The following is a 57,369-nucleotide window of genomic DNA, read 5'->3' as shown; positions in this document are numbered from 1 at the left end:
GGCGCTGTTCGGCCGCTACAGCTATCTGTACGACCTGTCGACGATGGGCCAGGTCAACGGCGTGGACTACGACCAGCGTACCCAGGTGTTGTCGCTGGAAGGCGTGTACCGCATCGACCAGCGCTGGGAAGTGGCGGCCAAGCTGGCCCGACGCGAAGGCGAGGTCCGCTATGGCCGGGGCACCGGTCCGTGGTTCGATTCAGCCACGAACTTCGGTGCAGCACAGCTGCGCTATGACTTGTACTACCAATGGCACGGCCTGCTGGAGTACCGCCTGCTGGACGTGCGGGATGGCGGTCGCCGGCAGGGTTGGCTGGCCGGCGTGGACCGCGACGTCGGCCGCAACTTCCGGGTTGGCGTGGGCTACAACTTCACCGACTTCAGTGACGACCTGACGAAGTTCGACTACACCCACCGCGGCTGGTACGTGAACCTGGTGGGTCGCTATTGAGGACCGGGCAACGCCAGGCCATGCCTGGCGGGGCCGCAACGGTCGCTACCCAGTAGTGCCAGGCCATGCCTGGCAGGGCGGCAACGGCTCAGGCCTGCCTGAGCAGCTCCACCAGCTGCCGCAACCGGTAAGGCTTGGGCAGGAATTCCACCTGCTCGGGCAGCGGCGGCAACTGCGAGCGTGCGTAGCCGGAAGAAAGGATCATCCGCGCCTGCGGCTGGTCGCGCGCGACATGCTCGCTCAGCTCGATGCCCGACATGCCGTTGGGCATGCTGATGTCACTGAACACCACGTCGAAACGCGTATCGCCCTGCAGCAGCGCGACCGCTTCCTGCGCATCGGCCGTGGTAGCCACGTCGATGCCGAAGTCGCGCAGGGCCAGGCCGATCATTTCGCGCAGATCGGTCTGGTCCTCCACCATCAGTACGCGGATCGGATCATCGGTCATGGGTTGGGTTCCTCTGTGGCGGGTAGCAGCAGGCTGACCGTGGTGCCAACACCGGGCGTGGTGGACACGTCTACGAAGCCGCCGCTCTGGGTGGTGAATCCGAACACCTGGCTCAGGCCCAGGCCGCTGCCCTTGCCGATGTCCTTGGTGGTGAAGAAGGGCTCGGTCGCGCGTTCGGCGATGTCCGGGGCCATGCCGTGGCCCTCATCGCAGACGCTCAACGTCACATAGGTCCGTTGCCGGGATGTGTCGGCGTCGGGGTCCATGCGGTGTTCCAGCGCGGTGGCGATCAATACCCGACCGCCACCAACGGTGGCGTCCGCAGCGTTGCCGACCAGGTTGGCGAGCGCGGTCTGCAGCTGCACGGTATCACTGAGTATGGCAGGCAGGTCCGCAGCCAGCGCGGTTTCCAGAGTGACGCCGGCAGGGCAGGTGGCCTGCAGGGCGGGCAACCAGTCGCGGATCCGCGCATTGATGTCCAGCGTTTCGCGGATCAGGGTCTGCCCGGTGCTGAAGGCCAGCAGCTGCCGGGTCAGCAGTGCGCCGCGATCACTGGCCGCCTGCGCGGTGGTGAGCAGGGCGTTGGCACGCTCGTCATCGCCCATGCGTGCGGACAGCAGGTCCAGCGCATTGACGATGGTGGTCAGCAGATTGTTGAATTCATGGGCAAGGCCACGGCTGAGCTGGCCGACCGTCTCGAACTGCTGGGTCTGGCGCAGCGCCCGCTGCGCGTCGCGCAGTAGCCGTTGCGCCTGCCACTGTTCAGTGATGTCGCGGGTGATCTTGACGAAGCCCACGAGCTCGCTGTTCTCGACCACCGACTCGATGACCACGCTGGCGCGGAACGGAGACCCGTCACGGCGCACCCGCCAGCCTTCGGCGGCATGGTGTCCGCTTTCCGCCGCCAGTCGCAGCAGGTGCTGCGGCTCGCCGGCATCGCGATCGGCTGGCAGGTAGAAGCGTCCAAAGTGGGTGCCGATGACTTCTTCCGACCGGTAGCCCTTGATGCGTTCGGCGCCGGGATTCCAGCTGCAGACGATGCCATCGGGATCGAGCAGGTACAGCGCATGGTCGCGCACGCTGTCGATCAGCAATCGCAGCTGTCGGGAAGGGTCCGTCAGCACGGACGGCGTCGAAGCGGCAGCGACCACGATGAAATGCGTATTACCTCTGTCAGGCACGAGAACGTAGGCAGTGGAGTGTGAAGAGGGCGTGCATGCGACGCCTGTGCCATTGGTCGTATGCGGCTGAATGCGACAAGGAGTAACATCAGTCCCCTTTTCCAAACTGGAACCGACCTGCATGCGTCCTGGTGCGACTACGCGTGACCGCTGGATCTGGATGACGTCGGCGGTACTGGTGGCGGCTACGGCCGCGCTGGAACTGGTGGTACCCCTGGGCTATGCCGTGTGGCTGGCCTATTTCATGGCCATCGGCGTCACTGTGTTCCAGCGCAGCGCCCGGGTGCCGTTCGTGGTGGCTGTCAGCGCCTGCGTGCTGCTGGCGGTGGGCTACAACGTGGCGCCGGCCAGCAACAACTCATCCTTCTCGTTCGTCAACCGGTCGATCGGTGGCGCGGCTTTCCTGATGATCGCACTCATTGCCTCGCGCGCCATCCAGGCGCGACGTGAGGCGATGCGTGCGCTGTGGCTGCAGGAGGCGGAGAACGCGGTCGCGCTCAGCCTGCGCGGTGAGCTCGGGCCGGAACAGATCGCCGAAGCGGCGGTGTCGACGCTGGCGACCCAGCTGGGTGCCGATGTCGGTGCGCTCTACCGGCTGGAAGGCGGACGCCTGCAGCTGACCGGCGGGCTGGCGTTGCCGAACGGTATCCCGGCCACGTTGGGCCTGCAGGAAGGGGTGGCAGGGCGGGTGGCCCGCGACCAGCGGGCGCGGCATCTGCAGGGGGATGAAGCGGCTCCGCTGGAGCTGCAGACCAGCCTGGGGCGCGTGCCTGTGCGTGAACGGATCCTTGCCCCGGTCAGCAGCGACGGCGCGATCGTGGGCGTGCTCGAGCTGGGCCGGGCGGCGGTTGGCGAACAGCGGGCGCTGGATGACGAGCTGCTGGAGCGCTGCGCCGAAACGATCGGCATGGCCCTGCGTACCTCGATGCTGCGCGGGCAGCTGATGGTGCTGCTGGAGGAGTCGCAGCGCCAGGGCGAAGAACTGCAGGCACAGCAGGAAGAGCTGCGGGTGGCCAACGAGGAGCTGGAAGAGCAGAGCCGCAGCCTGATGCAGTCGCAGACGCATCTGGAACAGCAGCAGGCCGAGCTGGAACAGAGCAACGTGCAGCTGGAAGAGCGCACCCACGAGCTGGAGGCGCAGAAGCAGGCGCTGCTGGTGGCGCAGGGGCAACTGGTGCGCAACAGCAATGAACTGGCCGCCACCTCGCGCTACAAGTCCGAGTTCCTGGCCAACATGTCGCACGAGCTGCGCACCCCGCTGAACAGTTCGCTGATCCTGGCCAAGCTGCTGGCCGACAACAAGGACGGCTCGCTCAGCGACGAGCAGGTCAAGTACGCCCGCGCCATCCTGTCGTCGAACAACGACCTGCTGGCGCTGATCAACGACATCCTGGACCTGTCGCGCATCGAAGCAGGGCACGTCGAACTGGCCGACGAAGTGGTGGTGGTCGACAGCGTGCTGCAGCGACTGCGCGAAACCTTCGAGCCGATGGCGCGGCAGAAGGGCCTGACGCTGCAGATCGAGTCCGATGGCCTGGCCCCCAGCCAGCTGGTGGCCGACAACCAGCGCCTGCAGCAGATCCTGAAGAACCTGCTGGCCAATGCGGTCAAGTTCACCGAGCACGGCAAGGTGAGCCTGCACGTTCGCAGCGGCGGCAATGGCCGGATCCGATTCGAAGTGGCCGACAGCGGCATCGGCATTGCACGCGACCAGCTGCAGCTGATCTTCGAAGCGTTCCGCCAGGCCGATGGCAGCACCCGTCGCCGTTACGGCGGCACCGGCCTGGGCCTGTCGATTTCGCGTGACCTTGCGGTGCGCATGGGCGGTGACATCCAGGTGGACAGCGAGCCGGGCCGGGGCAGCTGTTTCATTCTCGAATTGCCCCTGCAGGGCGCGCCGGCAGCCGAGGCCAGCGCAGGCGCCGCAGCGCCGGTGCCGGTGCAGCCGGTACCCGCCACCCCCGTGGCACCAGCCCCCCTTGCCCAGCGGTCCAGTGCCGCGCCGGTGGCAGCGGTGGCCGACGACCGTGGCCGCCGCCACCATGCGGGACGCTTGATCCTGGCCGTGGAGGACGATGCGGTCTTCGCCGAAGCCCTGGTGACGCTGGCGCACGAACTTGATTTCGACTGCGTGGTGGCCACCACGGCCGAAGAGGCGCTGGCGCTGGCGGCGGACCTGCGTCCCAACGGCATCCTGCTGGACATCGGCCTGCCCGACGTTTCGGGCCTGACCGTGCTCGAACGGCTCAAGCGCAACCCCGACACCCGGCACATTCCGGTGCATGTGGTCTCGGGCATGGACCGCGGCCAGGTGGCACGCGAACTGGGCGCGATCGGCTTTGCGATCAAGCCGACCACGCGCGAGCGCCTGGTGGCTGCCATCGAACAGCTTGAACAGACCAGCCAGCGCGACGTGCGGCGCCTGCTGATCGTGGAGGACGACAACGATCTGCGCCGCAACCTGGAACTGCTGCTGGGCCGCGATCAGCTGCAGATCGCTGCTGTCGGTACGCTTGCCGCAGCGGTGGAGCAGCTGAGCACGGTCACCTTCGACTGCATGGTGATGGACCTGTCGCTGCCCGACGGCAGTGGCTACGACCTGCTCGAGCACATGGCAGGCAACGATGATGTCGGCTTCCCGCCGGTCATCGTCTACACCGGCCGTGCCCTCAGCCGCGAAGAAGAGCAGCGCCTGCGCCGCTACTCCAAGAGCATCATCATCAAGGGTGCACGCTCGCCCGAGCGCCTGCTCGACGAGGTGACGCTGTTCCTGCACAGCGTGGAGGCCAACCTGCCCAGCGACCAGCAGCGCCTGCTGCGCGAAGCGCGCCGCCGCGACACCGTGCTCGATGGACGCACCGTGCTGCTGGCCGAGGACGACGTGCGCAACATCTTCGCGCTGTCCAGCGTGCTGGAGCCGCTGGGGGTGACGCTGGAGATCGCCCGCAACGGCCAGGAGGCCGTCGACCGCCTGGCCCAGCGCGAGGTGGACCTGGTGCTGATGGACATCATGATGCCGGAGAAGGATGGCCTGCAGGCGATGCGCGAGATCCGCGCGCAGCGCCATCTGCAGGACCTGCCGATCATCGCGCTGACCGCCAAGGCCATGCCCGATGACCGTGAACGCTGCCTGCAGGCCGGTGCCAACGACTACATCGCCAAGCCCATCGACGTGGACAAGCTGGTATCGCTGTGCCGGGTCTGGTGCTCGCGGCAATGAACGAGCAGGCGCTGTTCGACCTGGAGCTGAAGGTGCTGCTGGAGGCGCTGTACCAGCGCTACCACTACGACTTCCGCAGCTATGCGGTGTCCTCGCTGCGCCGTCGCGTCAGCCAGGCCATGCAGCGCTACGAGTGCGAGCGCCTGTCGGACCTGCAGCATCGGCTGCTGCACGAGCCGGAGCTGTTCGCCCAGGCGATGCAGTTCTTCACCGTGCAGGTCTCGGAGATGTTCCGTGACCCGGAGTATTTCCGGCAGATGCGCGAACAGGTGGTACCGGTGCTGCGCACCTATCCCTCGGTGAAGCTGTGGGTGGCCGGCTGCAGTACCGGCGAGGAAGTGTGGTCGCTGGCGATCCTGCTGCACGAGGAAGGCCTGCTTGAGCGCAGCATCGTCTACGCCACCGACATCAACCCCGCTGCACTGGCCACGGCTGAGGCCGGCGCTTACGGCATCGACCGCCTGGCCCAGTTCAGCCGGAACTACCTCGCCGCCGGCGGCACCGCTTCATTGTCGGACTATTACAGCACCGCTTACGACGGCGCGGTCTTCGACCGCCAGCTGCGCCGCAACGTGGTGTTTGCCGACCACAGCCTGGCCACCGACACGGTGTTTTCGGAAGTGCACCTGGTCTCGTGCCGCAACGTGCTGATCTATTTCAACCGCGACCTGCAGGATCGGGCGGTGGGCCTGTTCCGCGAAGCCCTGGTGCATCGCGGCTTCCTCGGCCTGGGCAGCAAGGAGTCGCTGCAGTTCGGTCGCCATCACGATGCCTTCGAAGCCTGTTCGCGGGAGCACCGCCTGTACCGGAAGGTGGCCTGATGGCGGCGATGTTCCGCCCTGACGTGGTGGTGATCGGCGCATCGGCCGGTGGCGTGGCCGCCCTGCAGATCGTGCTGGGTGCGTTGCCGGCCACCCTGCCGGTGCCGGTGCTGGTGGTGCTGCACCTGCCGCGCGACCGTTCCAGCCGCATCGCCGAGGTGCTGGCGCCGTACTGCACGTTGGCCCTGCGCGAAGCGGAGGACAAGCAGCCCCTGCAGGCCGGAACAGTGACGTTCGCGCCGCCGGACTACCACCTGCTGGTGGAGGACACGCAGGCCATCGCATTGTCGATGGACGAACCGGTGCTGTTCTCGCGGCCGGCCATCGATCCGCTGTTCGAATCGGCTGCGGCCGCGTTCGGCACGGGTGTGCTGGCGATCCTGCTGACCGGTGCCAGCAGCGATGGCAGCGATGGCGTGGCCGCCGTGCGCGCCGCTGGCGGCCAGGCCTGGTTGCAATGCCCCGAGGAGGCCGAGGCATCGATGATGCCGGCCTCTGCCCTGCAGCATGCCGGCGCCGACGCCGTGCTGCCCCTTGAACTGATGTGCCGCCGCCTGAAGGAGTTGTTTGCATGAACCTGCTGCCGCCGGACCCTGCCCAGTCGCAGGCGCCGGTCAACCTGCTGATCGTCGACGACGTGCCGCAGAACCTGGTGGCCATGCAGGCGCTGCTGCGCCGCGAGGGCGTCAACCTGTTGCTGGCGGACTCTGGCGCGCAGGCGCTGGAGCTGCTGCTGGAGCATGAGGTGGCGCTGGCGCTGCTGGACGTGCACATGCCGGAGATCGACGGTTTCATGCTGGCCGAGCTGATGCGTGGCTCGCAGCGCAGCCGGGATGTGCCGATCATCTTCCTGACCGCCTCGCCGGATGATCCGTTGCGGGTGTTCAAGGGCTACGAGACCGGCGCGGTGGATTTCCTGCACAAGCCGGTTGCACCGCAGGTGATCCTCAGCAAGGTCAATGTGTTCATCGAGCTCTACCAGCAGCGGCAGCTGCTGAAGGCGCGCAACGAAGCGCTGGAGCGCGCGTTGAAGCTCAACGAGACCATGGCCGCGGTGCTGACCCACGACCTGCGCACGCCGCTGTCGGCCATCCTGCTGTGTGCCGACAAGCTGTCGCTGGAACTGCCGGACGACAATGCCGGTGCGCAGCAGACACTGAGCTACCTGGAGGCCAGCACGCTGCGGATGGCACGCATGGTCGAGCAGCTGCTGGACTTCTCGCGGATCCGCAGCGGTGGCCTGCGCCTGCAGAGCAGCGTCTGTGACTTGGCCGAGGTGACGCGTGCGGTGCTGGTCGAGGCCGGTGCCGGCCATCGAAGCGATCGGATCGCGCTGGACGTCCGTGGCGATTCGACGCTGCAGGGCGACATGGATCGCCTTGGTCAGATCGTCGCCAACCTGGTCGGCAACGCACTCACCCATGGCGCCGACGCGACGGTGCAGGTGCAGGTCGATGGTGGCGATGCACGTGTGGTCGCGCTGCGCGTGCGCAACACCGGCCATGTCGATGAGGCGTTGCTGCCGCGCCTGTTCGAACCCTTCAAGGCCAGCTTCCACCAGAGCAACGGGCTCGGGCTGGGGCTGTACATCGTGGACCAGTTCGTGCGTGCGCATGGTGGCCAGTTGAGCGCGCGCAACGAGGCAGGGCACGTGGTGTTCGAGGCGCTGCTGCCTCGTCGATCCGATTTGCGCAGTCCGGCGGTTTCCTGAATTCTTCAGCTGGCGCGTGAGCGAACTGAGACGGGCTCGTCCGCAACTGCTACCGTGGCACCACTCTTGCAAAGGAAGCTTCATGCCACTGCGTGCCATCGCCTATGTCAGCCAGGCCAAGCCGGATCTGTCTGCCGCACGTCTGCAGACGCTGGTCGAGGATGCCGCGCGCTTCAACAAGATGGCAGGGGTGACGGGTGTGCTGCTGCATGACGGCGAACGCTTCCTGCAGTACATCGAAGGCCCGCCTGATGGCATCGATTCGGTCTATGAGCGCATCCTGCAGGCCGGCAGCCATGTCGACATCGTCGAGCTGGCGCGTGGCCGGCTGGGCCAGCGCCAGTTTCCGTACTGGGCAATGCGCGGGCTGCCGGTCGACGCCGCGCTGCTGCGTCAGCTTTCCGCAGGCGACTGGTCGGGATTCGCCCGCTCGGTAAACGGTGACAGCGTCGTGCTTACGGCAGTGGATCTGTTGGCCGAGGTCGTGCGGCCGGTACTCAGCGCAGGCTGACCGCTAACGCTGCGGGGCGCAGTACGCCGCGTGCAATGCCTGCAGCACCCCCAGCGCCGGACCCTCCAGCAGCCGATAGTGCAGTGCCTGTGCCTGCCGCCGCGTTGCCACCACATCCAGATTGCGCAGCACGGCCAGATGCTGTGACAGCGCCGATGCGCTCAGGCCAGTCAGGGCCAGCAGTTCCGGCACCGGTGCTTCGCCTTCCACCAGGCGACACAACACGCGCAGTCGCGCCGGGTGTGCCAGCGATTTCAGCAGGGCAGCCGCTTGTGCGGCATGCGTAGCCATCGCGGCACTGTCGGTGGTGATGCTGGGCACGGCTTGACCCGGTAGTTCAGGAAAGTCTAATTTAGAGAAATCTAAATTGAAGGGCAAGCCGATGCGCGCGATGCAGAGGGGCAGGGCATGAACCTGCCATGGGCGGCAATTGCAGGCGGCGGCCTGATCGGTGCGTCGGCGGTGCTGCTGCTGGCCACGCTCGGTCGGGTGGCGGGCATCAGCGGTATCGCTGCCGGCGCCGCGGCCGCGCCGCGTGGTGATCGTGGTTGGCGCTGGGCTTTCCTGCTCGGACTGATGTTGGCTGCTGCGGCGGTGCTGAGCTGGCAGGCGGGTGCGGGACAACCACCACGCGCCTTGCTGCGCGACGTGCTGCCGGCCTGGCAATTGATCGCTGCCGGTGTCCTGGTGGGCCTGGGTACGCGGCTGGGCAACGGCTGCACCAGCGGCCACGGTGTCTGTGGCCTCGCCCGAGGATCGCGGCGATCGCTGGTGGCGGTGCTGGTGTTCATGGCCTGCGCGATGCTCACCACGTTCCTGCTACGTCACGGCGGAGGCCTGGCATGAGCCGCAGGTTGTGGGCGGCAGGTGTGGCCGGCGGCCTGTTCGGTGCCGGCCTCGCGCTGGCCGGCATGACCGACCCGCGTCGCGTGCTGGGGTTCCTTGATGTGGCTGGCGACTTCGATCCCACGCTGGCCTGGGTGCTGGCGTCGGCGCTGCTGGTCAGCGCACTGGGTCAATTCTGGCTGCGGCGGCGGCAGCGGCCATGGTGCGCCGAACGTTTCGAGCTGCCGACGGCGCAGGCTGTCGACACGCGGTTGCTGCTGGGTGCGGCGCTGTTCGGTATCGGCTGGGGCTGGGTCGGCTATTGCCCGGGGCCCGCGCTGGCCGCGTTTGCGGTAGGCGCGCGCGAAGCCCTGTGGTTCGTGCCAGCGATGGCTGCCGGTTTCTGGCTGCATGATCGCTGGCTGCGCTGAGGCTTCACGTTCGTCTCACCGTTGCGGGGTTCAGATCACCTTTCCCGGGGAACGGAGGACGACATGGCACGGATGAAATGGAAAGGCGGCGCGTTGCTGGCGGCGGCACTGGCGACGGCGGCAATGCCGGCGATGGCCTGCACGCGCGCGGTGTACCTGGGCGACAACGGCGATGTCATCACCGCCCGCTCGATGGACTGGAAAGTGGACGTGGCGACCAATCTCTACGTGTTGCCGCGTGGCATTGCGCGCACTGGAAAGGCGGGGCCTGGGTCGATCGCCTGGACTGCACGCTACGGCAGCGTGGTGGCCACCGGCTATGACATTTCCACCACCGACGGCATGAACGAGAAGGGCCTGGTCGCCAACCTGCTGTGGCTGGTCGAGTCGCAGTACCCGGCCCAGCGCAGCGGCAAGCCCGGCCTGTCCATCTCGTTGTGGGCGCAGTACGTGCTGGATAATTTCGCGACGGTGGAAGAGGCGGTGACCGCGCTGCAGCGCGAACCGTACTCGATCGTCACCGACAAGGTGCCGGGCGAGGACCGCCAGGCGACGCTGCACCTGTCGCTGTCCGACGCCACGGGCGACAGCGCGATCGTCGAATACATCGGCGGGCGCCAGGTGATCCACCATGATCGGCGCTACCAGGTGATGACCAATTCGCCGGTCTTCGACCAGCAGCTGGCATTGAACAGCTACTGGCAGCAGATCGGTGGCACGGTGATGCTGCCGGGCACCAACCGTTCGGCCGACCGCTTCGCGCGGGCCTCCTTCTACATCAACGCGATTCCGAAAGCGGAAGATCCGGTGGAGGCGCTGGCCAGTGTGTTCAGCGTGATCCGCAACGTGTCGGTACCGTTCGGCATCACCACGCCGGGCGAGCCCAACATCTCGTCCACCCGCTGGCGTACGGTCGCCGACCACAAGCGGCGCCTGTATTTCTTCGAGTCGGCACTGACGCCCAACACCTTCTGGGTCGACCTGACCAAGGTCGATTTCGGCGGAAAGGTGCTCAAGCTCGATCTCGGCCGTGACCAGCGCAATACCTTCGCCGGCGATGCACTGGGCCATTTCGTGCCCAGCGCACCGTTCACCTTCCTCGGCGTCGACGGCTAGTTCGACGCCTGGCTGGAGGCCGGGTAGACCGCCTGGATCGTGCAGGCGCCGCGGCGGGTGAAGCGGGGCAGCGGCGCCACCGCGTCGCTGCGCTCGTCGAAGCTGGCGAAATCGGCCGTAACCACGCGGTCGCCGGGGTTGCCGCAGATCAGGCCGTTCTGCATGCCGGATTGGAAGCTCAATTCCGGTGAGCGGTCGAGCTGGAGGCAGTGGCTGCCCAGTTCAACACGGTAAAAGCGATGGCCGCCGCTCCGCAGCGGGTTGGTTTCCACCAGCATGCCCTGCGTGTCGGACGACCAGCCGCGCACATTGCGGGTGGCGAAGCAGTACGAGGCCGAGCCGCCGAAGCCGCGGCGGACATCCTTGCGTTGGCGGATCGTCAGGGCGGGCAGGGTGGCCGTGCGCAGGCTGTCGCTGTCGCGGGCCACGCTGGCATAGTCGCGGGCCTGGACCGGGGTGACTGCACTGACGGCACAGCTGTGGCCATCGACCACAACGCGCTCGCTGGGACGACCGCAGGCCCAGCCGGCGGGTGCTTCCAGCTTCAACGTGGTGGCTGCGCGGACGCCGGGGCAATCCTCGGCGAAGTCGATGCGATAGGCTTGGCCGGAGGCGGCGCGCAGCGCGATCGAGCGCGGTGATGCCTGCTCCACTTCCTGGACGCCGACAGCGTCCATGCAGTGCGGGGCCGGTGGCATGCGTTCCTGTGCCGAAGCCGTGGCGGTGAGCACCAGCGCGAGGCTGGCGGCCAGTACCATGGGTGCGTGCCTGTAAGTCATGTCCTGCACTCCCTGCGTTGGATGACGGGCCGACTATAGCAGCGGTTTGCACGGCAAGTGTTACACGCGCAGACTGCTCGGATGGGCGCCATCTTCCATCTACGGCACTACGGTCAGGCCACCGGCCTGGATCGCCACGGCTATGCGCAGTGGGTGCTGCCGCTGCAGGGTGAGCTGCAGTTCGAGATGGAGGGCAGGGGCGGTCGTCTTGACCTGCTGCAGGGGGCATTCGTGGCGGCCGGCGAAGCGCACGACCAGATGGCCGAAGGTCCCAACGGTTTCGTGATTGTCGACTGCGGGCCGGGCGTGCTCGATGACGCGACCCAGGAGCACCTGTGCCGGCAGCGCTGGCTGCATCTCCCGCTGTCGCTGCGGCAGCGGCTTGCCCAGGTGCGGACAGGCCGGCCTGTGCCAGCGCTGCTGCCGGAGCTGCTGCGGGTCTTCGCGCCTGCCGGTAGTGGTGCGCGCCTGCAGGGCCTGTGCGCTGCGGTCGAGGCGATGCCGGGGCAGGCGTGGTCGGTAGCGCGCATGGCTGCCTTTGTCGGCATCAGTGAAAGCCGCCTGCATGCGGTGTTCCGGAGTGAGTTCGGGCTCAGCCCGCAGGCGTGGCTCAGTGCCAGCCGCCTGCGCTGGGCCAAGCACCAGTTGCGGGTCAGCCCGGCATCGATCAGCGATATCGCACTGGCCGCAGGGTATTCCGAGCAGAGTGCACTGACCCGTGCGCTGCGCCGCGAATGCGGGCAGACGCCGGCGGCATGGCGGCGAGCCACACCCAACGCTGCGGAAGCGAACCGGCAGTAGCCTCGGTCAAGACCGGTCGGCAAGGGGCCGCTTACACTGCGCGGCCCGTTCTTGCTGTGAACCTGCAATGCGCAACAACCCGATTGCCCTGGGCATCGCCAATGGCATCGCCGCCGGTGCGCTGTGGGGCGTGGTCTTCCTCGCGCCCGCCGTGTTGAGCACGTTCAATGCCCTGCAGCTTTCCGCCGGCCGCTACCTGGTCTATGGCCTGATCGCCGTGGTCCTGCTGCTGCCGCGCTGGAAGCGGCTGGCGCCGATGCTCGGTCGCGCCGAGTGGATCGGCCTGTTGTGGCTGAGCCTGGCCGGCAACCTGGTGTACTTCCTGCTGTTGGCCACGGCGGTGCAGTGGGCCGGTGGCGCCGCTGCTTCGTTGATTGTCGGCCTGATTCCGGTCGTGGTCACCCTGGTGGGCGTGCGCGAGCAGGGTGCGGTGCCGTTGAAGCAGTTGCTGCCGGCGCTGGCGCTGTGCGTGCTCGGCGTAGCGATGGTCGGCTGGGAGGCGCTGATGTCCGAGCATCTGGGCACGCCTTGGCGGCAACGCCTGATCGGCCTGCTGTGCGCGTTCGGTGCGTTGTTCTCGTGGGCGCTGTATTCCATCGGCAACAGCCGCTGGCTGTCGCGGCGGCCCGACCTTTCCAGCCACGACTGGTCACTGCTGACCGGCGTCACCACCGGCGGGTTGTCGCTGCTGCTGGTGCCGATGGCGTTCAGTGGACACAACCAGGCGCATACGGCTGCGCAATGGGGTGGGTTCTGGGCCATCAGCGCCGGCGTGGCGGTGGTCGCCTCGATCCTCGGCAATGCGTTCTGGAACCGGGCCAGTCGCCTGCTGCCGCTGACCCTGACCGGGCAGATGATCGTGTTCGAGACCCTGTTCGCGCTGCTGTACGCCTTCGCCTGGCAGCGGCGCTGGCCCAGCCTGCTGGAACTGCTGGCGATCGTGCTGCTGGTGGGCGGGGTGCTGTTGTGCGCGCATGCGCATCGCACGCCGCGCGCAATCACCGAACATGTCGGCTGAATCGACGCACTGAGGCCGACGATCACCCGTTTGTCTCAGTTGCAACCAAATGCCGGCACGTTGGCCGATGATCGCCGCAAAGAAATATTGCGCCGCAACACTTGACAGCAACCATCGCGGCGGTGTTTTCTGTAGGCCATGGTCCTTGATGCCGCCAACGCCCGCCTGATCGCCCCCGCTACCGCGGGCCGTTCGACTGCGCCGGTCGCCATCACCACCACCATTACCACCACCACCGTCACCACTGCCCTGGTGCGGCCCGTCGTCTTCGTGTAACTCCCGAAAACAACGGCCCCGCACCATCCAGGTGACGGGGAAACTCGACCACCTGCATGCGACGGGGCCTCCAACCGAGGTCTGCATGTCTTCCATCGCCCCCGCCCATTCGCCTGCCGCGTCCGCACTGGCCGCGCCGTCCACTGTCGTGCACAAGTTCGGCGGCACCTCGGTGGCCGACGCCGAGCGCTATCGCCATGTCGCCGGCCTGCTGCTGGCCCGCCCCGAGTCGTTGCAGGTCAGCGTGGTCTCGGCCATGAAGGGGGTTACCGATGCGCTGATCGAACTGGCGCACCTGGCAGCCCAGGGCGATGCCGGCTGGCAGGAGGCGTGGCATGCGCTGCGCGCGCGGCATCGGGGTGCCGCGGTAGCGCTGCTGGGTGAGCAGGTGGGCGATACCGTGGACTGGATCGATGCACGCTTCGACCAGTTGGCCGAGGTGCTGGCCGCGCTGGCGGTGATCGGCGAACTGCCACGCGAGGTGCTCGACCGCGTGCAGGGCCTGGGCGAGGTGTTCTCCGCACAGTTGCTCGGTACCCACCTGCGCGCGCTGGGCGAGGACTGCGCGGTGCTGGATGCACGCGATGTGCTGGTGGTCGGCCACGGCGAACTGGGCGTGGATGTCGACTGGGATGCCAGTGCCGGCCGCCTTGCCGCGTGGCGGCTGCAGCACCCGCAGTCGCGCGTGGTCGCCACCGGTTTCGTCGCCCGCGACCGCCAGGACCGCGTCACCACGCTGGGCCGCAACGGCAGTGACTACTCCGGCGCGATCTTCGCCGCACTGTTCGCCGCCGATGAACTGCATATCTGGACCGACGTCGACGGCGTGCTGTCGGCCGACCCGCGGCTGGTGCCGGAGGCCGTGCAGCTGCACGCGCTGAGCTACGACGAGGCCTGCGAGCTGGCCTATTTCGGGGCGAAAGTGGTGCATCCGCAGACGATGTCACCGGCGATCCGGCTGGGCCTGCCGATCTTCATCCGCAATACCTTCCAGCCCAGCCATCCGGGTACGCGGATCAGCGCCGAGCGCTCGCCACGTGGCCCGGTGAAAGGGCTGACGCTGAGCACGGATCTGGCCCTGCTGAACCTGGAAGGCACCGGCCTGATCGGCGTGCCGGGTACCGCCGAACGGGTGTTCGCCGCGCTGCGCCAGGCACAGGTCTCGGTAGTGATGATTTCGCAGGGGTCTTCCGAACATTCCATCTGCTGCGTTGTCCGTGCGGGTGAAGCGGCGCGTGGTCGCGATGCCGTGGTGCAGGCGTTCTCGCACGAACTGGCTGCCGGCCAGGTGCAGCGGGTGCAGGTCAGCGAGGGCGTCAGCGTGCTGGCCGCCGTGGGCGATGGCATGGCGGGCCAGCCGGGTGTGGCCGCACGGCTGTTCGAATCGCTGGGCCGGGCGCAGGTGAACATCCTGGCGATCGCGCAGGGGTCTTCCGAACGCAACATCTCGGTGGCGGTGGCAAGCGCCGATGCGACCCGCGCGTTGCGTGCCGCGCATGCCGGGTTCTGGCTGTCGCCGCAGACGTTCGCGGTGGGGGTGATCGGTCCGGGCAATGTTGGCGCTGCGCTGCTGGACCAGCTGCTGGCGGCGCGCCCGCAGTTGTTGGCCAAGGCCAATGTCGATCTGCGCCTGCGCGCGCTTGCGTCACGCTCGCGCATGCGCCTGGAGGCCGATGGCCTGCATGAAGACTGGCGCCAGGCGCTGCAGGACGCCGGCCAGGCCAGCGATCTGGACCACTTCACCGAGCACCTGCTGGCCGCGCATCTGCCGCACGCGGTGGTGATTGACTGCAGTGGCAGCGCCGAGGTCGCCGAGCGCTATGAAGGCTGGCTGGCCGCCGGCATCCATGTGGTGACCCCGAACAAGCAGGCCGGCGCCGGTCCGCTGGCACGCTACCAGCGCATCCGCGCGGCGGCGGCGGCCAGTGGTGCGCGCTTCCGCTACGAGGCCACGGTGGGTGCCGGCCTGCCGGTGATCACCACGCTGCGTGACCTGGTGGATACCGGAGACGAAGTGCTGGCGATCGAAGGCATCTTCTCCGGCACGCTGGCCTGGCTGTTCAATCGTTTTGACGGCAGCCAGCCGTTCTCGGCACTGGTCGCGCAGGCGCGCTCGATGGGCTACACCGAGCCGGATCCGCGCGACGACCTGTCCGGTGTGGATGTTGCGCGCAAGCTGGTGATCCTGGCCCGCGAGGCCGGTCACGCGCTCAGCCTGGAGCAGGTGCAGGTGGAGAGCCTGGTGCCGGCGTTGCTGCGCGAAGGAAGCGTGGACGATTTCATGGCCCGCCTGGGTGCCTCCGATGAGGCGCTGCTGGCCCGGCTGCACGATGCCCGCCAACGCGGCGCGGTGCTGCGCTATGTTGCGCGGCTGGGGCCGGATGGCGCGTCGGTCGGGCTGCAGGAGCTGCCGGCCGACCACGCGTTCGCCAACCTGCGGCTGACCGACAACGTGGTGCAGTTCCGTACCCGCCGCTACTGCGACAACCCGCTGGTGGTGCAGGGCCCGGGCGCGGGCCCGGAAGTCACCGCTGCCGGCGTGTTCGCTGATCTGCTGCGGGTGGCGGCCGGCGAAGGAGCGCGGCTGTGATCGCACGCGCTTTCGCACCCGCATCGGTGGCCAACGTGGCGGTCGGCTTCGACATCCTCGGCCACGCCATCGCCGGTATCGGCGATACGGTGAGCGTGCGCCGCATCGACGAACCGTTGGTGCGCATCGATGCGATCCGTGGCAGTGCGGTCGAACTGCCGCTGGACGCACCAGGCAATACCGCCGGCGCCGCGCTGATCTCGCTGCGCGCAGCGCTGGGGCTGGGCTTCGGTTTCGCCATCGAGATCGACAAGGGCATTCCGTTCGGCTCCGGCATGGGCGGATCGGCGGCCTCCTGCGTGGCCGCGCTGGTGGCAGCCAATGCAGTGCTGGACATGCCGCTGCCGCGCGAGGCGCTGTATCCGTTCGCACTGGATGGCGAAGCCGTGGCCAGCGGTGGCCGCCATGGTGACAACGTCGGCCCGCTGCTGCTGGGCGGCGTGGCGCTGTGCACGGCTGATCGCCTGGTGCCGATTCCGGTGCCGGCCAGCTGGCACAGCCTGCTGGTGCATCCGCATGCGGTGCTGGAGACCCGGCGGGCACGACAGGCGCTGCAGGGCAGCTATGCGCTGGGCGAATTCGTCGCGCAGAGTGCCCACCTGGCGCTGGTGTTGAGCGGTTGCCATCGCAGCGATGCCTCGCTGGTGCGCGCCGGCCTGCGCGATGTGCTGGTGGAACCGCGGCGGGCGGGCCTGATCGTGGGCTTCGACGCGGCACGCGATGCTGCACTGGCCGCCGGCGCGATGGGCGCGGGCATTTCCGGCGCCGGGCCCAGCGTCTTTGCCTGGTTTGAAGATGCCGACCGGGCGCGCGCGGCAGCGCAGCCGGTGCGTGCGGCGTTTGCCGCTGCCGGCTTCGACAGTGATGCCTGGATCTCGCCGCTGGATGCACCCGGAGCCTGCTTGTGCTGAATCCTTCCTCCCTACCGGATATCGACCTCATGCAATTCGTTTCGACCCGCGGCCAGTCGCCGGCCGTTGGACTCAGTGCGGCCATCGCTGCCGGTCTCGCCCCCGATGGTGGCCTGTACGTACCGGAGGTGCTGCCGGCGCCGCGCGCGCTGCAGGCCGGTACGAGCCTGGCCGATACCGCCGCTGACCTGCTGGCGCCGTTCTTCGCGGGCGATATGCTGGCCGAGGCCTTGCCATCGATCTGCCGTGAGGCCTTCGATTTCCCCGTGCCATTGCGCGCGCTGCGCAACAGCGGTGACCATGTGCTGGAGCTGTTCCACGGGCCGACGGCGGCGTTCAAGGATATCGGCGCGCGCTTCCTCGCCGGTGTGCTGTCGCGGCTGCAGACCGGCAAGGGACGCGATCTGACCATCGTCGTGGCCACTTCCGGTGACACCGGTGCAGCCGTAGCGGCGGCCTTCCATCGGCAGCCAGGTGTACGCGTGGTGGTGCTGTATCCCGATGGCCGGGTGTCGCCGCGACAGGCGCACCAGCTCGGCTGCTTTGGCGACAACATCCAGGCGCTGCGGGTGGCCGGTTCGTTCGATGATTGCCAGGCGATGGTGAAGCAGGCGCTGGCCGACCGCGATCTGCAGGCACAGGTGCCGCTGAGCTCCGCCAACAGCATCAGCCTGGGCCGGCTGCTGCCGCAGATGAGCTATTACGCGCACGCGGCGCTGAGCCATCATGCGCAGCATCAGCGGCGCTTGAACCTGGTGGTGCCGACCGGCAACCTCGGCAATGCGATGGCGGCAGTGCTGGCGCGCGCGCTCGGCGTGCCGATCGGGCAGATCGTGCTGGCCACCAACGCCAACGCGGTGCTGCCGCGCTATTTCAGTGGCGACCCGTACCAGCCAGCGGCCAGCATTGCGACCGTGGCCAACGCCATGGATGTCGGCGCGCCCAGCAACTTCGAGCGGCTGCGCTGGCTGTACCAGGGCGACGATGCCGAGCTGCGGGCGGCGTTCCGCGCCTTCGCAGTGGATGACGTGACCATCCGCGCGACCATCGCCAGCGCCCATGCCAGCGACGGTGAACTGTTCTGCCCGCACACGGCCACGGCGGTGAAGGTGCTGCAGGATCTGCGCGCGGGCGGCGCCAAGGGCGACTGGGCGGTGGTTGCTACCGCGCACCCGGCCAAGTTCGAGGCGGTGGTGGAACCGTTGATCGGCGAAGCAGTGGCGGTGCCGCCGGCCTTGGATGCATTGCTGCAGCGTCCGGCACATGCCGAGCCATTGGCGGCGGACTACGCGGCATTGCGTGAGGTGTTGTTGCGTTGATGGAGGCGTCTGCGTGGTTGCCGGCCAGCGGCCGGCACTACCAGAACCACGCATCACGGGTAGTGCCGGCCGCTGGCCGGCAACCGCAGATGTCACCAATCGATCATGGTAGTGCCGGCCGCTGGCCGGCAACCGCAGATGTCACCAATCGATCGTGGTAGTGCCGGCCGCTGGCCGGCAAGCCGACACTGATCGGGCGCTCAGCCCTGCACGTCACCGGCCAGCGTGCGCAGGCCATCCTCGTCGAGGATCTCAACCACGTTCAGATGAGGCAGGGCGATCAACCCCTGCTGGCGCAGCTTGGTGAAGGTGCGGCTGACCGTCTCCATCGTCAGGCCCAGATGATCGGCGATGTCGCCGCGGCCCATCGGCAGGGAGACGCGCAGGCCATCTCCGCCCAGCTTGGCCTCGCGCGCGGCCAGGCGAAGCAGGAAATCAGCGAGTTTTTCCGCCGGCTGCAGGCGTGCCAGCGCCAGCGCGGCATCCTGTGCGGCGTCCAGCTCCTGGCAGGCGCGCTGCAGCAGCTTGCGCTCCAGGTGCGGATAGCGGGCGCGCAGGCCCTTCATCTGCGGCAGGGCAACGCGGCACACGCGGCTGTCGGCGATGGCCTCGATGTCGTAGCGATGGTGGTCGCTGCCGCTCAGGCCCAGGTAATCGCCAGGCAGCACGAAGCCATTGATCTGGCGACGGCCATCGGCAAGCGTGCGCACCAGCCGCAGCGCGCCACCGGTCAATGTATAGACATGCTGGCGCTCTTCGCCGCTGCGGGCGAGGGTGCTGCCCATCGCCAGCTGCTGCGACACGGTCACCTGTTCCAGCGCCTGCACCTCATCGGGCGACAGCGCAGAGCACACCGCCAGGTGGCGTACCGAGCAGTGCAGGCAGTCCAGCGTGGCGCAGGACGGCGCGGCGGGATCGTTGGTGGCGGGCGGAGCGCCGGAAGGCCGGGACATGTTGCGTGGGCGTATCGCGGGCGGGGGAGGGCTTTATGATACTTCAAGCGGCCGTTGGACCCCTTATCTGCGGCTGAGCGATGCGGGGCGCTAGAATGTCGCCCCCTCCCACGTCCCCGATTCCGCAGGAGCTCCGCCCGTGATCAAGCCCCGTACCCCGCCCGGCACCCTTGAACTGCTGCCGCGCGAGCAGATTGCGTTCCAGCGCATGCTGGACGTCATCCGCCGCAACTACGAGCGCTTCGGGTTCCTGCCGGTGGAGACGCCGGTGTTCGAGCTGTCCGATGTGCTGCTGACCAAGTCCGGCGGCGAGACCGAGCGCCAGGTGTATTTCGTGCAGTCCACCGGCGCGCTGGCCAACGCTGCTGAATCCGGCGATCGTTCGCTGCCGGAGATGGCGCTGCGCTTCGACCTGACCGTGCCGCTGGCGCGTTACGTGGCCGAACACGAACACGAGCTGACCTTCCCGTTCCGCCGTTACCAGATGCAGCGCGTGTACCGCGGCGAGCGCGCCCAGCGCGGCCGCTTCCGCGAGTTCTACCAGTGCGACATCGACGTGATCGGCAAGGACAGCTTGAGCGTGCGTTACGACGCCGAAGTGCTGGCGGTCATCCATGCGGTATTTGCCGAACTGCGCATCGGTGACTTCAGCATCCAGTTGAACAACCGCAAGCTGCTGCGCGGCTTCTTCGAAAGCCTGGGCGTGGCCGAGGGCGAACGCCAGCTGGCAGTGCTGCGCGAAGTGGACAAGCTGGACAAGCGTGGCCCCGACTACGTGCGCGAGACGCTGGTGGGCGAGGGCTTCGGCATTCCGGCCGAACAGGTCGAGAAGATCCTGGCCTTCGTCGCCGTGCGTTCGCAGGGTCATGCCGATGCGCTGGCACAGCTGGCAGCGCTGGAAGACGGTGCGGGTTCCTCGGAGATCCTGCGTGCCGGCGTGGCCGAGCTGCGCGAAGTACTGCAGCTGGTGCAGGCACTGGGCGTGCCGGAAAGCGCGTACTGCCTGAACTTCTCCATTGCACGTGGCCTGGATTACTACACCGGCACGGTATACGAGACCACGCTGACCGACCACCCGCAGATCGGGTCGATCTGTTCCGGTGGCCGTTATGAAGACCTGGCCAGCCACTACAGCAAGTCCAAGCTGCCGGGCGTGGGCATTTCCATCGGCCTGTCGCGCCTGTTCTGGCAGCTGCGCGAAGCTGGCCTGATCGAGGGCATCGAGGCCAGCAGCGTGCAGGCGCTGGTGGCGCTGATGGACGAGCAGGGCATGCCGCAGTCGCTGGACATCGCCCGCCGCCTGCGCGCCGGTGGCATCAACACCGAAGTGCAGATGGAGCCGAAGAAGATCGGCAAGCAGTTCCAGTACGCGGCCAAGGCCGGTATCCGTTTCGTGGTGCTGGCTGGCGAGGACGAACTGGCGCGCGGCGTGGTGGCGGTGAAGGACCTGCTGCGCGAGCAGCAGTTCGAAGTCTCCCGTGATGAACTGGCCAGCACCCTGCGGGTGGAACTGGAGCAGTCGCGGGTCATGCCGTGACGCGTGCCGCTGCAGGAACACTGATGCTGTTCCTGCTGGCGGCATGCCAGAGCGATCCGGCGTTGCGCAGCACCCGGATCGGCCCTGCGTATTACCAGCTGGTGGCTGATCGCTGCCATGTGATGGATCGAGCGCAGCTTGAGCAGGATCTGCAGGTCCTTGCCGAGCGGGCGTGCCCGGGCCGGGCAGGAGCGCTGCAGAACCTGCAGTCCCGTCCCAGCCGGCAGGGCAGCCTGTTCGGTGAATGCCTGCGGCGCGGCGCGCTGCAGGCAGAGGTCCGCTGCCTGCCCTGATCGAAGCCCTGTCCATTGCCGCATCCGAACGCCCACCGCCCGGTGGGCGTTTTCGTTTCCGCTGCCTGAACGGGCCTGGCGGAACCTGGCCGTGCCTTTGACGCGGCGTGCAAGAATGCGTTAATGTACTAACACGCTATTACATTGATGCAAGAGCCACGCCCGTGAAAGCCCGCCCCGACATCGCCGCCAAAGACCCGCACGCCGACCTTGAAGCCCTGGCCCAGGCCTTTGCCGCACTGCGCGAGCCGGAGCAGGTGGTCGCCTTCCTGCGTGACCTGTGCACGCCAGCCGAGCTGGAAGCCATGGCCGACCGCTGGAAGGTGGTGCCGCTGCTGCAGCAGGGCGTGCCCTACCGCGAGATCCACGAGCGCACCGGCGTCAGCGTGACCACCACCGGACGGGTGGCACGCACGCTCGAGCATGGCCATCGAGGCTATGCCGCCGCTGTCGACCGCCTTGCTTCGCGCTGATCCGCGCCCCGTTCCAGACTTCGAGACCTCCCCCATGAGTGCAACCCAGGCAGCGCCGGCGCGAGACCGGCTGCGTATCGCCATCCAGAAGAGTGGCCGGCTGGCCGAGCCCGCCCGCAACCTGCTCAGTGCCTGTGGCCTGAGCTGGCGCGAGAGCCGCGACAAGTTGTTCTGCTACGGCGAATCGCTGCCGGTGGACCTGTTGCTGGTGCGCGACGACGACATTCCCGGCCTGATCGCCGATGGCGTCTGCGACCTGGGTATCGTCGGCCGCAATGAACTGGACGAACAGGCGGCCGCGCGTCGCCAGATCGGCCTGGCCGATGCCTACCAGGCATTGCGGGGGCTGGGCTTTGGCCAGTGCCGCTTGATGCTGGCGGTGCCGGAAGACTGGCAATGGCAGGGGCCGGCACAACTGGCCGGTACCCGCATCGCCACCAGCTACCCGGCCATCCTCAAGCAGTGGCTGGCCGTGCAGGGCGTGGATGCACAGGTGGTGGAACTGTCCGGCTCGGTGGAGATCGCGCCGCGCCTGGGCACCGCCGACCTGATCTGCGACCTGGTCTCCAGCGGCGCCACGCTGCGTGCCAACCAGCTCACCCCGGTGCACAACCTGCTCGACAGCGAAGCCGTGCTGGCCGGTGCGGTACGCGTTCCCGATGATGCGCGCGGCGCGCTGCGCAGCATGCTGCTGCGCCGCCTGGACGGTGTGGTGCAGCGGCAGGACCGCAAACTGCTGATGTTCCGCGCCAGCGAGGACCGCGTCGACGCGTTGTCGCAGCTGCTGGCCGATGCCGAACCGTTGGTGCGTTTGCCTGCCGATGGCGGTGCATTGCGCCTGCAGACCATGTGCCCCGGTCCATTGACCTGGCAGCGCATGGAAGAACTGGAGCGCGCCGGCGCCCAGGGCCTGATGGTACTGAGCGTGGAGCGGTCGCTGGCATGAATCGTCTGATCTGGTCGCAACTTGACGAGGCCGCACGCAGCGCGGCGCTGACCCGCCCGGTGCAGATCGTGGCGCAGCAGACCCGTGATGCGGTGGCCGCGCTGATCGCGCAGGTGCGCACGCAGGGCGACGCCGCGCTGCGCGCGATCACCGCGCGCTTCGATGGCGTGGATCTGCAGGATTTCGAAGTTTCCGCAGCCGAGTTCGCAGCTGCCGATGCCTTGGTGCCGGCCGAGCTGCGCCAGGCCATGGTGGAAGCGGCCGAACGCATCACCCGCTTCCACGCGGCCGGCATGGGCCAGGGCTATACGGTGGAAACCGCGCCGGGCGTGGTCTGCGAGCGCATGCTGCGGCCGATCGGCCGGGTTGGGCTGTACGTGCCGGCCGGTAGTGCGCCACTGCCGTCCACCGCGCTGATGCTGGGCGTGCCGGCGCAGTTGGCCGCTTGCCCACAGGTGGTGCTGTGCACCCCGCCGCGTGCCGACGGTACGGCCGATCCTGCGGTGCTGGTGGCCGCGCGCCTGACCGGTGTGCAACGCGTGTTCAAGCTGGGTGGTGCGCAGGCGATCGCGGCGATGGCCTATGGCACCGAAAGCATCCCGGCGAGCGACAAGCTGTTCGGGCCGGGCAACAGTTTCGTCACCGAAGCCAAGCAGCAGGTGGCACAGGACGGTGCCGCCGCCATCGACATGCCGGCCGGTCCCTCGGAAGTGCTGGTGATCGCCGATGCCGGTGCCAACCCTGCATTCGTTGCCGCCGACCTGCTGTCGCAGGCCGAGCACGGCCCGGATTCCCAGGTGCTGCTGCTGACCGATGACGCGGCGATGCTGGCCGCCGTCGAGGCCGAAGTTGAGCGCCAGGTGGCCCTGCTGCCGCGGCAGGACATCGCCCGCCAGGCCCTGTCGGCATCGCAGTTGATCCAGGTGGAATCGCTGGCCGATGCGTTTGCGATCAGCAACCGCTACGCCCCCGAACACCTGATCCTGGCCCTGCGCGAACCGCGCGCGTGGCTGGACCAGGTGCAGGCGGCCGGTTCGGTGTTCCTCGGCGACTACACGCCGGAAGCACTGGGTGACTACTGCAGCGGCACCAACCACGTGCTGCCCACCGCCGGTGCCGCGCGCGCCTACAGTGGCGTCAGCGTGGCCAGCTTCCAGAACCTGATCAGCGTACAGAGCGCGACCGCTGCTGGCCTGGCCGCGATCGGTGGCTGCGCGCGCATCATCGCCAGCGCCGAAGGGCTGGATGCGCACGAACGTGCGGTGGCACTGCGCATGGAGGTGGCCGCATGAGCGCGGATATCGACGGCGTGCTGGCCCTGGTACGGCCGGACCTGCAGGCCTTTGCCGGCTACAGTTCGGCGCGCAGCAGCGCTGTGCAGGGCGAGGTGTGGTTGAACGCGAACGAATCGGCGTGGGCCAACCCGGCCGACGCCACGGGCGGCTGCCGCCGCTACCCGGAACCGCAACCGGGTGCGCTGCGTGATGCGCTGGCGTCGCTGTACGGCGTGCAGCCGCAACAGCTGCTGGTAGGCCGTGGCAGCGACGAGGCGATCGATCTGCTGGTGCGCGCCCTGTGCGTGCCGGGCCGCGATGGCGTGCTGGTGACGCCGCCGGTATTCGGCATGTACGCGGTCTGTGCGCGGTTGCAGGGTGCGCCGTTGATCGAGGTGCCGCTGATTGACGATGGTGAGGGCCTGCGCACGGATCTGGACGCGGTGATTGCCGCTGCGAAGGGGCAGGGCGCCAAGCTCGTTTTCCTGTGCGCGCCGTCCAATCCTGCCGGCAGCGATATCCCGCTGGCGGAGATCGAGCGCGTGGCCGTTGCCCTGCGCGGGCAGGCGCTGGTGGTGGTGGACGAGGCCTATGTCGAGTACGCGCAGCGCGCTTCGGCGACCACGCTGCTTGCCGCGCACGCCAACCTGGCGGTGCTGCGCACGTTGTCCAAGGCGCACGCTCTGGCCGCCGCGCGTATCGGCACCTTGATCGCCGCGCCGGAGCTGATTGCCGTGCTGCGCCGCTGCCAGGCGCCGTACCCGGTGCCGACGCCGTGCGCCGAGCTGGCCGTGCAGGCGCTGCAGCCGGCCGCGCTTGCGCGCACCGCTGAGCGGGTAGCCACGGTCATCACCGAGCGCGAGCGCCTGCACCACGGCCTGCAGGGCCTGCCTGGCATCGGCCGGGTATACGCATCGGCCGGCAACTACCTGCTGGTCCGCTTTGCCGATGCGCAGGTGGCGTTCGACGCGCTGCTCGCTGCCGGCGTGGTGGTGCGCGACCAGCGCGCCGCACCGCAGCTGGGCGATGCACTGCGTATCAGCATCGGCAGCCCCGAAGAGAACGACCGCGTGCTTGCGGCCCTGTCGGCACGGAGGGCCGCGGCATGACGCCGATACTGTTCATCGACCGCGACGGCACCCTCATCGAGGAGCCGGCGGATTTCCAGATCGACGCCTACGAGAAGCTGCGCTTCGTGCCGCAGGTGATCCCGGCGCTGCTGAAGCTGCGCGATGCCGGCTACCAGTTCGTGATCGTCACCAACCAGGATGGCCTCGGCAGCGAGAGCTACCCGCGCGCCAGCTTCGATGGCCCGAATGACCTGATGCTGCAGATCTTCGAAAGCCAAGGCATCGTTTTCCGTGACGTGCTGGTCGACTGCAGCTGGCCGCACGACAACGCGCCGACGCGCAAGCCGGGCATCGGCCTGATGACGGCCTACCTGCAGGACCGCAGCATCGACTGGGCGCGCTCGGGCATGGTGGGCGACCGCATCACCGACCTGCAGTTCGCCGACAACCTCAACATCCGTGGCTTCCAGCTGCGCACCGAACAGTTCGGCGGCGAGTGGGACTGGCCGGGCATCGCCCACGCACTGGCCGATGCACCACGCACGGCGGTGGTCCAGCGCAATACCAAGGAGACGAAGATCCGCGTCGAACTGGATCTGGACCGTGCCGGCGATGCGCACATCCACACCGGCCTGCCGTTCTTCGACCACATGCTGGAGCAGATCGGCAAGCACGGCGGTTTCGCCCTGGACATCCGCGCCGAGGGCGATCTGCACATCGACGAACACCACACCATCGAAGACACCGGCCTTGCGCTGGGCCAGGCCCTGCGCGAGGCGCTGGGCGACAAGCGCGGCATCGGCCGTTACGGCTTTACCCTGCCGATGGATGAAACCCTGGCCAGCGCTGCGCTGGATTTCAGTGGCCGCCCGTATTTCGTGTTCGAAGGCGAGTTCAAGCGCGAGCGCGTGGGCGACATGCCGACCGAGCTGGTCCCGCACTTCTTCCGTTCGCTGTGCGATGCCAGCGGGCTGAACCTCAACCTGCAGGTGCGTGGCGACAACGACCACCACAAGGTTGAAGCCTGCTTCAAGGCCCTGGCACGTGCACTGCGGCCGGCACTGGCGCGGCAGGGCACCGCCTTGCCGACCACCAAGGGGGCGCTGTGAGCGAGGTCGTGCTGATCGATGCCGGCGGTGCCAACCTGGGTTCGGTGCGCTACGCATTGGAACGGCTCGGTGCGACGGTGAAGCTGGTCCGCGATGCCGAAGGCCTGGCCGGCGCGCAACGGGTGATCCTGCCCGGCGTCGGCGCGGCCGGCCCCGGCATGCAGCGCCTGCATGCGCAGGGCCTGGTCGAGCCGCTGCGCCAGCTGCAGGTGCCCTTGATGGGCATCTGCCTGGGCATGCAGCTGTTGTTTGACCGCTCCGAAGAGGCCGGCGTGGATACGCTGGGATTGATCCCCGGCGTGGTGCGCAAGCTGGTGCCGGCCTGTGGCATCCGCGTGCCGCACATGGGTTGGAACCGGCTGCTGCCGCTGCGCCCGTCGCTGCTGCTGCAGGGGGTTCCCGAGCGCGCCAGTGCGTATTTCGTGCACAGCTATGCCGCGCCGCTGAACAGCCATACCGTCGCCGCCTGTGATCACGGCGGCCTGTTCACCGCCGTGGTCGAGCAGGGCCGCTACTTCGGCGCCCAGTTCCATCCCGAGCGGTCCGGCGATACCGGTTCGCTGATGCTGCGCAATTTCCTCGAGGGCACCGCTGCATGAGTTTCATCGTCTACCCCGCACTGGATATCCGCGACGGCCGCGTCGTGCGGCTGCGCCAGGGCGACTACGCGCAGGAAACCCACTATGGCGACGACCCGCTGCCGCGTGCGCAGGCATTCGCCACGCAGGGCGCACAGTGGATGCACCTGGTCGATCTGGATGCCGCACGTGCCGGTGGCTACACGTTGGCGCCGCTGTTGGCCGCGATCCGTGCGCAGACCCCGCTGCAGGTACAGACCGGTGGCGGTGTGCGTGGCCGTGACGACGTGGCACGCATCCTCGATGCCGGCGCCAGCCGCGTGGTGATCGGCTCACTGGCGGTGCGCGAGCCGGCGCAGGTGATCGGCTGGCTGGGCGAGTTCGGCCCGGAGCGGCTGACCATCGCCCTCGATGCACGGCAGGACGCGCAGGGGCAATGGCAGCTGCCGGTGCATGGCTGGACCGAGAACGCGGGGGTGACCCTGGATGCGCTGGCCGAACGCTATGCACAGGCCGGCATGCGTCACCTGTTGTGCACCGACATCGCCCGCGATGGCATGCTCGCCGGGCCCAACATCAGCCTGTACCGGCACCTCGCAGCGTTGCTGCCGGGCGTGGCGGTACAGGCGTCAGGCGGTATCCGCGATGTGGCCGACGTGGCTGCGGCACAGGCCGCCGGTTGTGGCGGCGCGATCCTCGGCAAGGCATTGCTGGAACAGCGCATGGACCTGGCGGAGGCGCTGGCATGCTGAGCCGCCGCATCATTCCATGCCTGGACGTGCGCGATGGCCGCGTGGTCAAGGGCGTGCGTTTCCGCGATCACGTCGACATGGGGGACATCGCTGAACTGGCGCAGCGCTATCGCGACCAGGGTGCCGACGAGCTGGTGTTCTATGACATCGGCGCCAGCCCGGAGGCACGGTCGGTGGACGTGGCCTGGATCGAGCGCATCGCGCGCCTGATCGATATCCCGTTCTGCGTGGCCGGCGGCATCGACAGCGTGGAGACCGCGCGTCGTGTGCTGTTCGCCGGTGCGGACAAGATCTCGATCAACTCACCCGCGCTGGGCCGCCCGGAACTGATCACCGAACTGGCCGAAGAATTCGGCGTGCAGTGCGTGGTGGTCGGTGTCGACTCGGTACGCGAGGACGACGGCCAGTGGCGCGTGCGCCGTTTCAGCGGCGACCCGGACAAAACCCAGGCAGTGCCGCTGCGCACGCTGGACTGGATCGTCGAGGCGCAGCGCCGGGGTGCCGGCGAGATCGTGCTGAACTGCATGGACAGCGATGGCGTGCGCCGTGGCTATGACGTCGAGCAGCTGCGCCAGGCACGTGCGCTGTGCCAGGTGCCCCTCATCGCATCGGGCGGTGCGGGTACGATGGAGCACTTCGCCCAGGCCTTTGACCAGGCCGACGTTGACGGTGCGCTGGCGGCCAGCGTATTCCACAGTGGCGCCATCGCCATTGCCGACTTGAAGCGCTACCTGCGCGAGCAGCAGATCGAGGTGCGGGATGTCTATTGATGTGCGGCCGTCGCCGCAGGCGCTGGAAACGCTGGACTGGGACAAGGGCGATGGGTTGCTGCCGGCCGTTGTGCAGGACGCCGACACCCTGCAGGTGCTGATGCTGGGCTACGTCAGCGCCGAGTCGCTGGCAGCGACGCTGGCCATCGGCCACATGACCTTCTTCAGCCGCAGCAAGCAGCGTCTTTGGACCAAGGGCGAGCAGTCCGGCAATGTGCTGGCGGTGCAGTCGATCAGCGTCGATTGCGATGCCGATACGCTGCTGGTGCTGGCGCGCCCGGCAGGCCCGACCTGCCACACCGGCGCGGAAAGCTGCTTCGACGGCGCACCGAAGGACTTCCTCGGTGGCCTGGACCAGCTGGTCGCCGTGCGTGAGGCGCTGCGCCCCTCCGGCAGCTATACGACGTCCCTGTTCGAAGGCGGCATCCGCCGCATCGCGCAGAAGGTGGGCGAGGAAGGCGTGGAGACGGCGCTGGCCGGGGTGGCGCAGGACGATGAGGCCTTGCTGGGCGAGGCGTCGGACCTGCTGTACCACCTGCTGGTGCTGCTGCGCGCGCGCGGGCTGTCGCTGCAAGATGCCCGCGACGTGCTGGAAAAGCGCCATCGTTAGAGGCGCGGTAGCGCCGGCCGCTGGCCGGCAACCCGATGATCAAGGGACGCCTGGTGGAATGCCGGCCAGCGGCCGGCACGACAGGAAAAGCGGCAATCGCGTGCGCGATGTCATCGCCGGAATCTACAATAGGCGGTCTCTTTTTCCCGGACCGCCCCCATGAAACTGCCTGCCGCCTGGCTGTGCTGCCTGTTGCTGACCTCGCCGGCCTGGGCCGCCGATACCGTGGTCAGCGGCAAGGTCTATCTGGAGCGTGACGGCAAGCCGGGCCGCGGTGCGACCGATCCGGGCCTGGCCGGCGTGCAGGTGTCCAACGGCGAAACCATCGTCAAGACCGCCGCCGACGGCAGCTACAGCCTGCCGGTGCGTGACGGCCAGACGGTCTTCGTGATCAAGCCCGATGCCTATTCCTTCCCGAAGGCCGCCGACGGCCTGCCGTCGTTCTGGCGGCACTACCGGCCGAATGGTTCGCCGGCGCTGAAGTACGGTGGCATCGCCGCGACCAGTGACGTTGCCCGCAACTGGGACTTCGCCATGCAGAACGACCGGCATGACAGCCGCCGTGGGTTCCAGATGCTGGTGTTCACCGACTCGCAGACCGCCAGCCTGCAGGACATCGGCTACTACCGGCAGTCCATCGTGGCGCCGCTGGTGGGCCAGACCAAGGCCCGCCTGGGCACCACGCTGGGTGACATCGTCAACGACGACCTGACCCTGTACCCGGCGATCAACAAGGTCACCACCGAACTCGGCGTGCCGTGGTTCCACGTACCCGGCAACCACGACCTGGATGTCGACGCGGCCAATGATGCGCATTCGCTGGACAGCTGGCGCAACATCTACGGCCCCGATACCTATGCAGTGGAAGAGGGGGGCGCCAGTTTCGTGTTCCTCGACGACGTGGTGTACGACCCCAACGCCAAGCCCAGGTATGTGGGTGGCCTGCGCGAGGATCAGTTCGCTTTCCTCGCTGCCTACCTGAAGGGCCTGCACAAGGACCGTCTGCTGGTGCTGGGCATGCACATCCCGCTGTTCGATGCGGCACCGGGGCGCGAGACCTTCCGCCATGCCGACCGCCAGCGCCTGTTCGACCTGCTGAAGGACTTCCGCAACGTGCTGGTGCTCAGTGGCCACAGCCACACCCAGCAGCACGTCTACCACGGCAAGGCTGACGGCTGGCAGGGCGCCAGGCCGCTGCACGAGTACAACGTCGGTGCCAACTGCGGTGCGTTCTGGTCGGGCGTGAAAAATGCCGCCGGCGTACCGGACAGCACCATGAGCGACGGCACGCCGAAGGGCTATGCGCTGCTGGACGTGGCCGGCAACGGCAGCTATCGCCTGCAGTACCGGGTGGCCGGTGCGGCCGCCAGCGAGCAGATCGGCCTGCATGCACCGAAGGTGCTGCGCAAGGGCGCGTACCCGGCGTGGGGCATCTATGCCAACGTGTACATGGGCGAGGACGCCAGCGTGGTCGAGTACCGCGTCGATGGCGGCGCCTGGCAGCCGATGAAGCAGGTCAGCCAGCCTGATCCGCGCCTGCTGGTGGAGAACGTGGCCGACGACCTGGCTTCCACGCTGCGCGGCTACGACCGTTCGCCGGAAGCCACCGCCTCGCCGCACCTGTGGCGTGGCGCGTTGCCGACCGACCTGGCCGTGGGCAGCCACAAGGTCGAGGTGCGCTCCACCCAGCCCGATGGTGCGGTGTTCACCGCCAGCACCAGCTACAGCCTGCAGACCGCGCAGCCCTGAGCGCGGGCCGGGCTGCCATCACCAACTTCCATCACGAAAGGACGCAGCATGGATATCCGCTTCATGGCCGGCACCACGCCGGTCACCCTCAGCCGCCACTGGTTCACCGGCGCGATGATGCTGCAGAGCGCCAGCGAGAAGGTCTGGGTGCAGCATCCGCTGCATCCGGGCACGCACTTCTCGTTCTCGCTGGTACAGTCGTGGCAGCGCCATATCGCCGGCCATGAAGTGCTGGTGGAGCGGACCCGGCCGCTGCTGTTCGCCGGGTTCCGCCCGCAGCGCCTGCGGGTGCTGGTGGATGGCGTGCAGGTGGCCGAGCAGGAAGGCATGTGACCCGGGCGGCGCTGTCGCCGCGCTAGGCAAAGGCCGTCCGATGCCTGAGAATCGGCACGATTCAATCGATCCAAGCAGGCCAGCGTGAACGTTGCAGCAGTGTCCCCGGCGCCATCCGAGTCCGCCCGCAGCGGCGTCCCCCGCAGCCTGGTCGTCGCCGATGTCGGCGGTACCTTCGCCCGTCTTGCGTTGGCTGAGACCCTGCCGGGGCAGGCGCCGCGACTGGGCAGCTACCGCACCTACGCCTGCGCCGACCACCCCAGCCTGGCGGCGATCCTGGCCGATTTCACCGCCAGTCTCGGCCAGCCGATGGCCAGTGCGGTGGTCGCCATCGCCGGCCTGCTCGACGGCGATACCCTGATCAATGCCAATCTGCCGTGGACGGTGTCGCTGTCGGCGACGCGCCGCGAGTCGGGCCTGCCCGACCTGCAGCTGATCAATGATTTCGAAGCAGTGGCGCTGGCCATTCCCTACCTGCAGGCCGACACGCTGGTGCCGCTGAATGGCGATGCCGATCCGGCCAAGACCTTCCCGGCACTGGTGCTGGGGCCGGGCACCGGCCTGGGCGCCGCGTTGCGCTTCGCCGATGGCGAGCGCCCGGTGCTGGCCAGCGAGATCGGACACGCTGCGTTGGGCGCCGGCAATGCGCTGGAACTGCATGTGCTGGGCCAGCTGCTGCAGCGCTGGCCGCATGTGGACAACGAACGCGTGCTGTCCGGCAGCGGCCTGATGAACCTGTATCCCTGCCTGTGCGAAATGCGCGGCGTGGCTCCGCAATGGACCAGCACCGAAGCGCTGATCGCGGCTGCGCGGCAAGGCGACGACGCGCTGGCAGTGGAAACCCTGCAGGTGTTCTGCGCCTGGCTGGGCAGCCTGGCCGGCGACGCGGCGATCGCCGTAGGCGCGCGCTCGGTGTACCTGGCCGGCGGCATTTCCACCCATGTGCAGGACTTCCTGGCCGACGGCCGTTTCCGTGAGCGCTTCCTCAACAAGGGGGTGCTGACCGACGTGCTGCGCCAGGTGCCGGTGTGGCGGGTCGAACATGGCCAGCTGGGTGTGCTCGGTGCCGCAGCCTGGCACGCAGCGCGGACCCCCGCGCACGATTGATCGGCGCTGCCGGCATCGGGCCGGCGGGCGCAGCATGCAGACGGAGGCGAAGATGGTGGATCGCAGGCAGTTTTTGCAGGCCGGTGCACTGGCCGCAGGCGTGGCAGCGTTGCCGGCGGTGAAGGCGCGTACGCACGGTGGCGCCAAGGTGGTCTCGACCTGGGACTTCGGCGTGCCGGCCAACCAGGCCGCGTGGAAGGTACTGGCGCAGGGCGGCAGTGCGCTGGATGCGGTGGAAGCCGGTGCACGCTGGGCCGAAAGCGAGCTGTGCAATCCCACCGTCGGCCATTGTGGCAACCCGGACCGCGACGGCGTGCTGAGCCTGGACGCCAGCATCATGGATGGTGACGGCCGCTGTGGCGCGGTTGCTGCGCTGGTCGACATCCTGCACCCGGTGTCGGTGGCCCGCAGGGTGATGGAGAACAGCCCGCATGTGCTGCTGGTGGGCGAGGGCGCCCAGCAGTTCGCCGTGCAGCAGGGCTTCCAGCGCCAGCACCTGCTGACGCCGAAGGCCGAAGTGGCCTGGCGTGAGTGGCTGAAGACCGAAAAGTACGCGCCGCAGATCAATGCCGAGCGCCGCGGTCTTCCCGGCAACAGCGACAACCACGACACTATCGGCATGCTGGCACTGGACGCCAAGGGCAACCTGGCCGGTGCCTGCACCACCAGCGGCATGGCCTGGAAACTGCACGGCCGGGTCGGCGACAGCCCGATCATCGGCGCTGGCCTTTACGTGGACAACGACGTGGGCGCGGCCACCGCCTCGGGTGTGGGCGAAGAAATGATCCGCAACGCGGCCTCGTTCCTGGTGGTCGAGCTGATGCGCCAGGGCCGTTCGCCGGCACAGGCCTGCCGCGAAGCGATCGACCGGGTGGTGCGCAAGCGCCCCGAGGCCAGCCGCACACTGCAGGTCTGCTTCCTTGCCATGAACAAGCAGGGCGAGGTGGGTGCCTATGCGTTGCATCGCGGCTTCGTCTACGCGGTGTGCGATGCGCAGCGCCAGGACGACCTGCGCGACTCACCGTCGATCTATACGAGCACGCAGGCGTGAACGCGCGCCTGACGCTGGAGATCGCCAGCAATTCGGTGGCTTCGGCGTTGGCCGCGCAGGCCGGTGGCGCAGATCGCATCGAACTGTTCGACAACCTTGCCGAAGGCGGTACCACGCCGTCGTTTGCCAGCATCGCCATCGCCCGCGAGCGGTTGCAGATTCCGTTGTTCGTGCTGATGCGACCGCGTCCGGGGGATTTCCACTACGACGCGCTGGAAACCGAGCTGATGCTGCGCGACATCGCCCAGTGCCGCGCGCTGGGCTGCGATGGCGTGGTGATCGGTGCGCTGGATGCGCAGGGCGATATCGACCTGCCGCTGTGCCGCGAACTGCTGCGCGCGGCCGGCCCGTTGCAGGTGACCTTCCACCGTGCCTTCGATGCCGCGCGCGATCTGCCGGCGGCGCTGGAGCAGGTGATCGGGCTGGGCTGCCAGCGGGTGCTGACGTCCGGCGGCCAGGCCAGCGCCGACGCCGGTGCCGATGTACTGGCCGCGCTGGTCGCGCAGGCGGCCGGCAGGATCAGCGTCATGGCCGGCGCAGGGCTGGGCCCGGGCAACATCGCCGCCGTCGCGCGGAAGACCGGCTGTCTCGAACTGCATGCCTCGGCCAAGGGGCAACGACGTTCGGCCATGCAGTTCCAGAACCCGGCCCTGCGCGGGCTGGACCCGGACTGGAGCCAGACAGACACCGCCACGGTGAGTGCGCTGCGGAAGGCGCTCGACGGCTGAGCGAATCCGCCGGGCATGGCCCGGCACTACCGGGGCGGGTCCGCACCGCGATGGGTGCATGCGCGGTAGCGCCGGGCCATGCCCGGCGAACGCGCAAACCCGATCACGGACAAAACCGTTCTGCGCGCGACTGTCGCGATCGCGTCATCGACATCTGTGCTGCTTCCATAACGATGTCGTGCAACTCATTGATTCATCTGCAGCCCAACAGGCAACAACGACGTGTGTCGCGTGGATGCTGCGCCGCCGCATGCTGGGCGTGGTTCAGCTGTGCTTTAGTTTGGATCGATCCACAGGGGAGGGCGGTCGAATCGAGATGGATCGATTCAACGCCCGGGATCGCCATCCGACCGCGCGTCCACCATCCAAGAGCAACCACCCATGGCTCAGTCCGTCCGCAACCGCCGTCATCTGCTGTCCCACGCCCTCGCCCTGGCCCTGCTGCCGTTTGCCGCTGGCGCACAGGAAGCGGCCCCGTCGCCCACCAAGGATCTTGATGCGGTCACCGTCACCGGTTCGCGCATCAAGCGTGCCAGCGTCGAGGGCCCGGCCCCGGTCAACGTGATCAGCGCCGCACAGATCCAGAAGGAAGGCTTCGTCACCGTCTACGACGCACTGAAGACCCTGACCGAGGCGACCGGCACGGTCGAGGCGGCGTCGCAGTGGGGCTCGCACACCCCCAACGCGAGCGGCCTGAACCTGCGCGGCATGGGCCCCAACCGCAGCCTGCTGCTGGTCAATGGCCGTCGCGTGGCCGACTATCCGCTGCCCTATGGCGGCGAGACCAATTTCTCCAACTACAGCAACATTCCGGCGGCGGCGGTCGAACGCATCGAAGTGCTGACTGGCGGCGCCTCGGCGATCTACGGTTCGGACGCCATCGCCGGCGTGGTCAACGTCATCCTCAAGACCAACTACGACGGCGACGAAGTGCGCGTGCGCGGCGGTACCTCCACCGAAGGCGGGCGTGACACCTGGGATCTGTCCTGGGCGGGCGGCAAGACCGGCGACAACTGGAGCGTGACCTACGCTCTGCAGTACACCAAGCGCGATCCGCTGTTCGGCCGTGACCGGCCGCAGATGGACGACGCCGACGATGCGCTGTACCCGTCCTGGAACATGGAGCAGCGCAAGGTCGGTTTCCGTCCCACCGCTGGCCTGGCGTTGATCGACCCCAGCAACGGCCAGCGCCTGGCGCCGCCGGACGGCACCTGCGAGAAATTCGCTGGCGAGTACTACACCGCCGACCGCCTGGTCTACAACTACAACGCCAATACGGTGAGCAACACCGGCCGCCTCTGCGGCATGAGCGCCGACTACGCCAACTGGCTGTTGACCGGAGGCTCGGAGAACCTGTCGGGCAACCTGTATGCCACCTTCGATTTCGGCAACGATCTGCAGGCCTGGAGCAACCTGGCGGTATACCGTTCCGAAGCGATCTGGGGCACCAATCCGCCGAGCGTGTCGCTGATCGACGATGCCAACGGTTACTACTGGGATGCCAACCGCAATCGCCCGGTGCTCGGCGTGCGCCAGTTCACCCCGAACGAAGTCGGTGGCCTGGACACGCTGCGCAATACCAACCGCGAGTTGTCGTGGGATATCAGCGCAGGCCTGCGCGGGCGCCTGGCCGATCGCTTCGACTGGAGCGCCACGGTCGGTCGTTCCTACTACCGCGTCGAGGAGCGGCAGAACGTGGTCGACGAGCAGAAGTCGTACGACTTCTTCCTCGGCCCACGGCTGGGCACCACCGGCGATGGCGAGGCGACCTACGCCTTGAACGAGTCGCGCTGGTGGAACCCGATCACCCCGGACCAGTACTGGCAGATGGGCACGGTAGCGAAGAACCGGGCGTCGTCCTACGTCAACCAGGCCTCGGCCGACATCACCGGTGAACTGTTCCAGGGCTGGGCCGGGCCGATCTCGTTCGCAGCGGTAGCCGAAGTGGCCAAGCAGGGTTATCACCTCAGCCCGGACCCGCGCGCGGGCATCGATTTCGATCTGCAGAACGTCGATCGCGGCGGTGGCGAGCGTACCCGCTACTCGGCCGGTGTCGAATTCAAGATCCCGTTGGCCGACAGCCTGATCGCCACCGCGGCGGCACGCTATGACCGGTACGGCAGCTACAAGGCCGACGGCGGCGGCGAAGCGCTGGATATCGGCAGCCAGAAGGAAACCACCTGGAACGCCGGCCTGGAATGGCGGCCGTTCGAGTCGCTGCTGGTGCGCGGTTCCTACGCGACCAGCTTCCACGCGCCGGACATGCACTACCTGCTGGGCCAGGCCAGCAGTTCCGAAGTGCTCACCTACGATCGCCTGCGCTGCATCGAGAGCGGCGCTTATCTGGTCAACAACTGCGGCGTGGGCAATACCGATGTCTGGTACGCGTTCGATGTGAACCGCCGGGGTACGCCGCTGCTGCGCTCGGAAACCGGCGATTCGTGGACGGTCGGTTTCGTGTGGGACGTGCTGCCGAACCTGTCGATGAGCGCTGACTACTGGGCGATCAAGCTGGAAGACATGATCGTCGACGTCGGTGCCGACGAAGTGCTGGCCAGCGAGGCTGGCTGCCTGACCGGCAAGAACATGGATGGCACGCCGTGGGCGAACCCGGCAGGTGAGGCTTACTGCGCCGGCATCCTGGCCCGGGTGAACCGTGACAGCAGCGGCCGGCTGGTGTCGATCGAGCGCGGGCCGTTCAACCTGGCCAGCCGCGAAGTGCGCGGCATCGACCTGAGCGCGCGCTACCGGCTGGAGACGGCCGCATGGGGCAGCTTCCAGCTGGGGGTGAACTACACCAACCAGATTTCGACGAAAGAACAGCGTTACGCCAACGATCCGAACCCTGAGCGTCGCGACCGTGACCTGCGCAGCAAGCTGCGCGCCAGCCTGGCGTGGCAGGGTGGCAACTGGAATGCGAACGTGTATGCCGACCGCATCGGTTCGGTGCCGGGCGTGCGCTACCACTGGGGCACCGACCGCCTGGACAACCCCGGTGGCTGCCTGCCGTTCGCCGATGGCTACGTGCCCAGCGACAGCCCGTCGCTGAACTGCCTGGAGCCTGCCACGCGCCCGGATGGATCGGCCAATCCGAACCCGAATGCGGGGCAGCAGACGGCGCGCTACTACGGGCGGGTGGGGCCGTTCATTACCTGGAACTTCAACGTCGGCTACCAGGTGACCGAGTTCATGAAGGTCAATCTGTACGTGAACAACGCTTTCAATGCGACCAGCTGGAACCACAAGGACCCGTACAAGGTCGACTACGATTTCGCCCCGACCCGCCTGCTGGGTGCGGTGGGACGCGAGTTCGCGCTGGAGTATGTGTTCACGTTCTGAGGGAGGTGGCGCCGGGCATGGCCCGGCGCCTGCCACGCATGGCGTGGCTCTACTGTGGCTTTGATGGAACATTGGCGGGGTGGAGTGGATTTGACCTTCCCACGATGGCAAGGTCTAGGCTGGTCACCATCCTCCAGATGGAACCAGGGAAACCAGGCCATGAGCACCTCCAGCCCCACAGCCGTCCACGAGACGGCTTCCACCATCAGCCTGCCGATCGAAGGCATGACCTGCGCCAGCTGTGTTGGCCGCGTTGAAGCGGCCCTGGCCAAGGTCGAGGGGGTCGCCAGCGTGTCGGTCAACCTGGCCACCGAGCGCGCGGACATCCGTTCCTCTGGTCCGGTCGACCGCGATGCGCTGATCCAGGCAGTAGAGAAGGTGGGCTACGAAGTACCCGCCGCGACCACCGAACTGGCCGTGGAAGGGATGACCTGCGCGTCCTGCGTCGGCCGCGTGGAGCGCGCGCTGTTGGCGGTGCCGGGCGTCAGCCACGCCAGCGTCAACCTGGCCACCGAGCGTGCGACCGTGCGCGGCGTTGCCGGCATCGATGCACTGGTGGCGGCGATCGACAAGGTTGGATATGCGGCACGCGCGATCGATGGCGGTACCCAGGTCGACGAGGAAGCGGCGGAAAAGAAGGATGCCGAGCGGGTGGCGCTGAAGCGCGACCTGATCCTGGCCAGCGTGCTGGCGGCCCCGGTGTTCGTATTGGAAATGGGCTCGCACCTGATCCCCGGCATGCACCATTGGGTGATGTCCACGATCGGCATGCAGGCCAGCTGGTACCTGCAGTTCGTGCTGACCACGCTGGTCCTGGCCATTCCCGGCCGGCGTTTCTACCAGAAGGGCTTCCCGGCGCTGCTGCGCCTGGCGCCCGACATGAACTCGCTGGTGGCGGTGGGTACCGCGGCGGCGTTCGGTTATTCGGTGGTGGCCACCTTCATCCCGCGCCTGCTGCCGGCGGGCACGGTGAATGTCTACTACGAAGCGGCGGCAGTGATCGTCGCGCTGATCCTGCTCGGCCGGTTCCTGGAGGTGCGCGCGAAAGGCCGTACCTCGGAGGCGATCAAGCGCCTGGTCAACCTGCAGGCCAAGGTGGCGCACGTCAGCCGCGAAGGGCGCATCGTCGATATCCCGATCAACGAGGTGCTGCTGGGCGACCTGCTGGAAGTGCGTCCGGGCGAGCGCGTGCCGGTGGATGGTGAGGTGACCGAGGGTCGCAGCTACGTCGACGAATCGATGATCACCGGCGAGCCGATCCCGGTCGAGAAGTCGGCCGGCAGCAGCGTGGTTGGCGGCACCGTCAACCAGAAGGGCGCGCTGACCCTGCGTGCGACGGCGGTAGGTGGGCAGACCATGCTGGCGCAGATCATCCGTCTGGTTGAACAGGCACAGGGTTCCAAGCTGCCCATCCAGGCCGTGGTCGACAAGGTGACGCTGTGGTTCGTGCCGGCGGTGATGCTGGCGGCGTTGGCCACCTTCCTGGTGTGGCTGATCTTCGGGCCGTCGCCGGCGCTGACCTTCGCGCTGGTCAACGCGGTGGCCGTGCTGATCATCGCCTGCCCATGCGCGATGGGGCTGGCGACGCCGACCTCGATCATGGTCGGCACCGGCCGTGGTGCCGAGATGGGCGTGCTGTTCCGCAAGGGCGAGGCGCTGCAGCTGTTGAAGGACGCCAAGGTGGTGGCGGTGGACAAGACCGGTACCTTGACCGAAGGTCGCCCGCTGCTGACCGACCTGGAGATCGCCGACGACTTCGATCGTGCGCAGGTACTGGCGCGGGTGGCCGCGGTGGAGTCGCGCTCGGAGCATCCGATCGCCCGCGCCATTGTCGAGGCGGCGACGGAGGAGGGCATCGCGTTGCCGGCGATGATTGATTTCGAGTCGGTGACCGGCATGGGCGTGCGTGCCAGCGTCGACGGTGCGCGGGTGGAAGTGGGTGCTGATCGCTTCATGCGTTCGCTGGGCGTGGACATCGGCATGTTCGCTGCGCTGGCCGACCGCCTCGGCAACGAAGGAAAGTCGCCGCTGTATGCCGCCATCGATGGCCGCCTGGCGGCGATCATCGCCGTCTCCGATCCGATCAAGCCGGGTACGCCGGCCGCCATTGCCGCCCTGCACCAGCTGGGTCTGAAGGTGGCCATGATTACCGGTGACAACGCCGCCACCGCGCAGGCCATCGCCCGCCAGCTCGGCATCGATGAAGTGGTGGCCGAGGTGTTGCCCGAAGGCAAGGTGGAGGCGGTGCGCCGGTTGAAGGCGGCCTACGGGCAGATTGCGTTCGTCGGTGATGGCATCAACGATGCGCCGGCGCTGGCCGAGGCCGATGTGGGCCTGGCCATCGGCACCGGCACCGATGTCGCGGTGGAGTCGGCCGACGTGGTGCTGATGTCCGGCAACCTGCAGGGCGTGCCCAATGCCATCGCGCTGTCGAAGGCGACCATCGGCAACATCCGCCAGAACCTGTTCTGGGCCTTCGCCTACAACACCGCGTTGATTCCGGTCGCGGCGGGTGCGCTGTACCCGGTATGGGGCGTCCTGCTGTCGCCAGTGTTCGCCGCCGGTGCCATGGCCCTGTCCAGCGTGTTCGTGCTCGGCAATGCGCTGCGCCTGCGGCGCTTCCAGGCGCCGATGGTCGAGGCGTCCCATGCGGCCCAGTAAAGGAGTGATGGCATGAACATCGGTGAAGCATCGAAGGCATCCAGCGTGTCGGCCAAGATGATCCGCTACTACGAGCAGATCGGCCTGATTCCGCCAGCTGACCGTACCGGCGCAGGTTATCGCGCCTATTCGCAGGCCGACGTGCACCGGCTGCGTTTCATCCGTCGCGCGCGTGATCTCGGCTTTTCGGTGGCCGAGATCACCGACCTGCTGGGCCTGTGGAACGACACCTCGCGGCACAGCGCCGACGTCAAGCGCCTGGCCGAGCAGCACATCGATGATCTGGAACAGCGCATCGAGAACATGCGGCAGATGGCCGATACGCTGAAATCACTGATCAGCTGCTGCGCCGGCGATGATCGTCCCGAGTGCCCGATCCTGCAGCGGCTGGGCGAAGGCGAGGAGGGCGCTGCGCCGGTTGCGGCGCCCACCGGGGCGGTACGCAGGCGCGCGCGCAGGACCTGAAGACGACATACGGAAAAGAAAGTGCCCGCCCCGGCAGTTGCACGGGGCGGGCATCGTTCATGCAGTGGCTCAGGCGATCAGGCCGGGCGCGGCGGGAAACCCGCTTCGGTCAGCGCTGCAATGATCTGCGCTTCGCTGGCCGAGGTCTGCACCTGCACGCGGCGGCTGGGCGGGTCGGCCGACACCGTCGCCGCCGGGTCGACCAGCTCGATCGCCTTGGTCACGCTGCGCGCGCAGCCGCCGCAGGTCATGCCTTCCACATGGAATTCCATCTGTAGCTCCTTCGATGCACTTGGGGGTGGAGGCAGTGTGCACCTTGCAACGATGGCAGGGTCAAGCGCTCCCGCGGCGCAGGGCCCACGAAAAACGGCAGCCACCTGTACCAGCGCGGCTGCCGTGGAGGATCGTCCCCGCCCGCAGGCGGGGGTAATGCCTTAGAACTTCCAGTTCACGCCGAAGTACAGCTGGCGCCCGGCATACAGGTTGGACAGCAGTCGGGCCTGGCTGTCGTTGCCGATGTAGCTGCGCAGCTCGGACTTGGTGGCGTTCAGCACTGCTGCGGTCACGGTCCAGTCCGCAGTGATGTTGTAGGCCACGTTCAGATCCAGCTGGCTGTACGGCTTGGTGTAGGTGGTCAGGCCGTTGTTGAGGCCGCCCACCACTTCGCCACGACGGTTGTACGAGGCACGGGCCAGGAACTTGTCGTTCTCGTAGAACACGGTGACGTTGGCCTGGTTCTTGGCGCTGCCGACCAGAGGCGACGAACCGATCTCTTCGCCATCAAGCACGATCGAGGCCAGGTTGGTGTCGTTGTAGGTGTAGTTGGCCTGGACACCAAAGCCCATGTCGAAGGTGTACTGGCCATACAGCTCCACGCCCTGCGACACGCCGTCGCGGCCGTTGGCTTCGGTGCTGTACTTCTGCACCACCACCGTTTCACCACCGACGGTCATCTGCTGGTCGCGCACGACCGGCACGGTGAAGTTGTCCACGTTCTTGCGGAACAACGCCACGCCTGCAACCGAACCCGGCTTGAAATACCACTCCAGGCCAAGGTCGAACTGCACCGCCTTGAACGGCTCCAGTGCCTTGTTGCTGCCCGAGCCGTACCAGCCGGGGGTGTCGGTGCCGCCAGCGACCCGACGATCATTGCTGTATTCCTGGCTGATGTACTGCAGGCCGCCCGGATAGGCGATGCTGGTGTAGCCCGGGCGCGCGATTACCTTCGACGCGGCACCGCGCAGCACCAGGTTGTCGGTGATGTCCCAGGCGATGTTGAAGCTCGGCAGGAAGTCCGTATAGGTCTTTTCCAGCGAGCTGAGGGTATAGACCTTGTCGCGCACCTGGTTGTCCGGCAGACGCACGAAGCCGCCCTGGCAACGCAGGTTCGGATCGGCAGCCGGGTCATCGCAGCTCATCGGCGCACCAGCGGCGTTGTCCACGAAGTAGTCGTTGAAGCGCTCGACCGAATCGCTGGACTGGGCGAACTGCTTGGTGCGCACCACGCGCACGCCGACGTTGCCGCGCACGCGGTCGGTACGGAAGTTGGCCTGGAAGTAACCCGAGTAGATCTTCTCGTTGACGTCGTAGACGAAGTCTTCCTCGGTACGGTTGTGCGAGCCACCGTAGGTCTGGTTGAGGTAGTCGATGTAGGCCGGGTAGTTGATGCCGGGGAACACGTTGGCATTGAAGCCACCGGCGATGTTGCTGATCGGGTTGGACAGGAAGAAGCCCGGCTGCGCATTGCCTGCGGTCGGATCGCAACCGGCCTGGTAACGATTGTTGTCATAGTCGGCCGGGTCCAGGCCCTGGCAGACCCAGTAGGTGTTGCCGGTATTGCGGTGCACCTGGCCGTCGCGGTACTTGGCGCCGAACTGGATCGAGTCCAGCCAGCCGGCTTCGAACATCTTGGTGACGTCGGCCTGGAAGTAGTTCTGCTTGACCTCGGTCTGCATCCACGACGAATCGGTGGAGCCGGTATCGACCTCGGCGATGCCGGCCATCAGCTGCTGCTGGATGTCCGGCGAGACGGTCAGCGACGGCGTGCCGGTCAGGTCCCACGCGGTGTACTGGTTGCCCGCCTGCCACTGGTCACCCACCTTGCGGCGAGGCTTGGCCGACATGCGGAAATTCATCGACGGGCCACCCTTGGACCAGGTGCGGCCGCCGGTGAAGCTGGCCTTCCACAGCGGGCTGATGTCCCAGTCGACGGTCAGATCGGCCGTCTGCGAAAGCGCCTTTTCCTTGCTGTAGCCACCGGTCAGCTGCGGAGTGGGGATGGTGCAGTCATCCGGACCCCAGCCACCCGGGGGCAGGCCAGCTGCGGCGGCCTGGTCTTCGCTGCAGTAATAGGTCTTGCCGGCAAGCTTTTCGTACTGCGCGCCGGTGACGATGCTGCCACTGGGATCGAAGCTCAGCCCGTTGAGCAGGCGCCCACCGGCCCAGTTGCCATCGCCGTTGTAGCGGGCCAGGTTCCACTCCGGCACCTTCAGCATGTTCTGGGTGTAGTCACCCTGCAGTTCGAAGCGGAAGTAGTTCGCGGTCAGGGTCAGGTTGTCGATCGGCTTGAACTGGAAAGTCAGCTGGCCGCCCTTGCGCTCGCGCTTCTCTTCCTTCACCGCGAAGTTCACCGAGGTCGGCATGAAGAATTCGCTGTAGTTCGTGCCGGTCTGGTTGTTGAAACCGGATTGGCCCCACCAGTAGTGGATGCCATCCTGTTCCAGCAGGTTGCCGTTGGCATCGCGCGCGGTGGTGTTGTTGCCGTACCACTGGTAGTCCTCGGTGCTGGTCTCCATGGTGCGGCTGGTGCGCTTCTGCTGGGTCACGCCGACCAGCACGCCGAAGCGCTCGTCCTTGCTGTGCCAGGAATACAGCGCCGACACCTGCGGATCGACGTCGTGGCTGGTATCGGACGAAGTGCCTTCCAGGTTGACGTAGCCGGAATTGGCCTCCATCTCCAGCGGGCGGCGGGTGTGCAGGATGACCGTGCCGCCGATGCCGCCTTCGTCGATGCGCGCCTCCGGCGACTTGAACAGCTCGGCGCTGGACAGCATGTTCGACGGCAGCAGGGTGTAGTTGAACGAACGGGTTGCTTCGTTGTTGGTTTCCGACGAGGCGACGTAGTTGCCGTTCAACTGGGTCAGGGTCAGGTCGGGCGCGAGGCCGCGCACGCTGACCGACTTGCCTTCGCCACCGCTGCGGGTGATGACCACGCCGGGCACGCGCTGCAGCGCGTCGGCCACGTTCTTGTCGGGGAACTTGCCAACGTCCTCGGCGGTGATCACTTCGACCACGGCGTTGGCGTCGCGCTTCTGCTGCAGGCTCTTTTCGATCGCGTAGCGGTAGCCGGTGACCTGGACGCTGTCCAGGGTGGTGGCGTCCTGCGTGCCGGTCGTTGCTGACGCCTGCTGGGCGGAAGCGCCAAGCGGGGCGACGGCGGCGGCCAGGGCCAGCGCGATGGCCAGCGACAACGCGTCGTGGCCCTGCGTACGTGTTGAATGCTTCATTGCCATCTCTCCCTCTCTCCTGGATTGATCCGGTGACTGACTGACGCGGAAACTTGAATCGATCTAATTCGTGATGCCGATCTTGCCTTCGCCCTGCAGATGCGACGAGCGCTTGGCAGATGGCCTGACACGTCCTGTCCTGCTCCCCAACTCCCGGGCCATCGCGATGTCGTCTTGGATCGATCTAAGCGATGGGCGGGGCGATTTTTAGCACGGCCAACGCGCCGACGCATGTTGCTGCGCAATATGGCAGTGACGTGTCGTGCAAATGACCCTTCGCGGAAAAATGCTGTAAGCGTTTACATGCGCAGACGGGGTGGGCCGGCCGGGCTGCGCCCGGCACCCGCAGAGGCCTTCAGGCCAGGGCAACGGCAACAGCAGGAACAACAGCAACATCAAAAAGCTGGCTTTCCATGGGTTGGCGGGGTGGGTCCGATTGCGGGGGACGCCGTAAATCCCCAGACCGGCCCAGCCGCTGGCGGCTGGGCGTTCGGGCGCTTGCGAAGCAGTGCTTCGCAAGCAAAGCGCCCTCACCCTTGGGGGCTTGGCCGCGGCATCCATGCCGCGGACACCCCCGCAACCGGACCCCCCACCTTCGACAGATTCCCGCTGCTGTTGGTAGGTGTCGACCTTGGTCGACACGTGGATCCATGCCATGCATGGATGAAATCCAATCGATGATTTCGAAATCGGTAGGAACATCCATCCGCGCACGGCGTGGATCTACCAGATATCGGGAAACTGTCAGGGGTGGGGCGGGGCGGTATGGGCAGGCAGGACCGTTGGCGCCATGGATGGCGCCATCGAGCCCCCATGGATGGGTCTACGGCGTGTCCTGCCTGCCCATACCGCCCCGCCCAGCTCGGTAGCCCGCCGTTGCTGTTGCTGTTTTCTTGGCCTGAAGGCCTCTGCGGGTGCCGGGCGCAGCCCGGCCGAAGCCCCCCCGCTCATGCTGCGCCGCAGAATGCATTGGGCGAAATTCCCATGCTCTACTTGAATCGATCTAAATCCGCCGGGGTGCGGATTTGTACTGATGGAAACGAGGGCTCGGCCTGTGCGGCCGGTTCTTCGCTGCCGCCCTGCCGCCAAGGAGTCCTGCCCGTGACCAGGTTGTCCCGCCGTCGTCCCGCCCGCCGCCTGTCGGCATTGTCCCATCGGCCCCTGGCCCGCATCGCCTGCCTGCTGGCACTGGCGGTGACGCCCTGGCTGCAGGCCGCACCGGCCGCGCTGGAGCGCGAGGTCAATACCTTCATCGGCAGCAAGGATGACGGCAACACCTTCCCCGGTGCCTCGGCACCGTTCGGCCTGATCCAGGTCAGCCCGATCGGCAGCCACTATTCGGGCTGGCGCTACGACGACGACAAGATCCGCGGCTTCGGCCACTCCTTCCTGTCCGGCGCCGGTTGCTGGGAGCAGGGTGGGCAGGTCTCGGTGCTGCCGGTGACCGGTTCGATCGGCCCCGGCGGCGACTTCGATACCGCCGATGCGAAAGCCTTCAATCACAAGACCTATGCGTCGGCCTACAGCCACGACGGTGAGATCGGCCAGGCCGGCTACTACAAGGTGCGCCTGACCAGCTACGGCGGCATCGACGCCGAAGCGACCGCGCGCACCCGCGCAGCTGCCGAGCGTTACACCTTCAGCCAGCGCCAGGGCGATGGCCACGTGCTGGTGAATGTCGGTCAGGCCAACGAGCGCCACTCGGTGATCGGCAGCGTGGTCGATGTGGTGGGTGACCGCGTGGTGGAAGGCAAGCTGGTCACCAAGAGTTTCTGCGGCGGGCACCAGTACACCACCTGGTTCCGCATCGAGTTCGACCGCCCGTTCAAGGCGTATGGCACCTGGGGCGAGGGCGGCGGCCTGCCGGGCGCGCGCCACAGCATGGAAGGCGAGCAGAAGCCGAATGGCGCGTGGCTCAGCTTCGACCTGGCCAAGGGCCAGTCGGTCACCGCCGTCAGCGCGATTTCGCATGTGGATGCCGAAGGTGCGCGCACCAACCTGCGCGCCGAGGGCATGCAGGGCGGGGCGCTGCTGGGCTTCGAACGCATGCGCGCGCTGTCGCAGCAATCGTGGCGTGAGCAGTTGGCACGCGTGCGCGTGCAGGGCGGCAATGGCGATGACCGCACCGTGTTCTACAGTGCGCTGTACCACGCGCTGCTGCAGCCGCTCACCGGCAGCGATGCCGACGGCCGTTACCGCGGCTACGACGACGGCATCCATCGCGCCGATGGCTGGACCTACTACGAGTACTTCTCGCTGTGGGACACCTACCGTGCACAGAACCAGTGGCTGGCACTGACGCGCCCGGATGTGGCGCGCGACATCGGCCGCAGCCTGCTGGCGATCGATGAGCAGGGCGGCTGGCTGCCGCGCTGGGGCTATGCCAACTTCGAGACCAACATCATGACCGGCGACCCGGTCACCCCCTTCATGGTCGACCTGTGGCGCTTCGGTGCGCTCAAGGGCCGCGAAGGGCAGGCATGGGATGCGCTGCGCCGCAATGCGTTCGGTACGCCGCCGCTGAACTCGCGTGCTGCCGGTCGCTCCGGCAACCCGACCTACCTGGACAAGGGCTACGTGGTCTACGACCGTGCGTTCCCGTCCAAGGGCATGGATGTCGATCCCCATCATGGTGGTTCGGCAACGCTGGAGTACGCACTGGCCGACTGCGCGCTTTCGCAGATGGCCGATGGGCTTGGCCATGCCCAGGATGCGGCGGTCCTGCGTGAGCGCGGCCGCAACTGGCGCAAGGTATGGGACCCGCAGGTGCGCGACGCCGAGACCGGCTTCACCGGCTTCCCGCGCCCGCGTACCGAAGATGGCCAGTGGTACACACCGGCCGATGGCCATTACAGCCCGCGCTCGCATCACGGTTTCCATGAAGGCACGGCGTGGCAGTACCAGTGGCTGGCGCAGCAGGACGTGCCGGGCCTGGTCGAAGCGATGGACGGCCGCGAACAGGCCGGCCGCCGCCTGGATGCTTTCTTCGCCATGGACGCTCTGCAGGCCGACCCCCTCAATGCCGCCCGCAAGGAGTGGGTGGTCGGGCCGTACAGCTATTACAACCAGTTCCGCTACAACCCGAACAACGAACCCGACCTGCATTCGCCGTGGCTGTACACGCTGATCGGCCAGCCGTGGAAGACCGCAGCGGTGGTGCGTGCAGCGCAGCAGCTGTTCACCAATGCACCCAACGGCGTGACCGGCAACGATGACCTCGGCACGATGTCGGCCTGGTACCTGTTCAGTGCGATCGGCGTGTACCCGGCGGTGCCGGGCAGCGGCGAGTTCCTGCTGCATACGCCGCGCTTTGCCAAGGTCGAGGTTGAGCTGGGCAATGGCCGTACCCTGCGCATCGAGGCACCTGGCGCCGATGGCCGCCGCCTGCAGTACGTGCAGGGCGTGCAGGTCGACGGCCAGGCACATGCCCCGGTGTGGCTGGGTTGGAGCCAGCTGCAGCAGGGCCCGAAGCTGCGCTTCGCGCTGGACGGGCGGGCGCCGATCGAGGGCTGGGGCACCGCGGTCAAGGACCTGCCGGTGTCCTGGTGCGCGGCACCGGGCAGCCAGCTGCACTGAGCCGGGCTGTGCCGTTCGAGGCAACCCAGCGAACGGCACGGCACGACAGGGCCGCGATCCATTAGGCTTGAGCATCCATCGGAGTGCGGGAAGACGATGAACGACAACAGCGACAGTTCCAGCAAGCGTTCCGGCAAGGCGGTGACGGTGACCGACATCGCCCGTGCCATCGGCGTTTCGCGCGCGACCGTGTCGCTGGTGCTGCGCGGCAGTCCGCTGGTCAACGTCGATACCCGCGCCCGGGTCGAGGCTGAGCTGCGCCGCCAGCGTTACGTCTACAACCGCGCTGCAGCGAACCTGCGGCGGCGCACGTCTTCCAGCATCGCCCTGGTCATCAATGATCTGTCCAACCCGTTCTTCGCCGAATTCGCCTCCGGTGTGGACGAGGCACTGGGCGGACGCGGCTACGTGACCCTGCTCGGCAGTACCGGCGAGTCGCCCGAGCGGCAGCAGGCGGTGCTGTCGACATTGATGGAACACACGCCTGCGGGCCTGATCCTGTCGCCGGCCGAAGGCAGCGATGCCACGCTGCTGCGGCAGGTGCTGGGCGCCAACGCCAACGTACTGCTGTTCAACCGCGAACTGGAAGGCGCCGACTGGGACTTCCTGACCCTGGACAACCAGCATGGTGCCTACCTGGCCACCCGTCACCTGATCGAGCGCGGCCATCGCCAGATCGCATTCTTCGGTGGCCACGCGGCATCGAGTTCCTGCCACCAGCGTCGTGCCGGTTTCCAGCAGGCCCTGGCCGAGGCCGGGCTGGCATTGCCGCCGGGCTGGATGATCGAATCTGCACCCAACCGCCTGGAAGCGGCCGCGCGCACCGATGAACTGTTCGTCGACGGCCATCGGCCGAGCGCAGCAGTCTGCTACAACGACACCGTCGCGCTGGGCCTGATGCTGGGCCTGAACTCGCGCGGCATCCGTCCCGGCGGTGACTTCGCGGTGACCGGCTTCGACGATATTTCCGAAGCGTCGGTTGCCGTGCCGCCGTTGACCACACTGACGGCCGACCCGCGCGAACGCGGGCGGCAGGCGGCATCCCTGCTGCTGCAGCGGCTGGAGGAACCGGATGCGCCACCACGGCGCACGGTCGCCCCGGTACAGTTGCGCATCCGCGAAAGCAGCGCCGCACGTCCGAATTGAATTGATGCTTCGCTCCTGAACTGATTGCACCCTTCCACGCACCAACGACCTTTCGCGCATCGAGGCGCGTACCGCATGCCGATCTCCGCAACGCCCCGCCCATCAGGTTCCCCGGGCAACCAGTCTGCCGTCACCAACGGCAAGGCGCTGGCCGTGGTCACCACCATCTTCTTCATGTGGGGCTTCCTGACCTGCCTCAACGACATCCTGATTCCGCATCTGAAGGCGGTGTTCGAGCTGAACTACGCCAAGGCAATGCTGGTGCAGTTCACTTTCTTCGGCACCTACTTCCTGATGTCGCTGCCGGCAGGGCGGCTGGTTGCAGCGCTGGGTTACAAGAAGGGCATCGTCGCCGGCCTGGTGATCGCCGGCATCGGTGCACTGGGCTTCTGGCCGGCCGCTGAGCTGCGCGTCTATGGCGCCTTCCTCGGTGCATTGTTCGTGCTGGCCACCGGCATCACCGTGCTGCAGGTGGCGGCCAACCCGTATGTCGCGCTGCTTGGTCCGGAGCAGACCAGTTCCAGCCGCCTGACCCTGGCGCAGGCGCTGAACTCGCTGGGTACGGCCATCGCGCCGATCTTCGGCGGCATGCTGATCCTGTCCAACACGGCCATGAGCGGCGAGCAGATCGCCGCGCTGCCGGCCGCCGAGCAGCTCGCCTACCGTACCGCCGAGGCACACGCGGTGCAGGGCCCCTACGTCGGCCTGGCCGTGGCGCTGGTGCTGCTTGCCCTGTTCGTGTTCCTGTTCCGCCTGCCGGCGTTGAACGACACCACCGAGCAGGCTGACCAGGGGCATCAGCACAGCTATCTGGATGCGCTGCGCAAGCGCCACCTGCTGCTGGGCGTGCTCGGCATCTTCTTCTACGTCGGTGCCGAAGTGTCGATCGGCAGCTTCCTGGTCAACTACCTGTCGATGCCCACCATCGGCGGTTTCAGCGAGCAGGAAGCCACCCACTATGTGTCGGCCTACTGGACGATGGCGATGATCGGTCGCTTCGCCGGTTCGGCGCTGCTGGCGCGCTTCTCGCCGAGCCGCCTGCTGGCGATCTTCGCGCTGGTCAACGTGGGCCTGCTGACGCTGACCATGATGACCTCCGGCAATGTCGCGCTGTACTCGGTGGTGGCGATCGGCCTGTTCAATTCGATCATGTTCCCGACCATCTTCGCGCTCAGCATCGAGCGCCTGGGCCCGCTGACCAGCAAGGGTTCGAGCCTGCTGATCATGGCCATCGTCGGTGGCGCGGTGGTGCCTTACCTGCAGGGCGTCCTGGCTGACCACATCGGTGTGCAGGCCAGCTTCATCCTGCCGCTGCTGTGCTACGGCTACATCATTTTCTACGGACTGGTCGGCGCCCGCGCGCCGGCTGCCGGCACGCAGGGAGGCTGAGTCGAAAATGGGTTCCATCGTCTGCTTCGGCGAAATTTTGATCGATCTACTAGCGCAGCCGCCGGCCTCGGCCGATACCCCGCGCGCTTTCCTGCAGTACGCCGGAGGTGCACCGGCCAACGTCGCGGTGGCCGCCGCGCGGCTGGGCGCGAAGACCCAGTTCGTCGGCATGCTCGGCCGCGACATGTTCGGCGACTTCCTGGCGGAGAGCCTGAGCGAACACGGCGTCGGCACCGACTACATCGTGCGTACCGACGCGGCCAAAACCGCGCTGGCCTTCGTTGCACTGGACGCGGGCGGCGAACGCAGCTTCAGCTTCTACCGTCCGCCTGCCGCCGACCTGCTGTTCCGTGACAGCGATTTCCAGGCGGGCTGCTTCGATGGCGCGCAGTGTTTCCACGTCTGTTCCAACAGCCTGACCGAAGCGGACATCGCCGAAGCGACGTTCGCCGGCATGGACCGTGCGCGTGCGGCCGGCGCGGTGGTCAGCCTGGATCTCAACCTGCGTCCGGCGCTGTGGCCGGCCGATGTCGACCCGACACCGCGCCTGTGGCAGGCGCTGGAGCGCGCCGACCTGGTCAAGCTGTCGCGCGAGGAACTGGACTACCTGGCCGCCCCGCTGGGCGATGACGGCGAGGCGCTGGTGCTGCGCCGCCTGCTGGCCGCGCAGGCACGCTGGGTGATCATCACCGACGGCGCCGCCACGCTGCATTGGTATACCCGTGAAACGCAGGGCAAGGTCAGCAGTTTCCGCGTCGCCACCGTGGACACCACCGCTGCCGGTGATGCCTTCGTCGGCGGCGTGCTGGTTGGCCTGCTGGAGCGGGGTGGGGCAGGTGCGGGCTTTGCCGCGTTCTGCCAGGACCCGCAGGCGATCGCCGCCACGCTGCGCTTCGGCGCCGCCGTTGGCGCACTGGCGGTGACCCGCAAGGGCGCGTTCGCTGCGATGCCCTCGTTCGATGAAGTGCAGCAGCTGCTGCAGCTACAGGATCTCCCCGCATGAGCACCTCGCCCGATTTCCGTTCCCCCACGTTCCTGCGCGCCCACATCGCCGACACGATGGCGTTCTACCATCCGCGCTGCATCGACCCGAAGGGCGGCTTCTTCCATTACTTCCGTGACGACGGCAGCATCTACGATGCCAGCCATCGTCATCTGGTGAGCAGCACCCGCTTCGTCTTCAACTACGCCATGGCCTACCGCGAATTCGGCAACGCCGAGTATCGCGACGCGGTCGAGCACGGGGTGCGCTACCTGCGCGAGGTTCATCGCAACCCGGCCACCGGTGGCTACGCCTGGACCCTGCGCGATGGTGTGGTGGAGGACGACATGAACCACTGCTACGGCGTGGCCTTCGTGCTGCTCGCCTACAGCTGTGCGTTGAAGGCAGGCATCGAAGAAGCCCGCACGTGGATGGACGAAACCTGGCAGCTGCTGCAGGCGCGCTTCTGGGAAGCCGAGCACGGCCTGTACAGGGACGAGGCCGACGGCCAGTGGAACTTCACCGGCTACCGCGGCCAGAACGCCAACATGCACATGTGCGAGGCGATGCTGGCCGCGTTCGAGGCCAGTGGCGAGCAGCGCTATGTCGAGCGCGCGCTGCAGCTGGCCGACAACATGACCCGCCGCCAGGCGGCAAAGGCCGGCGGTCTGGTCTGGGAACACTACGACGTCAACTGGAACATCGACTGGGACTACAACCTGGACGATCCCAAGCACCTGTTCCGGCCGTGGGGCTTCCAGCCGGGGCACCAGACCGAGTGGGCCAAGCTTTTGCTGATCCTGGACCGTCACGTGCAGGCCGATTGGCTGTTGCCGACCGCGCAGCATCTGTTCGATGTGGCCGTAGAGCGCAGCTGGGACGAGGCGCGAGGCGGCCTGTACTACGGCTTCGCCCCGGAGTCGCGCCGGCAGCCGGGCATGGACGGCGCGCCGATCGGCGGCGACAGTTTCGTCTGCGACGACGACAAGTATTTCTGGGTGCAGGCCGAGACCCTGGCCACCGCCGCGCTGATGGCCGCACGCACCGGCGATGACCGCTATTGGCAGTGGTACGACCGTATCTGGGCATACTCGTGGGAGCACTTCGTCGACCATCGATACGGCGCATGGTTCCGCATCCTCGACGCCGACAACCGCAAGTACAGCGATGAGAAGAGCCCGGCCGGCAAGGTGGATTACCACACCATGGGTGCGTGCTACGAAGTGCTGAACGTCGTGCGTTGAGGTCTGCCGCGCTGCGCGCTCGCCGGACGTGGTCCGGCGCTACCGTGGCGTGTGGCATTGGTAGCGCCGGGTCATGCCCGGCGGAAGAACAGGAGTATCACGTGCATCGCATTTCCAACGCTGTCCGTCTGCTGCTGTTGTTGATCGCCCTTGGCGCCTTCCCGGCAGGCGCCGCACCGCTGCAGGCGCAATGGGAGTTCCGGCTGCTGCCCGGCGACGCGCAGGGCGCGGCCCATCCTGGCCTGCAGCAGTGGCGCGCGGCCACGGTGCCAGGCAGCGTGCACACCGATCTGCTGGCGCATGAGCTGATCCGCGATCCCTACGTCGGTGCGCCCGAAGCCGAGCTGCAGTGGATCGGTCTGGCCGACTGGGAGTACCGCGCCCGTTTCGATGTGGACGCTGCCAGCTTGGCCAAGGCCCATGCCGAGCTGCGGTTCGACGGCTTGGACACCTATGCCGAGGTGACGCTCAACGGCAAGCCGCTGCTGCGCGCCGACAATGCCCACCGCACCTGGCATGCCCGCGTCGAAGGTCGCCTGCGTGCGAAGGGCAATGAGCTGCAGATCGTGTTCCGTTCGCCGATCCACACGCTGCTGCCCGGCGTGCAGGCAATGCCGCACAGGATTGCCGGCAACTATCCTTCGCCCTACGGTGATGAACCGAAGGACGCGATGGTTGGCAACTTCGCGCGCAAGCCGGCGTACCACTTCGGGTGGGACTGGGGCCCGCGCTACGTGACTGCCGGCGTCTGGCGGGGCGTTGACCTGCAGGCATGGGATGCGCATCGGTTGACCGACCTGGCCGTACGCACTGACGCGCTTGATGCAGAAAACGCAAAGCTGGCGGTAGTGCTGCAGGTGGAACAGGATGCGGTCGCCGCTCCGATTGCGGTGGACGTTGAAGTGCGGGATCCCGACGGCCGCAGCGTCGCACGGGTGCAGCGCACGGTCGAACTGAAGCCCGGCCGGAACAGCGTGGAGGTGCCGGTTGAACTGGCCAAGCCGCGGCGCTGGTGGCCGGTCGGCCATGGTGCGCAGGACCGCTACACCGTGCAGGCGCGCCTGGACGGCAGTGCCGATCCGGTGCTGGCACGCGAACAGCGCATTGGCCTGCGCACCGTCGAACTGCGCCACGAGCAGGACGACAAGGGAGGGCAGGGCTTCGCCTTCGTCATCAACGGGGTGCCGATCTTCGCCAAGGGCGCGAACGTGATCCCCTTCGACGCCTTCCCCGCGCGCGTTGATGCTGCGCGCCTGCGCCAAGTACTGGTCGCCGCGCGCGATGCCAACATGAACATGCTGCGCAACTGGGGCGGCGGCTACTACGAGGACGATGCGTTCTTCGACATCGCCGACGAACTGGGCCTGCTGGTCTGGCAGGACTTCATGTTCGGCGGTGGCATGCAGCCGGGTTACGACCCGGCATTCCGCGCCAGCGTGGTGGCCGAGGCGCGCGACAACGTGCGCCGGCTGCGCCACCATCCCAGCATCGTGCTGTGGTGTGGCAACAACGAGGAAGAGACTGCGTGGAAGGACTGGGGCCACGGCCGCGACCTGAAGGCAGCTGATCCGGCGTTCGCAGCGAAGGTCTGGCAGGGCTACGTTGACCTGTTCGGCAACGACCTGCGCCAGGTGGTGAGCGAAGATGGGTTGGGCGTGCCGTACTGGTCCAGTTCGCCCAGCAACGACCTGGACGAGAAGGCCAACGACTCCACCCGTGGCGACAAGCATTACTGGCAGGTGTGGGGCAATCCTGCATTGCCGGTGCAGGCCTATCTGCGTGAGACCCCGCGCTTCATGTCCGAGTACGGCCTGCAGGCCTGGCCAGCGGTGGCGACGGTGGACCAGATCGCCACCCGTGCCGAACAGCGAATCGACAGCCCGGTGATCCGTGCGCACCAGAAGTTCATGGCCGGCGAGGGCAATACACGCCTGCTGCACTACATCGAACTGGGCTACGGCACGCCGAAGGACTTCGAGGACTTCGTCTACCTGAGCCAGGTGATGCAGGCCGATGGCATCGCCCTGGCGGCGCTGCACCATCGCGCTTCGCGACCTTACACGATGGGCTCGCTGTACTGGCAGCTCAACGATGTCTGGCCGGGAGCATCGTGGTCGAGCGTGGACTACTTCGGTCGCTGGAAGGCGCTGCACTATGCCGCGCGGCGCTTCTTCGCGCCGGTTACGGTGGCCGCACTGCGCGATGAAGGCAGTACCCGCGTGCGCCTGATCAACGATGGTGCCGCGCTGGATGCACGTTGGCGCCTGCGGGTGATGGACGTTGAGGGCAAGGTGCTGCGCCGACGCGAGCAGGCGGTGACCTTGGCTGCCGCCGGGGTGACCAATATCGGCACCTACGCGGATGCCGAGCTGCTGGCCGGCGCCGAGCCGGCGCGGACGGTGGCGGTATTCGAGCTGCTGCAGGATGGCAAGGTGACGGCGCGGCAGGTGGTCGGCTTCGTTGAAGCCAAGGACCAGGTGCTGCCACGCCAGCAGTTGACGTCAACGCTGGCAATCGACGGTGACCACTATCGTCTGCGGCTGCACAGCGCTGCGCTGGTGCGCGCAGCCTGGATCGATTTCGGCGCGCTCGACGTGCAGGTGGAAGACAACCTGCTGGACCTGCTGCCGGGCGAAACCCGCGACATCGCCGTGCGTGGCCCGGTGGATCTGGCTGCGCTGCGCGAGGCCTTGAAGGTGAAGACCCTCAACGACCGTTGAGAGAGGCGCCCTGGTAGGTGCCCACCTTGGTTGGCACGCTTTGGGCGGGCATTACGAATGCCAACCGAGGTTGGCATCTACCGAAGGCGGTTTCCCGCAGCGTACCCCGGTAGCGCCGGGCCATGCCCGGCGAGCGCAGCGCATAGCTGTTAGAACTGGATCTGCTGGAAGTTCTCGACGCGATCATGGCCGTTGGCGGCGTCGCCGATGCGCGGCATCGGGTAGTCGTCCAGGCGATCGATCAGGCGTGTCTGCAGGCCGGCTTCGCGGGCGGCGTCCAGTTCCTCGACCACGTCGGACAGGAACAGGATCTCGCCAGCGGGAACGCCGATGGCCTGCACGATGTGGCGGTAGCTGTCAGCCTCGCGCTTGCCACCGACTTCGGTATCGAACCAGCCCGACACCAGCGGACTCAGGTCACCGGCGTCGCTGAAGCCGAAGAACAGCTTCTGCGCCGGCACCGATCCGGAGGAGTACACATACAGCGGCAGGCCCGAGGCGTGCCACCCCTTCAACACCGGCGCTACCTCCGGGTAGAAGTGCGCGGTGTAGTCGCCACGACGGTAGCCTGCGTCCCAGATCAGCCCCTGCAGGGCCTTCAGTGCGGTGTGCTTGCGGTCCTGGTCGATCCAGCCCTGCAGCGTCTCGGCCACCAGGCTGTCCTGGCAGGCGCCGCCGATCTCGGTGGCGACTGCATCCAGCCAGCGACGCACCTCCGGTTGCTGGCCATGCTCGGCGACGAAGCCGGGCAGCGCCTGGCGTGCGTACGGGAACAGCACGTTCTTGACGAACGAGATGCTGCTGGTGGTGCCTTCGATGTCGGTCAGGATGACGCGGGGCTGCATTGATCAGGACGCCTGGGTCGGAATGTAACGGGGGAATTTCTGCGCGATGTCGGTGCCGGTGAAGTGACCGACCCAGCCATCCGGCTCGGTGAAGAAGCGGATCGCCACGAAGCTCGGCTCATCACCCATGTCGAACCAGTGGGTGGTGCCGTCGGGCACGGCGATCAGGTCATCCTTCACGCACTCGATCTCATAGACCTTGTCGCCCACGTGCAGGGTGAACAGGCCCGAGCCGGCGACGAAGAAGCGTACTTCGTCTTCCTTGTGGAAGTGTTCGTCGAGGAATTTCTTCCTCAGCTCGGCGCGGTTCGGGTTGTCCGGGGCGATCGAGGCCACGTCCACGCTCTTGAAGCCGCGTTCGGCAACCAGGCGGTCGATGTCGGCGCGGTAGGCGGCGAACACTTCGTCCTGGCTTGCGCCCGGGGCGACCGGCGCGGTGGCCTGCCAGCGCTCAAAGGTGACGCCGATCTTCTGCAGTTCGGCAGCGATGATCGCGCCGTCCTGGGTGTCCAGCAGCGGCGATTCGGGATGGGTATCGTCGTAGATGCGCAGTCGGCTCATGGCGGCAGCTTGAACGTCTCGGGGAAGGACAGGGTAGCAGGGTGGCATTGACGGCCTGATTCCAGAACGGCATCTGGCCGTGCCGGAAACTTCAGCGGCGCAGCTTGCGCAGCTCCAGCTCGCAGTGCAGCAGGAATTCGAACGCTTCCATGTGCCGCCGTGCTTCGGCCATGTCGCGGCCCCAGGCATACAGGCCGTGGCCGTCGATCAGGTAGCCCCAGAGGGTCTGCGTGTCGAGCAGGGCGTCGACCTGGGCCGACAGCACGTCCATGTCCTGGGTGTTGGCAAACACCGGGATGTCGATGGCCATCTCGTGGGTGCTGTTGCCCGCGAAGGCTTTCAGCAGTTCGTAGCCTTCCACCCGGATATGGCCCTGCGGTGCATACAGGCGCGAGGCGATGGTCTGCACCGGCGAATGCGTATGCAGCACGCAGCCGATCTCCGGGAAGCGGCGATACAGCTGGGTATGCAGCAGGGTTTCGGCGGACGGGCGCAGCGGGCGGCCGACGGCCTTGCCATCGAAGTCCACGACCATGATGTCGTCTTCGATCAGGCGGCCCTTGTCCTTGCCGGAGACGGTGATCGCGGCGTGGCGGTCGTCCAGGCGGTGGGAAAAGTTGCTGCTGGTGGCCGGGGTCCAGCCGGCCTGGGCCAGTTCGCGGACGTTGTCGATCAGCAGCTGGGCCAGTTCGCTCAGGCGCGCGGTGTCGTAGGGGAAGGTGGGGGTGTTCATGGGGGCGATTTTACTGGATTCGGCCAACGGCTGAGCCCCTCGTGGCTGGCGTCAGAAGCAGATTCCGTGGGTTGGCCGGTCGGGTAGGCTGCGCAGGGGACGCCGTAAACCCGTCCATGGGGGCTTGGCCGCGGCATCCATGCCGCGGACACCCCTGCGCAGCCCACCCGACCGGCCACGGACAGGTTCCGCGCGGCCAGCCACGGATTGAAGAAAGAAAGGCAGAAGCGGGTCGCTTCGCTGCGCGTGCTCGGAGCGGAGCATGGCTCCGCTCTACAGTAGATTCGTCCCCGAACATTCATTTCCCGGAACGCTTCATCCACGCATGGCGTGGATCTACCGGACGGGGCAGGAGGCTGTCGGAGGTGGGGCGGGGGGGGGGGGGGGGGGGGGGGGGGGGGGCGGGGGGGGGGGGGGCCCCCCCCCCCCCCGCCCCGGGGCCCCCCCCCCCCCCCCCCAC

50 protein-coding genes (1 of these 50 only partly in view) are annotated in these 57,369 nt (G+C 67.3%); 40 read left to right on the top strand and 10 right to left on the bottom strand.

All coding sequences use genetic code 11. The features are described 5' to 3' along the window. On the top strand, positions 1-451 hold the final stretch of the coding sequence (locus M2299_RS12300) for a hypothetical protein (RefSeq protein ID WP_280884429.1). The gene continues 3,251 nt to the left of window position 1, outside the view; 451 of the gene's 3,702 nt are visible here — the last part of the coding sequence; its start codon lies beyond the left edge, outside the window; the stop codon is at positions 449-451. A gap of 88 nt (positions 452-539) precedes the next feature. Here M2299_RS12300 and M2299_RS12295 read toward each other — a convergent pair whose 3' ends face one another. Together M2299_RS12295 and M2299_RS12290 are read right to left on the bottom strand one after the other, a co-directional pair. Beyond that, a complete protein-coding gene (locus M2299_RS12295) occupies positions 540-899 on the bottom strand; it encodes a response regulator (RefSeq protein ID WP_025874874.1) in 360 nt (119 codons plus the stop codon). Next, positions 896-2,023, bottom strand: a complete 1,128-nt coding sequence (locus M2299_RS12290) for a PAS domain-containing sensor histidine kinase (RefSeq protein WP_099786007.1) — start codon at positions 2,021-2,023, stop codon at positions 896-898. The genes M2299_RS12295 and M2299_RS12290 overlap by 4 nt, the downstream gene beginning before the upstream one ends. 178 nt (positions 2,024-2,201) lie before the next feature. Here M2299_RS12290 and M2299_RS12285 point away from each other — a divergent pair, with 178 nt between their 5' ends. The 5 genes from M2299_RS12285 to M2299_RS12265 all read left to right on the top strand — a co-directional run bounded on the left by M2299_RS12285 (position 2,202) and on the right by M2299_RS12265 (position 8,343). Continuing rightward, positions 2,202-5,300, top strand: a complete 3,099-nt coding sequence (locus M2299_RS12285) for a response regulator (RefSeq protein ID WP_280884428.1) — start codon at positions 2,202-2,204, stop codon at positions 5,298-5,300. Then, on the top strand, positions 5,297-6,121 hold the full coding sequence (locus tag M2299_RS12280; RefSeq protein ID WP_032951761.1) for a CheR family methyltransferase: 825 nt from the start codon (positions 5,297-5,299) through the stop codon (positions 6,119-6,121). Before M2299_RS12285 ends, M2299_RS12280 begins: the two co-directional genes overlap by 4 nt. Beyond that, entirely contained in the window at positions 6,121-6,696 is a 576-nt protein-coding gene (locus tag M2299_RS12275) for a chemotaxis protein CheB (RefSeq protein WP_080148964.1), read from the top strand. Before M2299_RS12280 ends, M2299_RS12275 begins: the two co-directional genes overlap by 1 nt. Further along, a complete protein-coding gene (locus tag M2299_RS12270; protein WP_025874868.1) occupies positions 6,693-7,832 on the top strand; it encodes a hybrid sensor histidine kinase/response regulator in 1,140 nt (379 codons plus the stop codon). Before M2299_RS12275 ends, M2299_RS12270 begins: the two co-directional genes overlap by 4 nt. Positions 7,833-7,914: 82 nt before the next feature. Further along, complete coding sequence (locus M2299_RS12265) at positions 7,915-8,343, top strand: BLUF domain-containing protein (RefSeq protein WP_033830961.1); 429 nt, start codon at positions 7,915-7,917, stop codon at positions 8,341-8,343. Positions 8,344-8,346: 3 nt separating this feature from the next. On the opposite strand, the gene M2299_RS12260 is transcribed toward M2299_RS12265, so the two are convergent. Further along, entirely contained in the window at positions 8,347-8,634 is a 288-nt protein-coding gene (locus M2299_RS12260) for a metalloregulator ArsR/SmtB family transcription factor (RefSeq protein WP_099786009.1), read from the bottom strand. Between the two features lie 117 nt (positions 8,635-8,751). Here M2299_RS12260 and M2299_RS12255 point away from each other — a divergent pair, with 117 nt between their 5' ends. The 3 genes from M2299_RS12255 to M2299_RS12245 all read left to right on the top strand — a co-directional run bounded on the left by M2299_RS12255 (position 8,752) and on the right by M2299_RS12245 (position 10,715). After that, positions 8,752-9,189, top strand: a complete 438-nt coding sequence (locus M2299_RS12255; protein WP_280884426.1) for a YeeE/YedE family protein — start codon at positions 8,752-8,754, stop codon at positions 9,187-9,189. Then, positions 9,186-9,599: a DUF6691 family protein gene (locus M2299_RS12250; protein ID WP_223485390.1), complete on the top strand. Its 414-nt coding sequence runs from the start codon at positions 9,186-9,188 to the stop codon at positions 9,597-9,599. Before M2299_RS12255 ends, M2299_RS12250 begins: the two co-directional genes overlap by 4 nt. 63 nt (positions 9,600-9,662) lie before the next feature. Beyond that, on the top strand, positions 9,663-10,715 hold the full coding sequence (locus M2299_RS12245) for a linear amide C-N hydrolase (protein ID WP_223485392.1): 1,053 nt from the start codon (positions 9,663-9,665) through the stop codon (positions 10,713-10,715). On the opposite strand, the gene M2299_RS12240 is transcribed toward M2299_RS12245, so the two are convergent. After that, positions 10,712-11,494, bottom strand: a complete 783-nt coding sequence (locus M2299_RS12240; RefSeq protein WP_025874856.1) for a DUF6491 family protein — start codon at positions 11,492-11,494, stop codon at positions 10,712-10,714. The two genes, M2299_RS12245 and M2299_RS12240, sit on opposite strands and share 4 nt — an antisense overlap. A gap of 81 nt (positions 11,495-11,575) precedes the next feature. On the opposite strand from M2299_RS12240, the gene M2299_RS12235 reads away from it, so the two are divergent. The 6 genes from M2299_RS12235 (at position 11,576) to thrC (ending at position 18,409) form a co-directional block, all read left to right on the top strand. Beyond that, positions 11,576-12,295: an AraC family transcriptional regulator gene (locus tag M2299_RS12235; protein ID WP_099783807.1), complete on the top strand. Its 720-nt coding sequence runs from the start codon at positions 11,576-11,578 to the stop codon at positions 12,293-12,295. A 67-nt stretch (positions 12,296-12,362) separates the two neighbouring features. Then, on the top strand, positions 12,363-13,313 hold the full coding sequence (locus M2299_RS12230; protein ID WP_088100681.1) for a DMT family transporter: 951 nt from the start codon (positions 12,363-12,365) through the stop codon (positions 13,311-13,313). Between the two features lie 138 nt (positions 13,314-13,451). After that, positions 13,452-13,589 carry a hypothetical protein gene (locus tag M2299_RS12225; protein ID WP_164745120.1) on the top strand — a complete coding sequence of 46 codons (138 nt, stop codon included), beginning with the start codon at positions 13,452-13,454 and terminating at the stop codon, positions 13,587-13,589. 85 nt (positions 13,590-13,674) lie between these two features. Then, on the top strand, positions 13,675-16,179 hold the full coding sequence (thrA, locus tag M2299_RS12220) for a bifunctional aspartate kinase/homoserine dehydrogenase I (protein ID WP_080148954.1): 2,505 nt from the start codon (positions 13,675-13,677) through the stop codon (positions 16,177-16,179). Then, positions 16,176-17,090, top strand: coding sequence for a homoserine kinase (locus M2299_RS12215; protein WP_280884425.1), 915 nt, complete (start codon positions 16,176-16,178; stop codon positions 17,088-17,090). The genes thrA and M2299_RS12215 overlap by 4 nt, the downstream gene beginning before the upstream one ends. Before the next feature lie 29 nt (positions 17,091-17,119). Next, positions 17,120-18,409 (top strand): threonine synthase, encoded by a 1,290-nt coding sequence (gene thrC, locus M2299_RS12210; RefSeq protein ID WP_280884424.1) that lies wholly within the window; start codon positions 17,120-17,122, stop codon positions 18,407-18,409. Between the two features lie 200 nt (positions 18,410-18,609). On the opposite strand, the gene M2299_RS12205 is transcribed toward thrC, so the two are convergent. Beyond that, positions 18,610-19,362 carry a helix-turn-helix domain-containing protein gene (locus tag M2299_RS12205; RefSeq protein WP_033830968.1) on the bottom strand — a complete coding sequence of 251 codons (753 nt, stop codon included), beginning with the start codon at positions 19,360-19,362 and terminating at the stop codon, positions 18,610-18,612. Between the two features lie 139 nt (positions 19,363-19,501). On the opposite strand from M2299_RS12205, the gene hisS reads away from it, so the two are divergent. The 19 genes from hisS (at position 19,502) to cueR (ending at position 40,207) form a co-directional block, all read left to right on the top strand. Next, the gene (gene hisS, locus M2299_RS12200) at positions 19,502-20,899 is read left to right on the top strand and encodes a histidine--tRNA ligase (RefSeq protein WP_280884423.1); all 1,398 of its coding nucleotides are present in this window, start codon (positions 19,502-19,504) and stop codon (positions 20,897-20,899) included. Between the two features lie 23 nt (positions 20,900-20,922). Next, entirely contained in the window at positions 20,923-21,192 is a 270-nt protein-coding gene (locus M2299_RS12195) for a hypothetical protein (RefSeq protein ID WP_099783815.1), read from the top strand. Between the two features lie 164 nt (positions 21,193-21,356). Continuing rightward, positions 21,357-21,665 (top strand): YerC/YecD family TrpR-related protein, encoded by a 309-nt coding sequence (locus M2299_RS12190; RefSeq protein WP_099842376.1) that lies wholly within the window; start codon positions 21,357-21,359, stop codon positions 21,663-21,665. Positions 21,666-21,699: 34 nt separating this feature from the next. Continuing rightward, positions 21,700-22,611, top strand: coding sequence for an ATP phosphoribosyltransferase (hisG, locus tag M2299_RS12185; RefSeq protein WP_025874837.1), 912 nt, complete (start codon positions 21,700-21,702; stop codon positions 22,609-22,611). Beyond that, entirely contained in the window at positions 22,608-23,903 is a 1,296-nt protein-coding gene (hisD, locus tag M2299_RS12180; RefSeq protein ID WP_280884422.1) for a histidinol dehydrogenase, read from the top strand. Before hisG ends, hisD begins: the two co-directional genes overlap by 4 nt. Then, positions 23,900-24,994, top strand: coding sequence for a histidinol-phosphate transaminase (gene hisC, locus M2299_RS12175; protein WP_080148949.1), 1,095 nt, complete (start codon positions 23,900-23,902; stop codon positions 24,992-24,994). The genes hisD and hisC overlap by 4 nt, the downstream gene beginning before the upstream one ends. Continuing rightward, on the top strand, positions 24,991-26,064 hold the full coding sequence (hisB, locus tag M2299_RS12170; RefSeq protein WP_025874831.1) for a bifunctional histidinol-phosphatase/imidazoleglycerol-phosphate dehydratase HisB: 1,074 nt from the start codon (positions 24,991-24,993) through the stop codon (positions 26,062-26,064). The genes hisC and hisB overlap by 4 nt, the downstream gene beginning before the upstream one ends. Then, positions 26,061-26,663: an imidazole glycerol phosphate synthase subunit HisH gene (gene hisH, locus M2299_RS12165; RefSeq protein WP_025874829.1), complete on the top strand. Its 603-nt coding sequence runs from the start codon at positions 26,061-26,063 to the stop codon at positions 26,661-26,663. Before hisB ends, hisH begins: the two co-directional genes overlap by 4 nt. Then, on the top strand, positions 26,660-27,394 hold the full coding sequence (hisA, locus tag M2299_RS12160) for a 1-(5-phosphoribosyl)-5-[(5-phosphoribosylamino)methylideneamino]imidazole-4-carboxamide isomerase (protein ID WP_100436204.1): 735 nt from the start codon (positions 26,660-26,662) through the stop codon (positions 27,392-27,394). The genes hisH and hisA overlap by 4 nt, the downstream gene beginning before the upstream one ends. Next, positions 27,388-28,164: an imidazole glycerol phosphate synthase subunit HisF gene (gene hisF, locus M2299_RS12155; protein WP_049464459.1), complete on the top strand. Its 777-nt coding sequence runs from the start codon at positions 27,388-27,390 to the stop codon at positions 28,162-28,164. The genes hisA and hisF overlap by 7 nt, the downstream gene beginning before the upstream one ends. After that, complete coding sequence (gene hisIE, locus M2299_RS12150; RefSeq protein WP_280884421.1) at positions 28,154-28,774, top strand: bifunctional phosphoribosyl-AMP cyclohydrolase/phosphoribosyl-ATP diphosphatase HisIE; 621 nt, start codon at positions 28,154-28,156, stop codon at positions 28,772-28,774. Before hisF ends, hisIE begins: the two co-directional genes overlap by 11 nt. Positions 28,775-28,933: 159 nt before the next feature. Continuing rightward, entirely contained in the window at positions 28,934-30,523 is a 1,590-nt protein-coding gene (locus M2299_RS12145; RefSeq protein ID WP_280884420.1) for a calcineurin-like phosphoesterase family protein, read from the top strand. Positions 30,524-30,571: 48 nt separating this feature from the next. Beyond that, the gene (locus M2299_RS12140) at positions 30,572-30,856 is read left to right on the top strand and encodes a hypothetical protein (RefSeq protein ID WP_025874818.1); all 285 of its coding nucleotides are present in this window, start codon (positions 30,572-30,574) and stop codon (positions 30,854-30,856) included. An 84-nt stretch (positions 30,857-30,940) separates the two neighbouring features. Then, entirely contained in the window at positions 30,941-31,963 is a 1,023-nt protein-coding gene (locus tag M2299_RS12135; RefSeq protein ID WP_025874816.1) for a glucokinase, read from the top strand. Between the two features lie 52 nt (positions 31,964-32,015). Next, entirely contained in the window at positions 32,016-33,014 is a 999-nt protein-coding gene (locus tag M2299_RS12130) for a N(4)-(beta-N-acetylglucosaminyl)-L-asparaginase (RefSeq protein WP_280884419.1), read from the top strand. Further along, positions 33,011-33,742: a copper homeostasis protein CutC gene (locus M2299_RS12125; RefSeq protein WP_280884418.1), complete on the top strand. Its 732-nt coding sequence runs from the start codon at positions 33,011-33,013 to the stop codon at positions 33,740-33,742. The genes M2299_RS12130 and M2299_RS12125 overlap by 4 nt, the downstream gene beginning before the upstream one ends. A gap of 381 nt (positions 33,743-34,123) precedes the next feature. Next, complete coding sequence (locus M2299_RS12120) at positions 34,124-37,081, top strand: TonB-dependent receptor (RefSeq protein ID WP_280884417.1); 2,958 nt, start codon at positions 34,124-34,126, stop codon at positions 37,079-37,081. A gap of 159 nt (positions 37,082-37,240) precedes the next feature. After that, a complete protein-coding gene (locus M2299_RS12115; RefSeq protein ID WP_280884416.1) occupies positions 37,241-39,742 on the top strand; it encodes a heavy metal translocating P-type ATPase in 2,502 nt (833 codons plus the stop codon). Between the two features lie 12 nt (positions 39,743-39,754). Next, positions 39,755-40,207: a Cu(I)-responsive transcriptional regulator gene (gene cueR / locus M2299_RS12110; RefSeq protein ID WP_025874806.1), complete on the top strand. Its 453-nt coding sequence runs from the start codon at positions 39,755-39,757 to the stop codon at positions 40,205-40,207. A gap of 77 nt (positions 40,208-40,284) precedes the next feature. Here cueR and M2299_RS12105 read toward each other — a convergent pair whose 3' ends face one another. Both M2299_RS12105 and M2299_RS12100 read right to left on the bottom strand, forming a co-directional pair. Next, positions 40,285-40,479, bottom strand: coding sequence for a heavy-metal-associated domain-containing protein (locus tag M2299_RS12105; protein WP_025874804.1), 195 nt, complete (start codon positions 40,477-40,479; stop codon positions 40,285-40,287). A gap of 162 nt (positions 40,480-40,641) precedes the next feature. Then, the gene (locus tag M2299_RS12100; protein WP_280884415.1) at positions 40,642-43,719 is read right to left on the bottom strand and encodes a TonB-dependent receptor; all 3,078 of its coding nucleotides are present in this window, start codon (positions 43,717-43,719) and stop codon (positions 40,642-40,644) included. A 1,131-nt stretch (positions 43,720-44,850) separates the two neighbouring features. On the opposite strand from M2299_RS12100, the gene M2299_RS12095 reads away from it, so the two are divergent. From M2299_RS12095 to M2299_RS12070, 6 genes are all read left to right on the top strand, one after another. Then, the gene (locus tag M2299_RS12095) at positions 44,851-47,289 is read left to right on the top strand and encodes a GH92 family glycosyl hydrolase (RefSeq protein ID WP_280884462.1); all 2,439 of its coding nucleotides are present in this window, start codon (positions 44,851-44,853) and stop codon (positions 47,287-47,289) included. Positions 47,290-47,385: 96 nt separating this feature from the next. Continuing rightward, complete coding sequence (locus M2299_RS12090) at positions 47,386-48,435, top strand: LacI family DNA-binding transcriptional regulator (RefSeq protein WP_025874798.1); 1,050 nt, start codon at positions 47,386-47,388, stop codon at positions 48,433-48,435. 75 nt (positions 48,436-48,510) lie between these two features. Continuing rightward, the gene (gene fucP / locus M2299_RS12085; protein WP_280884414.1) at positions 48,511-49,824 is read left to right on the top strand and encodes an L-fucose:H+ symporter permease; all 1,314 of its coding nucleotides are present in this window, start codon (positions 48,511-48,513) and stop codon (positions 49,822-49,824) included. 7 nt (positions 49,825-49,831) lie between these two features. Then, positions 49,832-50,827, top strand: a complete 996-nt coding sequence (locus M2299_RS12080) for a carbohydrate kinase (RefSeq protein WP_025874794.1) — start codon at positions 49,832-49,834, stop codon at positions 50,825-50,827. Next, on the top strand, positions 50,824-52,050 hold the full coding sequence (locus tag M2299_RS12075; protein WP_280884413.1) for an AGE family epimerase/isomerase: 1,227 nt from the start codon (positions 50,824-50,826) through the stop codon (positions 52,048-52,050). The genes M2299_RS12080 and M2299_RS12075 overlap by 4 nt, the downstream gene beginning before the upstream one ends. Before the next feature lie 101 nt (positions 52,051-52,151). Beyond that, positions 52,152-54,770 (top strand): glycoside hydrolase family 2 protein, encoded by a 2,619-nt coding sequence (locus M2299_RS12070; RefSeq protein WP_280884412.1) that lies wholly within the window; start codon positions 52,152-52,154, stop codon positions 54,768-54,770. A gap of 149 nt (positions 54,771-54,919) precedes the next feature. On the opposite strand, the gene mtnC is transcribed toward M2299_RS12070, so the two are convergent. The 3 genes from mtnC to M2299_RS12055 all read right to left on the bottom strand — a co-directional run bounded on the left by mtnC (position 54,920) and on the right by M2299_RS12055 (position 56,909). Then, positions 54,920-55,615 carry an acireductone synthase gene (gene mtnC / locus M2299_RS12065; protein ID WP_223485426.1) on the bottom strand — a complete coding sequence of 232 codons (696 nt, stop codon included), beginning with the start codon at positions 55,613-55,615 and terminating at the stop codon, positions 54,920-54,922. 3 nt (positions 55,616-55,618) lie between these two features. Continuing rightward, complete coding sequence (locus tag M2299_RS12060) at positions 55,619-56,176, bottom strand: acireductone dioxygenase (protein ID WP_025874787.1); 558 nt, start codon at positions 56,174-56,176, stop codon at positions 55,619-55,621. 91 nt (positions 56,177-56,267) lie between these two features. After that, positions 56,268-56,909 (bottom strand): methylthioribulose 1-phosphate dehydratase, encoded by a 642-nt coding sequence (locus tag M2299_RS12055; protein ID WP_059064090.1) that lies wholly within the window; start codon positions 56,907-56,909, stop codon positions 56,268-56,270. Positions 56,910-57,369: the final 460 nt, after the last annotated feature.

Origin of the sequence: Stenotrophomonas sp. 1278 (assembly GCF_029892765.1) — a bacterium.
GTDB classification, from domain to species: domain Bacteria; phylum Pseudomonadota; class Gammaproteobacteria; order Xanthomonadales; family Xanthomonadaceae; genus Stenotrophomonas; species Stenotrophomonas indicatrix.
This window is presented reverse-complemented; position numbering and strand designations above follow the sequence as displayed.

Excerpts from the sequence above, each read along its gene's own strand:
- M2299_RS12295 (WP_025874874.1), bottom strand. The coding sequence starts at position 899 with ATGACCGATGATCCGATCCGCGTACTGATGGTGGAGGACCAGACCGAT.
- M2299_RS12285 (WP_280884428.1), top strand. The coding sequence starts at position 2,202 with ATGCGTCCTGGTGCGACTACGCGTGACCGCTGGATCTGGATGACGTCG.
- M2299_RS12280 (WP_032951761.1), top strand. The coding sequence starts at position 5,297 with ATGAACGAGCAGGCGCTGTTCGACCTGGAGCTGAAGGTGCTGCTGGAG.
- M2299_RS12275 (WP_080148964.1), top strand. The coding sequence starts at position 6,121 with ATGGCGGCGATGTTCCGCCCTGACGTGGTGGTGATCGGCGCATCGGCC.
- M2299_RS12270 (WP_025874868.1), top strand. The coding sequence starts at position 6,693 with ATGAACCTGCTGCCGCCGGACCCTGCCCAGTCGCAGGCGCCGGTCAAC.
- M2299_RS12265 (WP_033830961.1), top strand. The coding sequence starts at position 7,915 with ATGCCACTGCGTGCCATCGCCTATGTCAGCCAGGCCAAGCCGGATCTG.
- M2299_RS12260 (WP_099786009.1), bottom strand. The coding sequence starts at position 8,634 with ATGGCTACGCATGCCGCACAAGCGGCTGCCCTGCTGAAATCGCTGGCA.
- M2299_RS12255 (WP_280884426.1), top strand. The coding sequence starts at position 8,752 with ATGAACCTGCCATGGGCGGCAATTGCAGGCGGCGGCCTGATCGGTGCG.
- M2299_RS12250 (WP_223485390.1), top strand. The coding sequence starts at position 9,186 with ATGAGCCGCAGGTTGTGGGCGGCAGGTGTGGCCGGCGGCCTGTTCGGT.
- M2299_RS12245 (WP_223485392.1), top strand. The coding sequence starts at position 9,663 with ATGGCACGGATGAAATGGAAAGGCGGCGCGTTGCTGGCGGCGGCACTG.
- M2299_RS12240 (WP_025874856.1), bottom strand. The coding sequence starts at position 11,494 with ATGACTTACAGGCACGCACCCATGGTACTGGCCGCCAGCCTCGCGCTG.
- M2299_RS12235 (WP_099783807.1), top strand. The coding sequence starts at position 11,576 with ATGGGCGCCATCTTCCATCTACGGCACTACGGTCAGGCCACCGGCCTG.
- M2299_RS12230 (WP_088100681.1), top strand. The coding sequence starts at position 12,363 with ATGCGCAACAACCCGATTGCCCTGGGCATCGCCAATGGCATCGCCGCC.
- M2299_RS12225 (WP_164745120.1), top strand. The coding sequence starts at position 13,452 with ATGGTCCTTGATGCCGCCAACGCCCGCCTGATCGCCCCCGCTACCGCG.
- thrA (WP_080148954.1), top strand. The coding sequence starts at position 13,675 with ATGTCTTCCATCGCCCCCGCCCATTCGCCTGCCGCGTCCGCACTGGCC.
- thrC (WP_280884424.1), top strand. The coding sequence starts at position 17,120 with ATGCAATTCGTTTCGACCCGCGGCCAGTCGCCGGCCGTTGGACTCAGT.
- M2299_RS12205 (WP_033830968.1), bottom strand. The coding sequence starts at position 19,362 with ATGTCCCGGCCTTCCGGCGCTCCGCCCGCCACCAACGATCCCGCCGCG.
- M2299_RS12195 (WP_099783815.1), top strand. The coding sequence starts at position 20,923 with ATGCTGTTCCTGCTGGCGGCATGCCAGAGCGATCCGGCGTTGCGCAGC.
- hisG (WP_025874837.1), top strand. The coding sequence starts at position 21,700 with ATGAGTGCAACCCAGGCAGCGCCGGCGCGAGACCGGCTGCGTATCGCC.
- hisD (WP_280884422.1), top strand. The coding sequence starts at position 22,608 with ATGAATCGTCTGATCTGGTCGCAACTTGACGAGGCCGCACGCAGCGCG.
- hisC (WP_080148949.1), top strand. The coding sequence starts at position 23,900 with ATGAGCGCGGATATCGACGGCGTGCTGGCCCTGGTACGGCCGGACCTG.
- hisB (WP_025874831.1), top strand. The coding sequence starts at position 24,991 with ATGACGCCGATACTGTTCATCGACCGCGACGGCACCCTCATCGAGGAG.
- hisA (WP_100436204.1), top strand. The coding sequence starts at position 26,660 with ATGAGTTTCATCGTCTACCCCGCACTGGATATCCGCGACGGCCGCGTC.
- hisF (WP_049464459.1), top strand. The coding sequence starts at position 27,388 with ATGCTGAGCCGCCGCATCATTCCATGCCTGGACGTGCGCGATGGCCGC.
- hisIE (WP_280884421.1), top strand. The coding sequence starts at position 28,154 with ATGTCTATTGATGTGCGGCCGTCGCCGCAGGCGCTGGAAACGCTGGAC.
- M2299_RS12145 (WP_280884420.1), top strand. The coding sequence starts at position 28,934 with ATGAAACTGCCTGCCGCCTGGCTGTGCTGCCTGTTGCTGACCTCGCCG.
- M2299_RS12140 (WP_025874818.1), top strand. The coding sequence starts at position 30,572 with ATGGATATCCGCTTCATGGCCGGCACCACGCCGGTCACCCTCAGCCGC.
- M2299_RS12130 (WP_280884419.1), top strand. The coding sequence starts at position 32,016 with ATGGTGGATCGCAGGCAGTTTTTGCAGGCCGGTGCACTGGCCGCAGGC.
- M2299_RS12120 (WP_280884417.1), top strand. The coding sequence starts at position 34,124 with ATGGCTCAGTCCGTCCGCAACCGCCGTCATCTGCTGTCCCACGCCCTC.
- M2299_RS12115 (WP_280884416.1), top strand. The coding sequence starts at position 37,241 with ATGAGCACCTCCAGCCCCACAGCCGTCCACGAGACGGCTTCCACCATC.
- cueR (WP_025874806.1), top strand. The coding sequence starts at position 39,755 with ATGAACATCGGTGAAGCATCGAAGGCATCCAGCGTGTCGGCCAAGATG.
- M2299_RS12105 (WP_025874804.1), bottom strand. The coding sequence starts at position 40,479 with ATGGAATTCCATGTGGAAGGCATGACCTGCGGCGGCTGCGCGCGCAGC.
- M2299_RS12100 (WP_280884415.1), bottom strand. The coding sequence starts at position 43,719 with ATGGCAATGAAGCATTCAACACGTACGCAGGGCCACGACGCGTTGTCG.
- M2299_RS12090 (WP_025874798.1), top strand. The coding sequence starts at position 47,386 with ATGAACGACAACAGCGACAGTTCCAGCAAGCGTTCCGGCAAGGCGGTG.
- fucP (WP_280884414.1), top strand. The coding sequence starts at position 48,511 with ATGCCGATCTCCGCAACGCCCCGCCCATCAGGTTCCCCGGGCAACCAG.
- M2299_RS12080 (WP_025874794.1), top strand. The coding sequence starts at position 49,832 with ATGGGTTCCATCGTCTGCTTCGGCGAAATTTTGATCGATCTACTAGCG.
- M2299_RS12075 (WP_280884413.1), top strand. The coding sequence starts at position 50,824 with ATGAGCACCTCGCCCGATTTCCGTTCCCCCACGTTCCTGCGCGCCCAC.
- mtnC (WP_223485426.1), bottom strand. The coding sequence starts at position 55,615 with ATGCAGCCCCGCGTCATCCTGACCGACATCGAAGGCACCACCAGCAGC.
- M2299_RS12060 (WP_025874787.1), bottom strand. The coding sequence starts at position 56,176 with ATGAGCCGACTGCGCATCTACGACGATACCCATCCCGAATCGCCGCTG.
- M2299_RS12055 (WP_059064090.1), bottom strand. The coding sequence starts at position 56,909 with ATGAACACCCCCACCTTCCCCTACGACACCGCGCGCCTGAGCGAACTG.